This is a genomic window from Olsenella sp. KH3B4 (genome assembly GCA_900111695.1).
Lineage (GTDB): Bacteria > Actinomycetota > Coriobacteriia > Coriobacteriales > Atopobiaceae > Tractidigestivibacter.
Genome location: FOHD01000001.1, coordinates 401,473 through 444,756 on the forward strand (window position 1 = coordinate 401,473; position 43,284 = coordinate 444,756).

A 43,284-nucleotide genomic window follows, 5' to 3' on the forward strand; every position below is an offset into this window, starting at 1 on the left:
CGTAACAGGCAAGGGTGGTGAAGCGGGTCTCGTCCATCTTGTGCGCAAGGTCGTTCAACGCGCGATGGTTGGCGAGCATGGCCTTCTTGTCATGCGTCGAGATGGTTATCTCGTTCGAGAGGCCCCAGCACACGATGGATGGGTGGTTGTAGTTCTGGGTGATGAGCTCGTTCATCTGGCTGCGGGTGTTCTCGTCGCCGTTCGCGAGATGCTCCGAGATGTAGGGAATCTCCGCCCACACCACAAGCCCACGCTCGTCGCAGAGGTCATAGAAGTGCTGGTCGTGCTGGTAGTGGGCAAGTCGCACGGTGTTGGCGCCCACCTCGCTGATGAGGTCGATGTCCTCCTCGTGCATGGCCGGGGTAAGGGCGTTGCCGATCCCCTTGCGGTCCTGGTGGCGAGAGACGCCGCGCAATGGGTAGCTGCGACCGTTGAGGAAGAACCCCTTGTGCGCGTCATAGGAGAAGCTGCGCACGCCAAAGCGGCAATCGACGCGGTCAAGAGCCTCGCCGTCCGGCGAGACGAGCGTTGCCTCCGCAGTGTAAAGGTAGGGGTCGGAGATACCGTCCCAGCGATGGGCGTTGAGGAGCGCGAGAACGACGTCTGTGCCCTCGCCCGCTGCGACCTCCGCGCCGCTCGCGTCAAGCACGCGGACGCGAACCGTTGCGGCTACCGCATCCGGGCCGTCAACCCACGTCTGGACGCGAAGGCTCGCGTCCTTCTCGCCATCCTTGATCGTGGGGGTCACGGCGATGCCCGGGCCACCGTTGCGATCGAGCGAGAAGTGCGTGGCGTTCGCGATAACGAGGCGCACGCTGCGGTAGATGCCGCCGTAGAAGGTGAAGTCCGCCTTCTGGGGGTAGACTCTGTCATTCACGGAGTTGTCGGCAGCGACGGTGAGGCTGTTCCCCTCCCCCGCCCGCCCGAGCGCCGCAGTCACGTTGACGCGGAAGCGAGAGTAGCCTCCGTCGTGGTGGCAGAGCGCGCTTCCGTTCACCGACACGTCCGCGCTAGCGTTCACGCCGTCGAACTCCAGGTAGGCCACGTCACGGGAGGGGTCGAAACCCTCGGGCGTCTTGAAAGCACGCTCGTATTGGCAGGTGCCGCGCCAGTAGTCGTTACCACCGTCCTGGCCGTCCTGCGCATTCCAGGTATGGGGAACGTCCACCGTGGTGACGGTTCCATCCGGTCCGTGGAAGGTCCAGCCCTTGTCGAGGCTTTCGTATCTACGCACGGCTCCTCCAATCTCCATCACGTACTGTAATACTAGTATATCAGTTATCGTAGAATGATTGTCATCTTGAGGAAGGCATGAATCCTCGGTGAACGGTTGTTACTTGCCTATGGGCGGTAGCAGTTTCAAAGATCTCGTACGCAATGCTAGCAAACTATCAGATAGGCAGAGAAAAAACGCCGGGCGACGCAACCTTCGCACTAGTGCATCGCTCGGCTTGAGTGCAGTTGTCTGAAAAATCTTATATACCAGTTATCACATAGACCCTAAGCCTGCTCGAAGAACCCAAAGTAGTCGCGGGCGTTCCGGTAGCAGATGCCCTCGACGATCCCGCCGAGCCATTCCTCGTCTGCGGGGATGCGCCCGTCTTCGACCCACTGCCCAAGCGTGCGGCAGAGGACCCGGCGGAAGTACTCGTGACGCGGGTAGCTCAGGAAGCTGCGGGAATCGGTGAGCATGCCCGTGAAGTTGGCAAGCAGGCTCTCCTGGGCAAACACCGTAAGCTGCCGTTCTATGCCGGCAAGGGAATCCGAGAACCACCATGCACAGCCCAGCTGCAGCCTCTGGCGCACGCCGCCCTGGAAGGACTGCATGAGCGTGGCAAGCGCCATCCACTGCGACTCGTCAAGCGAGTAAAGGATCGTCCGTGGGAGCGCTCCCTCCACGTTTGCCGCGTCGAGCAGACAGGCGACCTCGGTAACGAGCCCAGGCTGGTCGCCGACGGAGTCGAAGCCGGCATCTGCCCCAAGGGAGCGGAACCCGTGCGTGTTGGCGTTGCGAATCACGTTCATGTGCAGCTGGAGGGTCCAGTCGCGCTTCTCGTACTCGCCCATGAGGAAGAGCGAGAGCGCGCTGCGATAGGCGTCCGCCTCCTCAGAGGAGATGGGCTCCCCGGAAAGCGCCCGCGCGGCGATTGCCGCCACCCGCCCGTCCGTGAACGGGACGAACCTGAAGGAATTGAGGCCATGGTCCGCCAGGCGGCCACCGACCTTGTGGAATGCCTGGACGCGCTGGGCCGCGGCAGCCTTGAGGGATGCCCAGTCGGAAACCTCGATCCCAGACGCCTGCGAGAGCCGCTGCGCGTATGCCGAGAAGCCCGGCGCCTCGACGGCCATGAGCGCGTCCGGACGGAAGGTTGGGAGCATCTTGAAGCCGGGGCCCTTCTCGGCCGCCAGCTTCTGGTGCCAGGATAGGTCGCTCACCGGGTCATCCGTGGTGCAGATGCATCGGACCCCAAACGAGCGGATGAGACCACGCGCCGAGAAGTCCGGCTGCGCGATGCGCTCGTTGGCGCGGCGCCAGATCTGGGGCGCGTTCTTCTCGCAGATGGTGAGGTCTATGCCAAAGGCGCGGCGAAGCTCGAGGTGGCTCCACTCGTAGAGCGGGTTCCCGAGGGCACGCTCCATGGTGCGCACGTAGGCGAGGAACTTCTCGTACGAATCCCCGTCCCCGGTGATGAGGCGCTCGGGAACGCCGTTCGCGCGCATGAGGCGCCACTTGTAGTGGTCTCCCGCGCCGTGGTCGAACAGCCAGACCTGGGAGAGGTCCTCGAACCGAGCGTCCTCGAAGACCTGCCGCGGGTCGAGGTGGCAGTGGTAGTCAACGATCGGCTTGCCCTCGGCATGCCCATGGTAGAGCCTGCGAGCCCATTCGGTTGAAAGCAGGAAGTCCTCGTCCATGAACATCCTCGCTACGCCTCCTTCGAAGCCGCGGCAGCGTCCTTCTCGAGCGTCTCCCAGATGCCGTTGATGTAGGTGCAGCCCAGGGCGCGGTCATAGAGGCCGTAGCCGGGACGTCCGGTCTCGCCCCAGATCATACGGCCGTGGTCGGGGCGGATGTAGCCGTCGAAGCCGTTCTTGAAGAGGGCGCGGCACATGCGCCAGACGTCCAGCGAGCCCTCACTGGAGAGGTGCGGCGCCTCGTAGAAGTCCTTGTTCACACCGGGCGCAAGGTACTTGATGTTGCGCATGTGCACGAAGTGGATGCGGCCGCGGCGGCTGAACTCGTCGAGAACGGCGTAGACGTCGTTCGAAGGCTCCTCGGCGATCGAGCCGCAGCAGAGGGTGATGCCGTTGTAGGGGCTGTCAACGCTCGTGCAGAGCCAGTCGAGGTCCTCGCGGTTCTTGATGATGCGCGGCAGGCCGAACATGCTGTAGGGCGGGTCGTCGGGGTGGATGGCCATCTTCACGTCGCACTCCTCGCAGGTGGGCATGATCGCCTTGAGGAAGTAGACCAGGTTCGCACGGAGGGCGTCCTCGTCGACGTCGCGGTAGATCTCGAACAGGCGGCGAATCTGGGCCAGGCGCTCCGGCTCCCAGCCGGGAAGGACGAAGCCGTCCGTGCCGTGCGCATAGCGGTCGAGAAGGACGTTGGGGTCGTCCGGGATGTTCTCGCCCTTGAAGCAGAGGGTGCTCGAGCCGTCGGGGAGGCGGTAGTCGAGGTCGGACTTCACCCAGTCGAAGACGGGCATGAAGTTGTAGCAGATGACCTTGATGCCGTACTTGGCAAGGTTGCGGATGGTCTGCTTGTAGTTCTCGATGTAGGCGTCACGCGTGGGGAGTCCGGCCTTGATGTCGTCGTGGACGTTCACCGACTCGATGACCTCGAGCTCGAGACCGTTCGCATGGGCCTGCGCCACGAGTGCGGCGATGTCCTCCTCGGGCCAAACCTCCCCCACCGGGATGTCCATGAGGCAGCCCACGATGCCGGAGACCCCTGGGATCTGTCGGATGTCCTGGAGGGCGATCTTCTCGGACCCCTCCCCGTACCAGCGAAACGTCATCTTCATGAGGATGGTCCTTTCCTAGAGGTACTTCTTGATGGTGGCGGCGACGGCACCGGGAGCGGCCAGCTCCTCGAGCAGCATGCCCTCGACCTTCTCGCCAAGGCCCACCTCGTAGAGGTCCACGACGAAGATCTCCTTGTTCGAGAGGATTGGCGCGACCGCATCATGGACGGAGGCCGCATCCGTGCAGCCCAGGGAGAGCGAGGAGAGCTTCGACTGGAGCTGCTCGAGCAGCGGGTCCGGGCTGGGCTCGAAGGCGTTGCCCGCATCGTCGACTCCCAGCAGGTAGCGAAGCCAGCCGGCGATGGCAAGGGGAATGTAGGTGAGAGACGCTGAGTCGAGGCTGGGGTTCTCCTGGTAGGCCGCGAGCGTGTGGCCAAAGCGCACGGGTACCTTCTGCGAGGTGTCCGTGGCGATGCGCTGGGGGGCGTCGGGAAGGGCACGGTTGGGAAGCCTGCGCGAGAGGAGCTCGTCGATGAAGGACTTGGGGTCAATGACCTTGGGGTCGACCACGACGGACAGGTCCTCGTCGTATCCGATGTGACGGACGAGGGAGGCGAGATCCGGGTTCTCCATCTCCTGCCAGATGCGCGTGTAGCCGAGCAGGCAGCCATAGACGGCAAGCGTGGTGTGGAGCGGGTTGAGGCACGCGGTGACCTTCATAGTGTCCGCCGCCTCTGCCGTCGCACGGTCGCAGAGGATGACGCCACCGGCGGTAAGGTCGGGCCTTCCGTTGGGGAAGGAGTCCTCGACCACCAGGTAGTGCGCCTCCTCGGTGTTCGAGAAGCCCGCAAACGTCGAGTGTCCCGCGGAGATGAGGGGAAGGTCGGAGAAGCCCTGCTCGGCAAGGGCGCGCTCGGTCTCGGTCGAGGGGTTGGGCGTGATTCGGTCGATCATGGTCCAGGGGAAGCTCACGCGCGACTCGTCGGAGACGTAGTCGACGAACCTCTGGCTAACGTGGCCCGCCTGCTGCCATGCCTTGGCAACGTCGAGAATGGCGGAGCGGAAGTGCTCGCCATTCCGGCTGAAGTTGTCCGTGGACACCATGGCGATTGGAGCGGCGCCGGCGTCGAAGCGCTCGAGGAGGAGCGCAGCGAAGGTGGCCATGGTGGTCGTTGGTGCGGCAGGGCCAGCGGAGAAGTCCGCGAGGGCTGCCTTCGAGAAGGAACCGTCCGCGTTTCTCAGCCCATAGCCCTTCTCGGTGATGGTGACGGTGACGAGCTGCAGGACAGGGCTCCTGAAGAACGACTTCGCGCGCTCCCAGTCCTCGGGGCGCTGTGCGTTCGCGAAGAGGGCGTCCGCCGTCGACGAGAGCACGCGCTCGGAAAGCGAGCCGTCGGACTTCATGACGACCTGGAGGATGTCGCAGTTGAAGGGGTGGTAGAGCTCGTCGACCGTGAAGGGGCGGAACGTCTCGAACACGACGACGCCCCTGTCCAGCTTGCCCGCGTCGATGAGGTCCTGGGCGATTGCCGCGTGGAACGCGCGGTAGAGGTTGCCGCCTCCGACGTGAATCCACGAGGGCTGCTCGCTTCCGGTTTTGCGGATGGCATCGACGTCGCCTGCGGGCAGCTGGATCCCGGCTGCCTCGAACTGATCGCGTTGGCTACTCCACTGCTTGAGGGACAACATGGGGAATCTCCTGACTGGCGCTAGGGCCTTCTGATGCCTGGGTCATTCGGTGGTTACTAGTATACTAGTTTGTCCTTCTTGCATGCAATGCCTTTTCCGAATTACTGCCATATAGATGTGTGGATGAGAAAACGTCCTCCGGCATGGAAGCATCCACCGCCGTCCCCCTGATTTCTCGTATACTACATTGCATACGCTAGCCTTGAGACAAGCGGGTCGTTTGTGTACCAGTGAGGGGATGCCATGGAACACGTACAGGAAGCCGGAACTGGGGAGAGCCTCCAGCTGCAGGCGTACGAGACAATCCGCGAGGGCATCCTCTATGCAAAGTACGCTCCCGGAGACCGTCTGCAGGTAAAGGACCTCTGCACCGACCTCGACATGGGCAGGACTCCTGTGCGCGAGTCGCTCGTCCGCCTGCGCCAGGAGGGCCTGGTGCAGACCGTTCCCCAAAGCGGCACATACGTGAACAGAATCAGCCTGCGCTCGGTGGAGTGCGCCCGCTACGTCAGGGAGAGCCTCGAGCGACAGGTTGCCATCGAGTGCTGCGCGCGCATCGACGCGGATGGCGAGAAGCTCCTCTCGGAGATAATGGCGGATGCCCGCGATGCCTGTTCCCGTCATGAGACCCGCCTGTTCTTTGATACAGACAACCGATTTCACCAGGCGCTTTATCAGATTGCGGGGCGGGAGCGCATCTGGGGTTGGCTTGAGACCCTCAACATGGACCTGCAGCGCTATCGATGGCTCCGCGTGCTCACGGAGGAACTCGACTGGGACGCGATCATGCACCAGCATGACGAAATCTACGACGCCATTACGTACCACGACGTCGACGAGACCGGTTTTCTCGTGAGCAACCACCTGCACCTGCTCTTCGAGGAGTCCGGAACCGTTACCAAGCGCTTCCCGGACTACTTCCTTCTCGACCTTCCAAAGGCGTAGGGCGAGAACGACTGGAACGCGCCCTCCGGCGAGGAATTGACACCGGGAGGTCGGTTCCCGACGGGATTCCGTACGAGAAGGGCCCTCCGGCGAGGAATTGATGCCGGAGGGGCGGTTACCGAAGCGATCACGTACAAAGCGGCCCCTCCGGAGCCGAATTCTCGCCGGAGGGTGCTTTTTCTCAGCTATGGGGTACCCTTCAACCAGCAGTGACTTCGCGGAAAGGTGCACCATGTTCTTCCTTCTGGCAGACGGCCTGACACTCTACCTGCTGTTCTTTCTCGTCCTGGCCATCGGTCCGGCGGTCGTCCTCATGCGCTACGCCTACAACCTCGACCCCTTGGAGAAGGAGCCTGCCGGGCTTCTTACGCACCTCATCCTGCAGGGAGTGCTGGCGGCATTTCTCGCTGGCATATTCGAGCAGGTGGGAATGTCCGTCTTTGGCCTTCTCTCTGGTCTCAGGGAGAACACGCTCGGCTTTGAGCTCCTGTCAGACTTCGTGGTCGTGGGCGTCATCGAGGAGGCATGCAAGTACATCCTCATGGGGCGAGCAACGTGGAACAACCAAGCGTTTAACTGCCGCTACGACGGCGTAGTGTACGCGGTCTTCACCTCGCTCGGCTTTGCGGCCATGGAGAACGTGATGTACGGGCTCAACTACGGCACGGGCGTGCTGATGAGCCGGGCACTCATGGCAATTCCTGCGCACATGGGCTTTGCCGTGCTGTTTGGCATGCTCTATGGAGAGGCGAAGTACCTCGCCGTGCGCGGTCACCGCATTGGGTCCGCGCTGTGCATCGTAATTGGCTTTGCCCTCTCGGCCATGCTGCATGGCCTCTACGACGCCACCGCCACGCTCGCAAACTACGGAGACGGGACGTTCCTGCTGGTAGTTGCCGTGATCTACGCGATTGTGTTCCTCGTGGTGCGCTCGGCGGCCAAGCACGACCGGCGCTTCGCGTAACGACGGCGCATCTCTCGCGCCGCTTGCCTTTTGCTGCCGGTCTGCCCGCGCCGGCAGCATGCGATTACTGGCGTAGATTATCGCCATTTCTTAAAAACAATCTCGTCGACCTGCGGAAATGCAGTCTCCTTTTAAGAAGAAGCGATAAACTTCGCATGGGGCCACGGAAGAGTGCGCTGACATGGCAGACGATGCTAAACACGGGTATAGGCACCCGAGAAGCCCTGGCATGCGAGAAGACGTGTGCCCTCTGGCGCCAAAATGACGCCGGAGGGCACACGTTAGACGGGATCTCGTACGAAAGCTCAACATTGGCGTCGCGGGACACGGTACTTCCGGCCTCGCCAAGCACTGGGCTTCCGGCACCGTCAGGCGCTGGTGCTACCGCGCCAGTCGTGCGCTCACCGCAGGGACAAGCTCCTCGACGGGCACCTGGGTCTGCTCGTGCGTCTCCATGTCGCGCAGGGTCACGGCATTGGCAGCCACCTCGTCGGGCCCGATGACCACGCACACGCGGGCGCCGAGCTTGTCAGCCTGCTTGAACTGGCTCTTGAGCGAACGACCCTGGTAGTCGGCCTCGGTGCGAACACCCGCCTGGCGCAGAGCGAGCGTGGCCGAGAAGACCGCCTCACGTTCATCTGCCGAGGTTCCTGCCACGTAGACACATCCGGGCTGGGGCGTCTCGAGCGAACCACCCTGCGCGGCGAGCGCGAGCGCAATGCGCTCGAAGCCCACCGCGAAGCCGATGCCGGGGGTGGGCTTTCCGCCCTCAAGCTCCATGAGGCCGTCATAGCGACCTCCGCCGCCGATTGCGCCCACGCCACCGTCCACGGCCTCCACCTCGAAGACCGTACGGGTGTAGTAGTCGAGGCCGCGCACCAGGGTGGGGTCCTCCACATAGGCAATGCCGGCGGCATCGAGGTAGCGCTTCACCTGGGCATAGTGCTCGGCACAGTCGTCGCAGAGGTTGTCCTTGGCGAGGGGGGCGTCGCGCATGACCTCGCGGCAGTGGTCGTTCTTGCAGTCGAAGCTGCGCAGGGGGTTGATCTCCGCGCGCTCGAGGCAGTCCTCGCACATCTCGTCCGCGTGGTCGAGAATGAACTGGCGGACCTTCTCGCGATAGGCGGGGCGGCACGCAGCGTCACCCATCGAGTTGATGGAGAGGCGCAGGCGGGAGGGGTCGAAGCCAAGGCGCTTGTAGTACTCCATGAGCATGATGATGCACTCGGCGTCCGCCGCCGGGTCCGCGGCGCCAAGCCATTCGACGCCCACCTGGTGGAACTGGCGGAGACGGCCCTTCTGGGGACGCTCGCCACGGAACATTGCCTCGGCGTACCACAGCTTGGCAGGTGCGGCGCCCTGGGGAACCATGTTGTTCTCGACCGCCGCGCGCACCACGCCGGCAGTACCCTCGGGACGCATGGCCAGGCGCTGCTTGGGCTTGAGGCCAGCCTCGGAGCCCTGCTCGAGCAGGTTCTCGAAGAGGGCGCCGGAGACCACGCGGAACATCTCCTTGCGCACAACGTCAGTCGACTCGCCAATGCCGTGCACGAACGTGTCCACCTGCTCGATTGCTGGCGTCTCAACCATGTCGAAGCCGTACGCGCCAAAGAGGTCGCGCGCCACGTCCTGCATGTGCTGCCACGCGCGCATGTATCCACCGAAGAGGTCCTCGGTTCCCTGAACCCGCTGTGCCATGTGGTGCTCCTTCCGCGCCCTGGGGGCGCATCTGGTCGCGGCCACAAACGACGCGTCCTGCGCGCCGCCTTCCGCGACCATACTCGGGTTGCAAGTATAGCGCCGGAGAACTACGCGACGTCCGTGGCAGAGAGGAACACGATGCGACCGTCGATGCGCCAGGCCGTACCCTTAGTGACTCTGCCCGTTCTGATCGTGCCAGAGCCCAGCCGCCTGGAGCACCTCGAGCGCGGTGTGCTGAGGCTGCTCTGCGGATGTAGCGGGACTGCGGTACTGGGCCATCATCTGCTTGAAGAGAATGGCGGGCGCTGGCGGGGTGTAGGTGATGGCGTTTGCGCCGGCCTCGACCGTGGCGCGCGTGGACTCCTCCGTGCCGCCGCTCGACGCGATGATGGGGACGTCTGGGAACTTCTCGCGAATCTTGCTCACGATGCTCGGCGTGTCCTTGCCACCAGCGACGTTGATGATTGCCGCACCGGCATCGATTCGCGCGGCAATGTCGGTATCGGCGCTCACGACGGTGATGACCGTAGGAATGTCAATTGCGAGAGACACGGCACGGAGGTTGACGTTGGAGATGGGCGAGTTGAGAACCACGCCCATGGCACCCTGGCATTCCACGTCGTGTGCGAGGGTCACCGTGCGAACGCCACGCGTTGTGCCACCGCCAATACCGCAGAAGACCGGAATGCTCGCCGCATCGATGATTGCCTCGGAGATGGACTGCTGCGGCGTGAAGGGGTAGACGGCGAAGACGGCGTCTGCGTCGCAGTTCTTGATGACCGCGAGGTCGGTGGTGTAGACCAGCGAGCGAATCTTGCGGCCAAAGATGCGAATGCCGCTCGCCTTCCAGGACTCCTCCGGCATCTTGAGAATCTTGTGACGCAGCCTCGCCTGAATGATTGGAGCTTCCTTCTTCACAGGCGTTGGAACCACAACCGGCTCCATGCTGTTCTCATCCATGAACGATACCCCCTCTTGAACGGATGTCGGCACCCTGTGCTATGTCACGCATTCGGTTATTACCCACCGAATGCGCGGCACGTTCACGGTCCATAGTAATTCTCGACGAAGCTGAAAAAGGGAGGCAGTTTGGCGCCAGCCTGGGCATTGGCGAGAAAAGTCTCTTGGACCTTCTCTGCGTAGGCTAGGATTTCTTTCATCACATGTTGAACCGTGAAGGGAACGTCTCATGCCAAAAGGGCAGGTTCCAATCAATCGTGCGTCGTCTTAAAGACCGCATTGCGCTCAATCGCCGCGCCTTCATCCTCTATTCGATTCTCAGGGCGCTCGTTCTCGTCACGCTCATCCGATGCATCATGACCCAGCGTTGGGAGGGCGTGGCCATCTCGATACTGGTGCTCGTGCTATTCCTCGTCCCATCGCTCGTCGAGGGGATGACCCATATAGAGATTCCCGGCCTCTTCCAGGCAATTATCTATTCGTTCATCTTCGCCGCAGAGATTCTCGGAGAGATTGACCACTACTACGTGCTGATTCCTGGCTGGGACACCATCCTGCACACGCTCAACGGCTTTCTCTGCGCGGCCATTGGCTTCTCCCTTGTCGACCTTCTCAACGGGTCGAGCAAGAACATCAGCCTCTCCCCTATCTATGTAACGCTGGTTGCCTTTTGCTTCTCGATGACCATCGGCGTCCTCTGGGAGTTTGTCGAGTTTAGCTTCGACACATTCTTTGGGATGGACATGCAGAAGGACACCTTCGTCACGAGCATATCCTCCGTTGCGCTCGACCCCGCAAACGAGGGGAACCGCATCCAAATCAACGACATTGCGACAACCACGATGACCACAGCCGCAGGTGAGACCACGACCATCAACGGATACCTTGACATCGGGCTCATCGACACAATGAAGGACCTTCTGGTGAACTTTATGGGAGCCTTGGTCTTTCTCGGTTGTTGGATACCGCCACCTCAAGAAACACGAGAGCGGCAACTGGGCCGAGGGCCTGCACGTAAGGCCAGTGCCCGTAGAGCAGTACCAAGAGAACGAGCGCCGGCTTGATGAGATGGAGGCAGCGCGAAAGGGCAAGAAGCGTCAGTGCGAGTAGGTGGCCCGAGGAGAAACCTTCTGCGACCGATGCAATTACGCCGGAGAGAGATTGAGCGGCGCCTTTCTCGACCCCTGATTCTCTGCTACGATATGAGTCGGGTGGCACCCGTGGGCGCGGGACAGGCCACCTCCATTTCTCACGTTTTCAGCGTGGAGAGGATGGCCGTTCCTAGCTTCTGGGGACGGCCATCCTCTTGGCCTGATGTTCAGACCAAGGGCTATCGCCGCGATGACAAGTGTCACAAGGTCGATCATGGTGCTGACAATCTCGTAATCGCTCATCGGCTTACCTCCAACTCTCGTCGGAGGTGGCTCCCGCCCGTCTCATCTCGTATCGCCAGATTACCGTCGGTCGCGCTGGCGAGGCCACGCCCTCAAGGTGAGTGCCGCCGCGTCGAAGATAGCGGGGACAGGGCCGCTCGCCGCGACCCCGCCCCGCATGCGCTTCTACATGATGTCCTCCATCGGGATCTTGCCGTTAACAATGGCCCCTGTGAGCCCACGCTCTCGAAGCATCCGTGCGATGGCAAAAATGGGATCTGGGTCAACCCCTAAGTCTGCGGGCGGTGCAACGTTGATGCCATAGACAACCTCGGAGAAGCGGACCCGTGGATCGACCTCGTCTTTGTGCCAGGTCCATGCAACGTTGGAAAGGTAGTCTTTCCAGTTCACGTACGAGCGTTGGGCGAGCCGGGCGTCATCGTTCCAGGAAGTGCGTACCTCGTTCTCTTCAACGGGCACGAGATAGGCCCTGTAGTCTTCATGCACAGCGTCTGCCAGGCCATCTATGTAGAACCACCTCCCACTGCAGCATTGGTAGGGATGACGGTCTCCGCACAGCACCACAAACAAGTCACCCCGTTTGAAGGTGACGCGAGGCAGGCAGAGCATATCGCCTGCCTGAGACGGCAGCTCGGGACCCACGTCCCGCACCGCGCGCTCCACCCCGTACATCCCAAAGAGGGAGTTGCCCGACTCGTCGAACGCCTTGCGAATGCCAGCCGCCTCTGCCAGACAGCTGACCTTGACCAAACTTTCCTGGTATCCAGACATCTGATTGCCCCCACACCTCAAACAACCGATAGGAAGCCGGCCGTCGCCGACCACGCCCGAGCGTTGCTCGCAAGGGTGACGTACTCCGCCTCGTGCCAGTGGGGGCCTCCGAGGCGCCTTCATCCCCTGCAGGGATATCATACCATCGAGAAGAACATTTGTTCCGGTCAGATTGGTGACAGATTCGTGTCAGGAAGAGCGCGCGTGGCACACCCCGGCACATCGGGCCACGAGAGCACGCGAGCGAGCATACCCTCAACGTCGAGAACCCCATACGCGAAACCCTTGCGCACCAGCTCGTCCGGCACGAAGCCATCGTACTTGTCGAAGCGGGGCACCTCCCCCGGATAGACCAGCTCCATGGAGTCAAGGGGAAGGGATGCCTCCTCCTTCACCACCCGGTAGAAGGTGCGTGCGTCGGCGCCCATCGTGAACTGCATGAAGTATGGACGCGAGGAGTCCAGCCCCTTGAGCCCGAGCTTATCGGCACAACGAATCTTGAGGAAACGCTCGAGGGCGAGAAAGGCATAGCTTCCCAGCCAAGGCAGAAGGCACCACGACGTGCCACCCACGCACACGAGCGGCTCCGAGGCCAGGTGGGCGAGCGCGGCCACGTGGCGCGCCTGCTCCAGACGCGCTTGCGCATTCGTGCGCAGGTAGGGATAGCCGCGCGTCTCGCGCAGAACGCCTCGCATGCGCTCGAGCACACGGGTGTTCACGTCTCCCGCGCACATGCCAAAGTACGCCGGAACCTTGCCCTTCACCTGCGTGCACTCGATGAGGTGGCGCTTGTAGTCGATCTCCTCGATCACCCAGACGGCGCCCGCGATTGCGATTCTCTCCCCCACCGGCGGCGGCTGCACGATGGTGCCAAGCTCCTGGGACTCGGAGCGCACGGTAAACTCCTCGTCCTCCGCGAAGGTGGCGTAGAAGCGGAAGTCGTTCGTCACGCGCTCGCCCGCAAGGCCCACGATGAGACCGCCCGTCTCGGTGCGCTCGACCTGGTCCGTCTCCACGAGGTGACGAAGGAGGGTGCGGTAGTCATCTGCCGTCACGCGATGGAAGGGAGAAAGAGTGAGCACGCGGCGCGCCAGGTCGGCCGGCGAAAGCTCGCCCGTCGAGGCGAGCGTCGCCATGGTCTGGTGGTAGAGAAGGCTGTACGGCAGGCCGTCCAGCTGCGGCGGCTCGACCCAACGCTCCTCAACGTAGAGCTGCACGAGTGCGATGCCCTGCAGGAGCTTCCATGGGATGGTCTCGGGAAGCAGCGCCCTGGCCTCGGGCTCGTCCTCGCGCATGACGAACCACATCTCGCTCGGCTGGCCACGCCTGCCGGTGCGGCCCATGCGCTGCAGAAACGAACTCACCGTGAACGGCGCGTCAATCTGGAACGCCCGCTCGAGACGCCCGATGTCGATGCCAAGCTCGAGCGTCGAGGTGGTCACGGTGGTGAGGTTCGCGTTCTCGTCGCGCATGAGCTCCTCGGCCGTCTGCCTAAAGCTCGCGGAGAGGTTGCCGTGATGGATGAGAAAGCGGTCCGGCTCCCCCACCGCCTCGCAGTACTGGCGAAGCGTTGTCGTCACGGCCTCGCACTCCTCGCGTGAGTTGGCGAAGACCAGGCACTTGCGCCCACGCGTGTGCTCGAAGACGTAGGCAAGGCCAGGGTCGGCAAAGACCGGGGCCCTGTCTGTGGGCACCTCCGGGTCGGGCTGTTCGGTCTGCGAAGAAGCGCTCGGGAAGACGTCCTCCACGCGTTCTTCTCGGCTGGGAATGCGCTGCTCAGCCGCGGAGGTCTCGGGCGTCTCGTACGCTGCCTCTTCGGGAGACGTCCCTCCGTGACCCAGACCGTCCTCGCCGCGCTCCGGCGCCTGCGGACCCGTCACATAGAAATGCTCCATCGAGAGGCGCCAGCGCTCCTTGGGCGCGTCCAGCCGAGGGATCACACACCCACGACCCGTGCCCGCAGAGAGGTACGCACCGGTTGCCTCGGGGTCTCCGATCGTTGCGGAGAGCCCAATGCGCCTGGGCACCACGCCCGCAAGGCGCGAGAGGCGCTCGAGACAGCAGAGCGTCTGCCCACCCCGGTCGCCTCGCAGGAGCGAATGAACCTCGTCGATCACAACAAAGCGCAGGTCACCAAAGATGCGCGGAATGGCGTTGTGCCGGTGGAGAAGCATTGACTCGAGCGACTCCGGCGTGATCTGGAGGATGCCCGAGGGATGCTTGAGCATCTTTGCCTTGTGCGACTGAGAGACGTCGCCATGCCAGTGCCACACCGGGATGTCGGCTTCCGCACAGAGGTCCTCGAGACGCAGGAACTGGTCGTTTATCAGCGCCTTGAGCGGTCCAATGTACACGCAGCCTACCGAGGCCGGCGGGTCCTCCCAGAGTTCCGTCAGTATGGGGAAGAAGGCGGCCTCGGTCTTGCCCGAGGCAGTCGATGCTGTGAGCAGGACGTTCTCGTCGGTGTTGAAGATGGCGTCTGCGGCAGCAACCTGCACGGCGCGCAGGCTCTGCCAGTCGTGCTCGTAGATGAAGTCCTGGATGAACGGCGCGTAGCGGTCGAATGCGTCCATGGCGGCCTAGATGTCGAACTCGGCGAACTCGTCTTTGCCGGACGAAGCCTGCCCAACGGCCAGGGAGTCAGGCGCTCCCGGGGCCGCGTTCTCCTCCGCTGGCGTCTTAACCGGCGAGGAGAACTGGCCGCTTCCAAGGAGCTGTTCCACCGAGACGCCGGGGTTCTGGGACAGGATGTCGAGCATCTCGACAAAGTCGCGGATGACCTCGCGAGGCGTGAGATGCGTGTCCGCGCCCACGCGACCGTACTCGGTCTCGAGGAAGCGCACAAGCTCTGCCTGGTTGATTGACCGCTGGTAGCCGAAGAGCCCCGCGTGGATGTCCGCGAGCTTCTCGACGAGCACCAGTAGCTCCTCGTGGGTGAGCGGCTCCAGGCGGATGACGGGCGCGAGCATGTCCACCAAGCCGCCCTGCGAGAAGCGCCCCTGCGTGAGGCGGCTCCGCAGCGCCTCGTACGAGTAGAGGCCGCGTCGCCTGTCCTCCACCGCCTGGGGCGTGCCGCTCATGATGATGCCCAGGTGGTGCGCCTTTCCCTGGAGGGTGTCGTTGTACATGGTGAGCACCTTCTCGTAGTTGTACTGCCTGCTCACCGCGTTGGGAATCTTGTAGAGGTTCACCATCTCGTCAAGAAGGATGACAAGCCCCTTGTAGCCCGCTCCCACCAGGAAGGTGGCGAAGACCTTGAGGTAGTCGTACCAGTCATCGTCACCAATCACGATGCTCACGCCAAGCTCGTGCCTCGCCTCGGTCTTGTTGCGATATTCCCCTCGGAACCATTTGGTGACGTTTGCCTTGGTCTCATCGTCCCCCTCGAGGTGGGCGCGCCAGTACATGGTGAGGAGGCGCGCGAAGTCGTAGCCGTGGACAAGCTCCTGCACCGAGGCCATGGTGCCCATGATCCGCCGCTCCATGGCATCTGCGAACGCCGGGTCATCCGGGGCAAGGCCATCCTCGAGCGTCACCTGAGACTGCACGTTGGAGACCCAGCGGTCGAGCACCAGGTTGAGGGCACCGCCCTCGGGCCTGGTCTTGGTGCTGAGGTTGCGAATAAGTTCGCGGTATGTGGCAAGGCCCTGGCCGCCCGTGCCCTGGAGACGGCGCTCGGGCGAGAGGTCCGCATCTGCCACGACAAAGCCCTGACCCATTGCGTGATTGCGTATGGTCTGGAGCAGGAAGCTCTTTCCGCTGCCGTAGCGCCCCACAATGAAGCGGAAGCTCGCCCCACCGTCGGCCACCAGGTTGAGGTCGTGGAGAAGGGCGGCCACCTCCCGGTCGCGACCCACGGTGATGTAGGGTAGGCCAACGCGCGGCACCACGCCGCCCTTGAGGGAGTTGATGATCACCTGCGCGATGCGCCTCGGCACGCGCGGTGCCTGCTCTGGGGTTGCTTGCATCATGGCTGTAGGTATCCTCTCAAATCTTGCTCGTAGTCTTCGACAAGGGTGGGTCCGTCGTCACCAAACTCCAGCGCCGTATCCCCAACCAGGTCAAAGAGCTTCTCATTGATGGAGTCAACAAGCATGTCGACAGACGCACCGGCTGAGTCCGGCACAACGTCATGGGCGAGAAGGGCGTCGAGAAGGGCACGCTCCTGCTGAGTGAAGGCCAAGGCCGCCCCCGAGGGCTGCGCAGCGGGTTCCGGTGCAGTTGGCGCGACGACCGTGGCCACCGGTGCAGGCGCAGCGCCTGCCGGCTCTGCGACGGCTTCGCCTGGCACATACCCCTCGCGTTCCTCGTCCACCAGCAGCGCCTCGCGCGTGACCGCTGCGGCGCTGCGAATGCCGCCCAGCTTGGAGAGATCGACCTTGAAGCGCCGACGCTCCGCCTCCTCCTCGAGCTTGTGGCGCGCCTGGCTCTCCTCGACAATCATCTTCTCCAGGTAGCGGGGAAGCTTCTGCTCCTTGAGGGGGTGCCCGAACTCCCAGTCGATGCGCATCTGACGGTCTATGGCGCGCAGCAGGCGCGCGAGGTCGCGACTGCGCTCGGTGGTGGAGTAGGCAAGTCGCTCGGTCCATCGGCCAAAGCGGAAACTCACCACCTGGCCTGGGCATACGCGAATAGTACGCTCGGGACCCTCCCAGCCATGCTCGAGCGGAACGCCCGCAAGCGGCGAGAACGGCCATGACGTGCGATAGCCCACAAGTCCGTCGATCCAGCCCGTCTTCCTGCGGCGATTGCAGTGCACCGACATGCGCCGCGCCACGGCGGCGGAAACGGCGGCAAAGGACTCCCTATGTGCGCGCACAAAGGGCGAGCGAAAGACGTCCAGGGTCGACACGCTGCTCATTGCCACCAAAACCTCGTCGTCTGAGGGGGCGGCCACCTTCTCTGCCGGCTGATCCTTGAGCAGCCCACGCGAGACGAGCTCCGCGCGCTCCATTGCTCGCAGCGTCTCGACCCCGGCGCCAAACGAACGGTCACCCTCGGGCACGGTCTGGGTAGCGTCAAGCCCCATGCAGATGGCATAGTCGCGCTCCCAGCGCCTGAGGTCCATGGTCACGCTGGGACCCAAGCCGCGCGCGTCCTGTTCGACGCAGCGCTGCTCTAGCTGGCGCAGCGCAGCAAGGACCTCAGCGCCTGGCGTAGCGCCCACGCCGTTTATCAACTCGAAGGCAAGGATCGTGACATAGGAGGCCGGAGCGTCGAGCGCCGCGCCCCGGCGCCACTCGGAACGCCACGTAAAGTAGCCGCGCAGCTCACGGTTTCCAAGATCCTTGTAGGTTGGCAGGTACCGATAGGGATGAAAGCCCTCAAACGGGAGGCTGTCATCGAAATCTGCGGCCAGGCGGGCCTGACGGCAGAAGAGCTCGCCCAGGCGAAGGCCCTCCCCCTCCAGGCGGCGCAGCTCCTGCAGGGTGGGAGGAAGCTCGGAGTTGGCAGGCTCCGCCGCAGGCTGGGAGCTCTCGAAGGAAGGGAACGCAAAAGAGAGCGAGGACCACGGAGAACCGAATGCCGCAGAGGAGCGCTCCACGGCGGATGACGCAAGAGCTGGGCCATGCTCGTGACGTCGAGCAACTCGCTTCTCGCGCGCATCGCGTGCCGCCTCCCTACCCTCCTGACGTCTCTGCGCCCGCTCCCGGGCAAAGTCTGCGCCAGTACGAAGGATTGGCTGTTCAGAGTAGGTGTTCTTGCTCATGCCGACAAGCGCGCGGGCATCCTTCGAGGAAAGGATTTGCTCCAGGACCTCCTGTGCGCGCGAGCGCGCGTGACCCGCAAAGCGACCAGTCCCGCCCTCTTCCAAGTTGCACCTCCCCGCACGTCAAAGTTGCGTAGATGTTCATTCTACTACCACGCGAAGTTCATGAGAACACATGTACGCAATCTAACGCTTGGCACAATGGCACAGATTGACGGTTGGTGGCAGTTTTTCGGGGTATCCCTATGTACAGACGTTGTTGGGTTCTGAATAACCGCAGCTATTTGATTGTTGTAGCTGTAACTGCATATAAATAATCTATTGAATACTGCCACCAACCGGAGTTTTGTGTTTTTGAGTCTCGCAAAAGGCCTCCCCGTGTTCTGGGCACAGGGCCTTAGCGGCTGAACTCGGCCGACCTATTACTCCACGGATGACCTCTCGTTGACCACGGATGACCTCTCGTTGACAAAAATGACGCTTGGTGGCAGTTTTTGTTACATATATTATATACAGGTCAAGCGATAGCAATTCTCTTACCTGCTATTCTTCAGATCTTGAGTTTTCCGATACTCGAGGTGTCTCAGAAAACTGCCACCAACCGTCAATTCGAGCCATTGGGAATCCCCAACGCTGCCCCAAGACGGGTCTTTCACACTCTTAGGAACAGGTATCGGAGTTGTCGCCCCACGTTTGGGGCACAAGAATCATCGAGGCGCGCCGGATAACAGGAAAGTGTGCCTGGACATCACGTGCCACATGAAACTCAGGAAGCGGGGGGCGCGTCCATGGCCGAGAAAAGCAAGACAGCCGGTTCCAGTGAAAGCTGGGTCCATCGAGGCCTCGCAGCCCTCAGGCGTGCCTTTGACGTGCGGGAAGGCCGAGCATCCTGGCCGCAGATCCGCAAGCGCTTCGTAGGCGGCTCGAAGCTCGACGGCACGCACATGTGCATTCTCATAGTTGCCATGCTCATCGCATCGATTGGCCTCAACACCGACTCCACCGAGGCCATCGTGGGAGCCATGCTCATCTGCCCGCTCATGGGCTCGGTGCTGGCCATCTCCTTCGCTATCGCGACGGCTGACATGCGTCTCTTGCGACACGCCACCGCTGGACTCGCGCTTCAGATGGTAATCTGCCTTGCGACCTCGACTATCTACTTCCTCCTCACGCCCATCCCCTACGAGACCAGCGCCCTTCTTGACAACTCGACGCCAACCATCTGGGACTTGCTCATCGCACTTGCCGGCGGCTTCGCGGGCGGACTGGGCAATTCCCGCAAGCAGGAGCCATCGACTCTCATCGCAGGCGTCGCCGTGGCAACCGCCCTCATGCCGCCCCTATGCTCTGCCGGCTACGGGATTGCCCTGCAGAGCCTCCCGCGCTTTGCCGGCGCCCTCTACGAGTTTGGCGTCAACGTAGTCTTCATTGCGCTCGCCGCCGAGATAGTGCTACTCCTCCTGCACGTGCCGCTTCACAGAGACATCAACGACGACGGCGTGGTGACCCCGCAGGAGAGCGAGGAGGCGGTGGCCATCTCGCACCGCCTGCGCAGGAACGTCATCATCGGGACGCTTGTCTTTGCGATCCCCTGCCTCATGGTGACCACAGGCGTTGTCCAGGAGACAATCCGGCAGCACACAAAGAGCTCAGCCGATACCGCCGCAACAATCTCCCAGACCTCTGACCAGTACGAGACGGCCCTCACAACGCAGGAGCTCAAGGCAGTCCAGCCCGAGGTCGAGCGGTATTCCGTGAGCACGGAGTACGGCTTTGACGCGGGCCCTTCTCAGCCAACCAAGCGCATCGTAGCAACGGTCACCAGTAGCCGAACGCTATCCAAAGACGAACAGGACCGCGCCAAGGCGCTCGTGCGCGTGCACGTTCCCGACGTGGACCAGGTGCGCTTTGTGACAGGCGACGCCACCCAGTGAGACAATAGGCCACAAAAGACAACCGCCACACGAGGAGCGCAGAACATGGCAACACACAGGACCATCGGCATCATCGGCTGCAGCCACGTGGGGGCACACGTCGCTAACGCGCTGCTCGCACAGGGTCTCGTGGACGAGATTCGCCTCTCAGACACAAACGAGAAGCTCTGCCGCGCGCAGGCGAACGACCTTCTCGACGCCATGAGCTTTTATCCCCGCCCCGCGCGCATCGTGGAGTGCGACGTGGACTACGAGGAGCTTGCCACGTGCGACGTCATTGTCAACGCCGCGGGCCACGTGGACGCCTCCCGCACCGACCGTGACGGCGAGCTTGTCCTCACGGTCGAGGAGCCCAAGAAGTTCGTCCGCCGTATCGAGGGCGCCGGTTTCACGGGCATCTGGGTGAGCGTCTCCAACCCCAACGACGTGATTGCCACCGAGATTCGCGACCTCGCCGGCTGCGAGCCGCGGCGCGTGATTGGCTCGGGCACCACGCTCGACTCCGCACGCTTCAAGCATGCCCTTGCGGGCGCGACCGGCCTTGACCAGGCATCGATCAACGCATGGATGCTCGGCGAGCATGGGTTCTCGGAGTTTGCGCTCTGGTCGCACGTCACCTTTGGCTGTCTCACGCCCGAGGAGCTGGAGGCACAGGCGGGCATCTCGCTCGACCGCGACGCGCTCGAGATGCAGGCCGTGCGCGGAGGCTACACCACCATGGCAGGCAAGGCCTGCACCGAGTACTCCATCGCCAACGGAACCGCAGCCATCATCGCCGCCATCCTGGGTGACACCAAGCTTGTGACGCCCGTCTCGACCCTGGTCGAGGGCGTCTATGGCGTCTCGGGCCACTATGCGTCGCTGCCCTGCGTGATTGGCGCACGCGGCGTCGAGAAGGTCATCGTCCCCACCATGACGCCGCATGAGCAGGAGCGCTGGCAGGCAAGCTGCAAGCACATCGAGGAGAACATCGCCAAGGTCTCCTGGTAGCCTTGCGCGATCCGCAGGTAGCACAGAAGCGGCGGGCGGCGCCAACGTGCGTCCCCGCCGCTTTGTTATGCTCGCCGCCGTTTCGCTACTTAAACGTGATCTTGATGCCACCGGAGCCCTTGCCTGAGCCCCTGCGCGAGAAGAGCCTGCGCAACCGCATGCCATAGCGCCTGAAGCGGTGGTTGATGCTCTCGCCGCTCGTCGAGCGCAGGCCCAGCAGCGGCGCCGCGCACAGCGTGGGCAGGAAGTACTCGATGGCGCGCCAGAGCACGAAGCCCGCGGAGGCCTGCGCGCCGAACATCCTGCCAAAGAGCAGCGCAAAGCCACCCTCGGCGCCGCCGGTGCCGCCGGGCAGCGGGATTGCCGAGGTGAGAAGCTCGAGCATCGAGCCGGACGCCAGGCAGGTCACAAGGTCGGCCTCCTTGCCAAAGGCGTTGAGCACAAACCACGGCAGCGCGTAGAGACAGCCCAGCTGCAGCAGCGTGAGCACCAGCACGCCCACAAGGTCGCCCTTGTTCTTGGCGGCAGACTTGAAGCCGTCTGAGAACTCCATGATTTGGTTGTTCACGACCTGGTACCAGTGGTCGTAGTCCTTCACCCAACCGTGCTTGTTGGCAAAGCGCAGCACCCAGTTGCCAATGCTCGAGAAGAACTTGGGGTACGCGCAGATGGCAAAGAGCGCCACGCACTCCAGAATCTTGAAGGCAAAGAGCAGGATGCCAATGATGATGAAGTCGCCAAAGGAGTCCAGGAAGTAGTCGAGCCGGAAGATGAGCATGATGGCCGCAAAGATGCCCTCGCCCGCCTCGTACATGATGAAGCGCGTGGAGTGGAGCGCACCAGCACCGCCCACGGAAAGGCCCGAGCGCGTGAGGCGGTAGATCTGCGCGGGCGCGGCACCCATGCCGTTGGGCGTGAGGTTCATGAAGAAGACGCCGGCGGCCTCCACACTCATGAGATCGCGAACGCCCACGGGAGACTTGGGATCTGCGACAACCGAAAGCACGTAAGCAGAGACGCCTATGACGTAGTAGACCAGGTAGCAGAGGGCACCGCGCAGCATCCACGAGCTGTCGACCTGCGCAAGGCTGCTGAGAAACACATCCATCTGGCCGGAAATGATGAGGTACGCCAGATAGGCAAGCGTGACGATGCCGAGAAACACCAGGCTCTTGCGCACCTGGCCCATGCTCTGTTTGTCGGCTTCGCGGTCCTTGGCCGAGACCGCCTTCGCAGCGTTAACGCGATACTTGACCTTGGCGCCAGTGCCAGTGGCAGCGGCGCGAGCTTTGGTGGAGGCCCCAGCACCGACCTTTGCCTTGGGCTTGGCGGGACTCACCTTGGCACCAACGACCTGTGGCTTTGGAGCCTTGGGGCGCTTCTGCGCCGCAGAGGCCTTCTTCTCGGCGTCCTCTGCCACAAACACCTCCGACCCGCCAGTCCCAGGCAAGCGCCATGGGCGTCGACCGACTACATCATTAGAGCTAGCCTATCGATTATAGGCCACCGGGTCTGGTTCCACGATTCCTCCGCCCAGGCAGACGAGACCCCCATAGATGACGGCGGACTGCCCCGGCGCCACCGTGCGCACCGGCTGGGGGAAGCTCACGCGGGCACGTCCGGCGCCGCGCATCTCCACGCGCGCCTCTCGAAGCTCGCCCGTGTGTCTCGTCCTCACAAGATAGGTGCCGTCCGAAGGCGGCTCGCCAGCAATCCAGTGCACGTCGGAGAGGTCGAGCTGTGTGCACCAGAGGCCGGGGCAGGACGGGTTGGCAGTCACGTAGACCACGTTCTTCTCGGTATCCGTCGAGACCACGTAGCGAGCGGGGCCGCCGCCCAGGTCGAGCCCCTTGCGCTGGCCCACCGTGAACAGGAAGGTGCCATCGTGATGACCCAGGACGCGACCCGTCTCCCACTCCACGATGTCCCCGGCGCGGCGCTCAAGCGTGTCCAGGAGGAAGGTGCGTATGCCCACGGGCCCCACGAAGCAGATGCCGTCGGAGTCCGGCTTGGACTCCACGCCCAAGCCCCTCTCGGCGCACATGCGGCGCACCTCGGCCTTGTCGCGCACCTCACCCACGGGGAAGAGCGTGCGCGAGAAAGCCTCCTCCCCTACGCGCCAGAGGAAGTAGGTCTGGTCCTTGTGCTCGTCCACAGCGCGCAGGAGCTGCGTGGCACCCGTCGCGGGGTCCTGGTGCACGCGAGCGTAGTGTCCCGTGGCGATGAGGTCCGCGCCGCGTGCGAAGGCGCGGTCGGCGAAGGTGCCAAACTTGACGGTCTGGTTGCACATCACATCGGGGTTGGGCGTGAGGCCGTGCGCATAGGCGTCCACGAGGTAGTCCACGACGGTGCGCTGGTACTCCTCCTCGCAGTCCCAGACCTCGAGCTCAATGCCTAGCGTCACGGCAACGCGCTCGGCGTCCGCAAGGTCGTCTGCCCAGGGGCACCGGTATCCCGGCAGGTCGCGCGACCAGTTGCGCATGTAGACCGCCGTGACGTCGTAGCCCTGCTCGACGAGAAGCGCCGCCGAGAGCGCAGAATCCACGCCTCCGGAGAGGCCGAGAAAGACCTTCTCGCCCATTAGCGTCGCCTCCCCACGGCAGCGCCCCCGGCGCGAGTGAGCATGTCCTCGTCGGTGAGGCCGGTACGGGCCATCTCCGCGCGAACGGCGGCCACAATCTGCGCCGCCGCATAGTCGATGTCGTCAGCGCTGGTGGGACGTCCCATCGTGATGCGCAGGCTCCCCGCCGAGACCTCCGGGGGCAGTCCCATGGCACGCAGAACGTGGCTCTCGCGCATGCGACTGGCTGCGCAGGCACTGCCCGTCCCCACCGAGACCCCGCGCCGCTCGAGGAGCACCACCAGGCGCCGCGCCTCGAGACCGGGAAAGCTCACGTGGAGAAGCCCGGGAAGGCGGTGCTTGGGGCTTCTCGGCCCCGAGACCACCATGCCGGGAAACGCGGCCGCAAGGACGCGCACAAGCCGCGAGCGCAGCGCCTCCTCGCGACGGCACTCCTCGCCACGGCAGTCCTGCGCAAGCGTCAGGGCAGCAGCGAATCCCACTGCACCGGCAACGTTCTCGGTGCCAGAGCGCACGCCGCCCTCCTGGCCACCACCAAGAATCAGCGGCCGCAGCCGCACGCCCTCGCCTGCCCAGAGGATGCCCACCTGCTTGGGACCGTAGACCTTCGCGGCAGAGAGGGTCACCAGGTCTGCCCCCAGCGAGGTCACGTTGCACGAGAGCGAGCCTGCCGCCTGGGAGGCGTCCGTGTGGAGCCACAGAGGGACGCGGCTGCCTTCCACCAGCCGACGCTCGCGAATCAAGGCAACCCCACGGGCAATCTCGCGCACGGGCTGCACGGCTCCCACCTCGCCGTTTGCAAGCTCCACCGAGACGAGCTGCGTAGCGGGGCCAATGGCCGCGCAGAGCCGATCCGGGTCAACGCGGCCGTCGGCACCCACACCCACCACAACAGCTTCGCGTGCCCGGGCACAGGCGAGGACGGACTCGTGCTCGGCGGCGTCGGTTACCACGCTGCCTTCTGTTGCAGCAAAGGCGAGGTTGTTTGCCTCGGTGGCGCCTGCGGTGAAGGTGATGCCGTCGGGCTTGGCGCCCATGAGGCGCGCGATGTCCGCCCGCGCGCGCTCCACGGCGTCGCGCGCCACACGGGCACGGGCGTATGGGGCGGAGGGGTTCTCGAAGCAGCTCGTGAGGTAAGGCTCCATTGCCGAGAGGACCCTGGGGTCGAGTGGCGTGGCGGCAGCGTAGTCGAGGTAGACGTCACGCGTGGGAGCTGATGGCCTTTCTGCTGTCTCGGCAAGCGTCACTCGTCATCGCCCCCAATGACGAGATTCTGGAATCGGTTGGCAATGAACTCGTCGGTGTAGTGCTCGTCCACCCACTGCTCGAACGCGTTGCTTGCCGGCACGCCGGCGTCGCGTGCGGTCTTGCGGTTGAAGCACGCGAGCGTCATCCAGATGTCGGCCGCAAGGTAGGCGCTCACCAGGATCACGAAGACCAGCTGGCGGTGAGAGGTGGGCATGCCAATGCGGTAGAGCAGGGGCGGCATGACCACGCGACACCAGGTGAGACCGAGGATGCCCCAGAAGAAGAGGAAGCGCCAGGCAACCCACTGGGTGATGTGGTCGGGAAGGTACTCGTAGGTCCAGGATTCCGCATGGAAGAGCGTGGCCATCGACCAGCCGGTGACCTGCTCCAGAATGCCGCCCACGGCCATAGAGATGAGGAAAATCTGCCATCCCTTGGCGTGGTGGCGGCGCATCTCGAAGCAGATGAGGGTGAGAAACGTGGCGCCAAAGCCATAGAGCGGCGAGAAGGGACCCCATACCAGACCGACGCGGCTCTGCGTAAGGCCGGCGGTGACGAACATCCAGACCTCCTCCACGAAGAGACCCGCGATGCAACCCAGGAAGAAGACAATGATGACCTGGTAGAAGCCCAGATGCATCACGTCGAGGTACGCTTCGATCGCATCGCGCTCGGTCCGGGCGACCGTTGCTCGACGCTGGGGAGTGCCTTTGTCGTCAAAGCCCCTGAGGTCACGCTCGGCGACCTTCTCGGCCGCCTCCTCGGCCTCGCAAGCCTCGGAGACCTCCGACGCGTCGAGTTTCCTGGCCTGGCGCAGCCAATCAGCAAAGTAGCGGATGACGCGGACGAAACCCTCGAGGATGAGGGCAATGAGGAGAAGCGTGAGAAGGCTGAGAATCATGGGGCGTCTCCTTGTGGCTTGTCGGAACCGATGCGGCCGCACGAAGCGCGGCCACGCTTCCTAGCATACGACACGACCGTCAACGTCGACCTAGAGATTCTTTCTCGCAATACTGTGGCCTTTACCTGCGGCATCTACAAGATGCTCAAAAAATTTCAAATTCTCGCTTGCATCCGCGCGACGGTTCCCGTATATTATCCCCTGCGTCGCGGGCTTAGCGCAGTTGGTAGCGCGCCACCTTGCCAAGGTGGAGGTCGCGGGTTCGAACCCCGTAGCCCGCTCCATGCATTTCACGGCCGGTGTGAATCGGCCTTTTTCATATGGCGAAGTGGCCAAGTGGTAAGGCACGGGCCTGCAAAGCCCTTACCCCCGGTTCGAATCCGGGCTTCGCCTCCAGAAGAGACTGGGCACCCGCTGCGGCGGGTGCCCTTTTTGGTTGCGGCACCAGCGCGGAGGCCGCCTCCGTGCTCGCGGAGTTTATCGCTTTTTCTCAAAACAGCTTCTTGGCAACTGGGCAAACTCTGGGAGAGCTTCAGAGAAAGCGATATTCTCCGCGAAATGTCGGGGGCAAGGCCGCTATGGCGTCGATTTGGTGCCGGAAGGGCGGTTCCCGCAGCAGGTGCAACCGAAGACGCCGCTAGGCTCCCGCGCCGCTGCCAGAAACCCCAATCTTCTCGCGTGCGGGCACAAGCTTCACCAGGCGCACAACGGTTCCCCTCCCTGAGGGCTTGCGCTTGATGGAGACGGCATCGGTGAGAAGGCGCATGAGACGAATGCCGCGCCCACGCTCGGCACCCGGGCCCGTCTCGGGCGGCTCCTCGTCAGCGCCCAGCTCGAAGCCCTCGCCGCAATCCGCAACGTCCACCTCGATCCTATCGTCGTAGGCTGTGACGGTTGCCAACACGCCCGTGGCACAGGTGTGGTCGACGGCGTTGCCCAATGCCTCCCCGCACGCAAGCGTCATGTCAAAGATCTCGTCTTCCGAGAAGGGCATCCCACGCATGAGCTCGCCCACGTGATCGCGAGCCTCGGAAAGGTGCACGGCGTCCACGGGAAACGTTGTGCGCCACAGCGGCAGCACTGACGGGTCGAGCTCCGAGACCGTGCGCTTGCTCCCGGCCCGCGAAACCGGCATGTAGTCCACAATGCGCATGAGCGCCAGACTCATGTAGACGCGCGGACGCACGTTGGTGAGCGAGAGAAGCCCGCCCAAAGACCTCATGCGGCGGAGCTCCAACAGCACAAGCCCCAGCCCAGCGGAGTCTGCGTATCCCACATCACCCATATTCAGAACGATACGCCGACAGCCGTCAGCAATGAGCGCGTCTATCGTCCTCTTCAGCGCACCCACGCTTGTCACGTCCAGGTCTCCCGCGACGTTCACAACGGCTATGTCCGGCATTCTCTCCATACGGGAATGCTTCCCACAACCACACGGCTGTATGCCGAGAAGTACGCAGACGACACGGCTGTCACCCAGACGCCGCTCGCCCTACCCCAGCTCGTCGAAGCGCACGACGACCATCGAGACGTCGTCGTTGAGGTTGCGTCCGGTAAAGTCGTCAAGGCGCGCGAGGCAGCGGTCGAGAATCCCCTCGAAGCTCCCCGCGGTCTCGGCGGAAACCATGTCGCGGAGCCCGTCCTCGCCAAAGAACGCGCCAGAGGGCGAGCGCGCCTCGGTGGTGCCGTCGGTGTAGAGGAAGAGGATGTCGCCCTCGCAGAGCGCCGCCACGCCGTCGCGGTACTCCATGTCGTGAAAGGCCCCCACGACGCCGGACTGCACGTCGAGAAGGTCAATCTGGCGCGTTGCCGCCCGCACGAGCACCGCAGGCGGATGCCCCGCCGAGCAGTACGTGAGCTTCGCCGCCGCAAGGTCCACGATGCCCACAAAGAGCGTCGCGAACGTCTCGATGCGCGAGAAGCCGAGAAGGAACTCGTTGAGCGAGCGCACCATGCGCGCCGGTGCAAGTCCCTCCCAGGAGTACGCACCCAGGGCAGTCTTGACAGCCGCCGAGACCGATGCCGCCTCCACGCCCTTGCCCGAGACGTCACCCATAATCACGCAGGCTCGCCGCCCCGGCAGGCGGATGAGGTCGTAGAAGTCACCGCCCACGAAGGCAGACTCGGTTGCTGAGGAGTAGATCCCCTGCGCCGTGAGCCCGTCCACGCGCTGCAGTACGTTGCGCATGCCCGTCTGGAGCGCCTGAGAGATGCGCTTGTCCTTCTCGCGCCTCTCCTCGCCCAGGAAGATGTCACGCACGTCGCCGGCAAGCGTGCCGAGAAACGAAAGCTCGCCGGAATCAAGGGGCTCGGCGCCATCGGGGCGCAGCACAAGGCAGCAGCGCCTCTCGCCCGCGAGCTTACCAGCGTCCACAAGGGCACCCACGCAGGGCTCCCCCAGATCACGCAGGACGTCAAAGACGCGCGTGCCCGCCTGCACCGGCACCACGGCCACGTTATCCTCCACGTGGCCCTTCTCGACGGCATCGAGGTCGATAGGCACGGCGCGCATGCCCGCGATGGGCAACTCGGCCACCAAGACGCTCTGGTGGACGTTCTCCTCAAGGCGCACGTAGACGGCGTCAAGCTCCTCGGCCGCCTGAACAAACGACTGCTCGGTGCGGGAGGCCAGGTCCTCGTCAGCCTCGGAGGCATCCAGAAGCTCCTCGCGCAGCTCGGACCCGCGCTGCGCGAGACGCTCCGCACGCTGCTGACGCATGGTCGAGAAGGCGCCCATGAGCTGCACCGAGAGGTAGTGAGCAACGGAGTCGAGGAGACGCGCGTCGTCTGCCCCCAGAGGGCGCGGACGCGACCAGCCCACCTCGATGATGGCTATCACGTGGCCGCCAAACCACACGGGCACGGCAAAGAAGCTCGCGAAGGGCGGCAGCAGGCTCTTGCGGATGCGCAAGATCTCGCGGGTCTCCTCGTCCACGACCTCGCTCACGCGAATCTTGCCCTGGCGCAGCTCCTGCGGCTGCGGGGGCTTCACGCGCAGTCGCAGGGCGTGGCCGGCACGCGTGGCGAGGGTCTCGACTGACTTGCCATACGCCATGAAGTGCGGCACCCGGGCGCCCTCGAGCGACTTCGAGAAGCCCCTCAGGTGGAAACCGTCGGACTCGGCCAGGTAGACGATCGTGGCGTCGGCGTCCATGGTCTGCGTGATCTCCTCGAGCACGCGCGAGAAGAGCGTCTCGACGTCGCGCGAGTCCAGCGTGTCGAGAACGATGCGCAGGGCGCCTGCCAGGCGCTTGTTTGCCCGGAGCAGGTCCTCGAAGTCCCTCTCGCCCTGATGCGCCTCAAGGCTTTCGCTCTCGGCCGGAAGCGCGACCAACACGTACGTCTCGCCTGCCGCCTGCACGCGGTCGCAGCGGACCCTCAGGCGCATGGGCTCCCCCACCAGAGAGGCCATGGTCACAACTGCCGGCGTCCCCTCGACGGGAAACGGCAGCGCGTCTGTCGAGAAGGGTGCCTCTGGATCGAAGCTGCCCGCCGGCGGAAAGAGCGCACGTACATCGGCACCAACAAGGCTTTCGGACTCCCCGTGCGGCAGGAGAGACGTTGCCTGGTCGTTGACGAGAAGGACCTTCCCTGCTCCGTCAAAAGCCACCACAGCCTCTGAGATAAGCTGGAGGAGGCGCGCAAAGGTGGCAGCAAGGCTGCCCTCGCCGATGCCCTCCACGCGCTTGGTGCTGAGTGCGTTCTTTGCCACGTGCCGCCCCTTCCTCGAAACCACAATCCCGGGCGGCAGGCCTGCTCACACGATCTGGCGCGGGGTGCAGAGCTCCTCCGCCGAGACCATCATAAGGCCGCTCTCGCGCAGCTTGATGGCAAGCGGCTCTCCCGTGACCTTCACAATGTCGACGGTTCGACCGCCCATGGGACAGGTGTAAGCGTACTCCACGTTGAGGTCGGCCGAGGCCAGATGGTCGAGGAGGACCCCAAGGCCGCCAGGGACGTCTGAGACCTCGATGCCAACGACCTGTGTGAGCGTGGCATCGTAACCAAGGCCGAGCAACAGCGAGAGGGCGTCCTGCGGGCGGTCGCACACGATGCGTATGATGCCAAAGTCCGTGGTGTCCGCCACCATAAGCGCGTGAATTTGGATGTTGTTCGCACCCATGGCCCGGCTCATCTGGGCGAGTTTTCCCGGTTCGTTGGGCAGGCAGACGGTCAGCTGATCGATCATCGCACTCTCCATGGCGCTCCCCTTCCCGATAGTGCCGCGACGCCTGCGACGGCATTACGGCCGACAAGGAACTATAAGGGACATGGTCGCGCTTTCAGTTTTCATCTTGGTTGCGAGCGGGCTACGAATGGGGAATGGTACGGAGTGCTGGGTGCGCGGCCGTTTTGGCGCCACCGGGCCACTTTTGGCAGCAAGTGGGATTTTGTTCCCGGGGAATGGAATCCCGTTGCCGGGGAACAAAATCCCACTCGGCACAAAAAAGCGGGTCCCCGTTTCCAGGGACCCGCGAACGCTCGTGGTGTCGGAGGCGGGACTTGAACCCGCACGACCTTTTAGTCAGTCACTAGCACCTCAAGCTAGCGCGTCTGCCAATTCCGCCACTCCGACGTGCGCCTTGAACGCGAGGAGTATCTTATCACACGCTCGCATGGTGGCAAGCGCGAATTGAAAGTTTTTCTCGTCAGACGAAAAATGCTTCGGGAATCACGCCGAGAAGAGCGACTCCAGAAGAGCGACTACCTTCGCGCCAACGCGGCAACAAAACGCCCCTCCGGCAACGAATGTGCCGGAGGGGCGAAACGCTACTGTCGCGACAAAGAGCGCGGTGCCGACACGGGCTTCCCTACTTTGCCCAGCCGATGTTCTCGTTCGCCACGGTGAGGTACAGCGCGGGGCCGTAGTTGGCGAGGCCCTGCTTGGTCACGACAACGTCGGGACCGGCGTACAGCGGCACGAAGCCGTAGGAGGCCAGGGCCTCCTTCTCGGCAGCGTTCAGGGCCTTCATCTGGTCGTCGTGGTTCTCGATCGAGATGATCTTGGCGAGCTCGGCGTCGAGATCGGCGCTGCCGAGGTGCGTGAAGTTCGACGGAGAGTCGGAGCCGTAGATCTGCGGCCCGTTCCAGACCGACGTGGGCGTGGAGACCCAGCCGAAGAGGCAGATGTCCCACGAGCCGCTGGTGAGCGTGGTGGAGAACTCAGACGAGGGCTTGGCGTCCTGGTCGATCTTGATGCCGGCGTCCTTGGCCATCTTGATGATGGCGGCAGCGCGGTTCTTCACCGTGTTGGAGTCGCCAAACGTGGTGAAGGAGAAGGCGACCTCGGTGCCGTCCTTGGCGTAGTAGCCGTCGTCGTCAAGAGCGTAGCCGGCGTCCTCGAGGGTCTTCTTTGCCGCAGCGGTGCGCTCGTCGGCAGTGGTGAGGCTGGTGACGTCATCCGGCATGTTGTTCTCGTAGCCATCGGCCCAGACGGGGGTGAGCAGCGAGCCAGGAACGTCCTCCTCCCAGTTCACGCCCTGGAACACAACGGAGCGCAGCGTGGGGATGTCGAGGCACTGCACGAAGGCCTTGCGCACCGCGATGTCGGCGAGCACGCCACGCGTGGAGTTGATCTCGATGTTGGCAATGGAGAGGCTGTTGGCGCGACGAATCTCGGCGTTGTCCATGCTGGAGAAGTTGGAGAGCATCTCCTGGGAACCGTTCTGGGCCGTGCCGGTCGCGTCAATCTCGCCGTTCTTGAAGGCGTTGAAGAGCGCCTGGGAGTCCATCTGCTTGTAGGTGACAGACTCGAGCTTGGGAGCGTCGCCCCACCAGTTGGGGTTGGGGACAAAAGTGACCTGCGTGGTGTCGAAGGAGTCCACGGTATAGGGACCATAGCCCCACTCAGCGGCGTGGGGGTTGTTGTTCCAGCCGTTGTTGAAGACCTCGGGGTCGGCGGCATCGGGGTGAATGACCAGGTTGAAGAGGGCCTCGGCAGGAAAGACCGGTTGGGAGGTGGTGATAACAACCTGCTTGTCCGACTCGCCCTTCTCGACGGACTCGATGCGGTCGTAACCGTCGGTGGCGGCGGGGGTGTAGTCGGGGTTGGTACCGTTCATGACGGTCCACACGGCCTGGAAGGCACGGTAGTCGATGGGGGTACCGTCGTTGAACTTGGCGTCGGGGTTGAGGTCGAGGGTCAGGACCTGCTTGCCGCCCTCATCGGTGGTCTCGGCCTTGGTCACGAAGTTCGGGTTGGGCTCGAACTTGGAGCCGGTGGCGTCAGAGTTGAAGAGGTTGGTGGGCATGTACCAGTCCCACATGTTGTGCATCTCTTGCGTGTTGCCCTCGATGGAGAGGTAGTTCCAGTTGGGGCCAATCTCGCCGGCGGGAAGGGTGAGGGTGCCGCCGTCCTGGATCTGGTCGCGGTCGAGCGGGTTGTTGTAGACCTTGCCCTTCTCGGGAAGCGGCAGCTGGTCAAGCGGCGTGGTTGCGGGCGAGCCGTTCTGGGGCTCGGTGCCGGTGACGTCAGTGCTGTTGGCGGTGCCGGTGGCGTTGGCGTTGTCACTGGACGTAGAGTCGGACCCGCATGCCGCGAGGCCCAGGCCGGCCAGTGCGACGGCGCTGCCGCTCATGCCCAGGAAGGCACGACGCGAAAGGTTGGAAACAGACATGTTCTCTCCCGTTCTCTCGGATGATACCGGTTCGTAATGAACCAGTAAGAATGGTATCAGACAAGTGTTGGTTAACGAAATCGCAATGGTAACAAACAGCATTTAGTAACTCTTGCGAAATCTACCAAACGCAAACGCCGTGATGCACCGGCACAGATACGGGCCCGTAGATCCGGGCCCGTGAGACTACGCATAGGCTGAGAGCAGCCTGCTTGTCTCCCCTCTCGCTACGAAAGCGACGTGGGGAGCAGGCTTGAAGCGGGAATGAGCTTGCCGTCGCTGTACACAAGGCGCTCGCGCGTGCGCTCGACCTTGGGATCGGGGATGGGGATGGCGGAGAGCAGCGCCTTGGTATACGGGTCCTGGGGGTTGGTGAAGACCTCCTCGGTATCGCCGTACTCCACGATCTTGCCCAGGTGCATGACGGCCACGGTGTCGGAGATGTGGCGAATAACGGCGAGATCATGCGCGACAAAGAGGTAGGAGATCTTGAGCTGGACCTGCAGGTCCTCAAGCAGGTTGATGATGCCCGCCTGAATCGAAACGTCAAGCGAGGCGATGGGCTCATCGAGAAGCAGCAGCTTGGGGCTTGTCGCCAGGGCTCGCGCGATGGCGATGCGCTGGCGCTGGCCGCCCGAGAACTGTGACGGGAAGCGGTCCACGTAGTCGGGGTTGATGCCCACGAGGTACATGAGCTCGCCGATGCGCTTGTTGATCTTGTTCTTGTCCCAGCCCTGGGCCTCGAGGGGCTCGGCCAGCACGTCGTAGATGGGCATGCGGGGGTCAAGTGAGCTCATGGGGTCCTGGAAGATGATCTGCAGGTTGCGGCGCAGCTCGCGACGATCGCGGGCGCTCTTCAGCTCGGAGGTCTTCTTGCCCAGAACGGTGATTGTGCCCTCCTCGGGAACCACGAGGTCCATGATCTGCATGAGTGTGGTGGACTTGCCCGATCCGGACTCGCCTACGAGCGCAAGCGTCTCGCCCTCGTGGATGGTGAACGAGGCGTGGTCGACCGCCGTCATGGTTCCCTTGTTCCTGCGGATGAGTCCCTTGCCCTGAATGGGGAAGGTCTTCACCAGGTCCTTGACCTCAAGCACCACAGGTCGCTTGTCGCGCGGGACGTCGGCCCACTTGGGCAGCAACGGCTCGAGCGCCGGGTAGACGTCCGCGTAGGTAAGGTGCTTGTCGCGAATCTCGTCCATGTGGTGGCACGAGACCAGGTGACCCTCCCCCGCCTCGATGGGCAGAAGCTCGGGCTCGGTCTTGCGGCACTCGTCGGTTGCCATGGGGCAGCGCGGCGAGAAGGGGCAGCCTGCGGGAATGGCCGCAAGCGAGGGCGGATTGCCCTTGATGGGAACCAGGCGATGCTCGGCCGCCACGTGGGGCTTGGGCACGGCGCCGAGAAGGCCCATGGTGTAGGGCTGAGAAGGACGCTCGAAGAGCGTGTCGATGCTCGCGCGCTCCACCGCCCGGCCGGCGTACATGACCATCACGTCGTCCGCGGTGCCGGCAACAACGCCCAGGTCGTGGGTGATGAGCACGACGGCGGCGCCAGTCTCCCTCTGCGCGACCTTAAGGATGTCCAGGATCTGTGCCTGGATGGTCACGTCGAGGGCCGTCGTGGGCTCGTCGGCGATGATGATGTCGGGGTTGTTCGCGATGGCGATGGCGATCACCACGCGCTGGCGCATGCCACCGGAGAACTCGTGCGGGTATGCGTCCAGGCGGTTCTCGGGATCGGTGATGCCCACCAGGGTGAGCAGCTCGATGCAGCGCTTGCGCACCTGGTCCTTGGGCATCTCGGGATTGTGGATGAGAAGCGCCTCGGCAAGCTGGTCGCCAATGGAGAACATGGGCGTCAGGGCCGAGAGCGGGTCCTGGAAGATCATCGAGATGCGCGCGCCGCGGATCTTGGACATCTCCTCGTCGCTCTTGCCAATGAGTTCCTCGCCATTGAGCTTCACCGAGCCCGTGACGTGGGCGTTATCGTCGAGAAGCCCGATAAGCGAGAGGGCCGTGACAGACTTGCCCGAGCCGGACTCGCCCACGATGCCCAGGGTGCGCCCACCCCAGAGGTCAAAGCTCACGTCGCGCACGGCGTGGACCACGCCGGCCTCGGTGTTGAAGGAGACGCGCAGGTTGCGAACGCTCATGACGGGGTCGCCGGTCGGCGCGCCCTTGGGTCCGTTGGACTCGAGCAGCTCGTAGCGAAGCGTGTCGTCCATGGTTGTGGTGCTGTTGGTGTCAGACATGCGTGCTTCTCCGTCTACTCGTGGTCGGATCCGGCGGCGGTGCTGCCAGCAGCCGCGGTGGCCTTCTCGGCCTCGTCCTTCTTGGACTCCTCGTCGGCCACCTCGCCCGCGGCGCGGGAGTAGGGGTCGAAGGCGTCCCTCAGCCCGTCGCCGATGAGCTGCATGCTCACGCACAGGACGATGAGGACGACCGAGGGGATGAGGACGATCCACGGGGCGGAGAGCATGGCGGAGGAGCCCTGCGAGAGGATGTAGCCCAGAGAGGTGTCGGGCGCCTTGATGCCCAGGCCAAGGAAGCTGTAGGCCGTCTCGGAGTTGATGCCGCTGATGACGCCGAGGACCGTGTCGATGACCAGGATCGAGCCAAGGTTGGGAATCAGGTGGCGGATGATGATCTTGATCGAGGGGACGCCCATGTACTTGGCGGCGCGCACGTAGTCACGCTCGCGCAGCGAGAGGGCCATGGTGCGCAGCGTACGCGCATAGCCAATCCAGCCAAACGCCGTGAGGCCCAGGATGAGCATGAGCCAGCCCTGCGTCCCGGATGCTGCGCGCACGATCATGGCCACGAGCAGGAAGCTCGGGATGACAAGCAGCATGTCGAGAAGCCACATGCCAATCTTCTCGCCCCAGCCGCGCGCGTAGGCGATGGCCGTGCCCACGATGGCGGAGATGGCAGTCGTGAGGATGGCGTAGGTGAGGCCAATCACAAGGGAGCGGCCAAGGCCGTGCACCACGCAGGCAAAGAGGTCGAAGCCTCCGCCGTCGGTGCCAAACCAGTGACGCGCGTTGGGCGCCACGTTGATGGCCGTGAAGTCCGGGTCGGTGTAGTCAAACTTGCAGATGAGGGGCCCAAAGATGGCGAGAAGCACCAGGATGCCCAGGATGGTGAGACCCACCACAGCACTTCTCTGCCTGAAGAACCTGCGTGCGATGAGGTTTGCGTAGCTGATGCGCTTGACCTCGCTGGGGCCGGCAGCGTCGGCCTGGAGCTCGAGCTGGGCGTTGGTGAGCTGCTCGTTCTTGTTGTTCTGCTCTTCCATTGCCATCTCCTAGCTCATCTTGATGCGGGGGTCGAGCGCCGCGGCGAAGAGGTCCGCGAGCAGGGCACCCACGAGCGTGCAGGCGCCCGAGAAGGCGGCGACCGCGACGGCACCGTTGATGTTGTTGTTATTGATGCAGTTGATGAAGTACTCACCCATGCCGTGGATGGCGAAGATCTTCTCGGTCATGACGGCGCCGGTGAAGATGCTCGCGATGGAGAAGGCAACGTTCACCGAGGTGGGAATGAGGCTGGCGCGCAGGGCGTGCTTGCGGATGGCCTGCTTCTTGGTGAGGCCCTTGGCGCGCGCCGTGCGCACGTAGTCCGCGTGCATCTCGTCCAGGAGGTACGTGCGCTGGTTAAGGTGGTAGCCCACGGAGCTGATGATGGTGAGGACGATCGTGGGCAGAAGGATGTGCTGCAGGAAGTCGATCAGCCCAATGAAGAAGTTGGGCCCGTCATAGCTCGAGAGTCCCGTGACGTAGAAGATGCGTTGCCCCGTCTGCTGGTTTATCTCGATGGCAAAGAACACGATGAGGATGGCGAGAACAACCGTGGGGATGACCAGGAAGACCGAGGCTAGGCCGCTCCAGAACCTGTCCTGCCATTGATACTGCCGCTGCGCCGTGTAGACGCCCAGGCTCACGCCGATCACGATGGAGAGGATCGTCGAGAGGAGCATGAGCTTGACCGAAGCGCCAATACGGCTCGAAATCTCGTTGTTCACCGAGTCGCCTGCAGGCGAGAGGCCCCAGTTCCAATCGGTCACGATGTTCGAGAGCCAGCGCTGGTAGCGCTCGGTGACCGGGGTCTTGTCGTTGAGGTTGGCCTTGTCCAGGGACGCCTCGATGGACTCCTGGGACGGCCGCGGCGTACGCGACTCGTAGTTCGAGCGCGGGCTCATGAAAGCGCACGCGAGGAAGTAGGTAAGCGAGGTCGCAACGAAGATCATCACAATGTAGTTGACGATCCTCTTGGCCAGGTACCCTAAAAATCGTGCCATCGAAACTCCTTTGTGCCGTTCGCGCAACCAAAGGAGAGGTGCCGGCAGCCTGTGCCGACACGCCCCTTGGGGGTTCCGCTCGCCCGAGCCATACGGTGCGCAGTCCCCCTGGCACAACGAAAAGGGACGAGTTTTCGCCATATGGCCACCCACGTGTTGCGTGTCACGCAACGCCATGTGGGTCTGACGCAGCACGACACAACATGGGGTAGTCTAGCACCACGTCTACGTTACACAACGGAAAACAGAATGGAAACCAAACGACCAAAACGCCCCACGCCAGTGACCTTGGGTCGAGACGCGGGGCGAATTGATTCAAGAACTGATGGGTTATCTAAAGCTCGATCGACGAATCCTTGATGGGGAACGGCTGACCGTAGTGGCAGGCGCAGAAGTGTCCGCCGCCAAGGTCGCAGAAGTCCGGGTGCTCCTTGGCGCACTTCTCCGTAGCAAGCGGGCAGCGCGTGTGGAAGCGGCAGCCGGAGGGCGGGTCGATGGGCGACGGCGGGTCGCCGGCAAGGATGATGCGCTTGCGCGAGTGCTGGATGTCGGGGTCGGGCACGGGGACCGCCGAGAGGAGCGACTGCGTATAGGGATGGCAGGGCTTCTCGTAGAGCTCCTTCCAGTCCGCGTACTCCATGAGGTTGCCCAGGTACATGACAGCAACGTGATCAGAGACGTGCTGCACCACCGAGAGGTCGTGAGCGATAAAGAGATAGGCCGTCCCAAACTCCTGCTGAAGATCAGCAAGGAGGTTCAAGACCTGTGCCTGGATGGAGACATCAAGCGCCGAGACCGGCTCGTCGCAGATGATGAGCTTGGGCTTTAAGGCAAACGCACGCGCAATGCCCACGCGCTGGCGCTGGCCTCCCGAGAACTCGTGCGGGTAGCGGTTGATGTGCTCGGGGTTCAGACCAACCATGTCGAGAAGGGACGCAACGTACTTGGTGCGCTCTGCCTTGTCAGGCATCACGTTGTGGATGACGAGCGGCTCAGAGACAATCTCGCCGATGGTCATGCGCGGATTGAGGCTCGCATAGGGATCCTGGAAGATGTACTGCATTTCTCGGCGCATGGCCTTGAGCTCCCTGCGGTTCATCTTCGTGACGTCTTTGCCATCGAAGGTGATCTTGCCGGAGGTGGGCTCGATGAGGCGCATGATGCAGCGACCGGTGGTGGACTTGCCGCAGCCCGACTCGCCAACCAGGCCAAGGGTCTGGCCGGGGTAGATCTCGAAGCTCACGTCACTTACGGCGGAGACCTTGCGCTTCTCGCGCGAGAAGACGCTCGAATCTACCGGGAACTCCTTGGTGAGGTGCTCGACCTTGAGAAGGGGCTCTGCCATTAGGCCTCGCCTCCCTTCTCGGCCTGCGCGGATGCCGCGCCCGCACTCCTACTCGTCTTGGGAGCGTTCTTGGCAACAAAGTCCTTGTCAAGCGCATAGTGGCAGCACGAGTAGTGATTGGGTCCAACCTCGATGCGTCCGGGGCGCTCGGTGCGGCACTTGTCCGTGGCATACGGGCAACGCGGCGAGAAGGCACAGCCGGCGGGAAGCCTCACGAGCGAGGGCGGGTTGCCCTTGATGGGCGTGAGCGGGTGCTTTTCGGTCATGACGGGGTCGGGGATCGAACGGGTGAGGCCCCAGGTATAGGGGTGCGTGGAGTTATAGAAGACCTCCTCGGCAGGGCCAAACTCCACGGGGTGACCCGCGTACATGACCATGATCTTGTCGGCAACGTCGGCAACGACGCCCAGGTCGTGGGTGATCATCACGATGGCGTTGCCGTTCTTCTTCTGCATCTCGCGCATGAGCTCGATGATCTGCGCCTGGATGGTCACGTCGAGGGCCGTGGTGGGCTCGTCGGCGATGAGGATGTCGGGGTCGCAGGCAAGCGCCATGGCAATCATGACGCGCTGGCGCATGCCACCGGAGAACTGATGCGGGTAGTCCTTGACGCGCTGCTCGGGGTTGGGGATGCCCACCATGTCGAGAAGCTCGATGGAGCGCTTGAGTGCCTCATCCTTGGAGTAGCCGCGGTGCAGGCGCATGCCCTCGCCCAGCTGGCGACCAATGGTGTAGACCGGGTTCAGCGAGGTCATGGGGTCCTGGAAGATCATCGCGATGTCGTTGCCGCGGATGTCCTGCATCTGCTCCTCGCTCATCTTGAGGAGGGACTGGCCACGGTAGCGAACGTCACCCCCCTCGATGCGTCCCGGGGGCATGTCGATGAGGCCCATGATGGTGAGGTGCGTGACGGACTTGCCGGAGCCAGACTCCCCCACCACGCCGAGCGTCTCGCCGCGGTCGAGGGTGTAGGACACGCCGTCCACGGCCTTGACCACGCCGTCCTGCGTGTGGAAGTACATCTTGAGGTCGTCGACCTCAAGAAGGTGCTCTCCTTCGGGGACGGGCTGGTCCTTGAGGTGCATCTGCACTCTAGTCTTCTTCTCGAACATGGCTTAGGCATCCTTCATCTTGACGTCGAGGGCATCGCGCAGACCGTCGCCCAGGAGGGTGAAGGCAAGCACTGTGGTAAGGATTGCGAGGCCGGGCATAATCATGAGCCAGGGCTGGGTGGCCAGGTAGGTTGCGCCGTCCTGAATCATGATGCCCCAAGAGGGATTAGGTGCCTGGACTCCCATACCCAGGAAGGACAGGGCAGCCTCGGTAAGGATTGCGGAGCCGATGTTCATCGTGGCGTAGACCACGATGACTGCCACGGAGTTGGGGAAGATGTGGCGGGCGATGATGCGCGCGTCGGAGGCGCCCATCGCACGCGCCGCGTCAACGTAGTCGTTCTCCTTGACAGTGAGGATTGCCGAACGGAACACGCGGGCGATGGACGGCCAGCCCAGGATGCCGATGGCGATAAACACGTTCTGGATGCCCGGCCCAATGACCGCAAGCATCGCGATGACAAAGAGCGTGTACGGGAAGGCTAAGAAGATGTCGGCCAACCTCATGATGATGGTGTCCCAAATGCCACCGTAATAGGCGGCAAGTGCGCCCATGATGAGGCCCAGCACGGTCGAAATGGCAGTTGCAAGAACGCCGACGGCAAGCGAGATCCTCGAACCGTAGATAACGCGGCACAGGACATCACGACCAAGTGTGTCCGTACCAAATGGGTGATCGGGGGACGGTGCAAGCCTCGAGTTCTGGGCCATGGTTGCCGAGTCGGTCTCAGTGGGATTGCCAAGCGTGCCTGGGACCCAGAGATCTGCCGTAAGCGCGACAACAATGACGATCCCAATCCAGATTATGCCAATCACGGCCAGCTTGTTGCGCTTAAGCCGCTTCCAGGCGTCGCCCCACATGGTTCTGGACGAGGTTTGGGCGTTGACGGCAGCTGCGGCGGCCTTCGCGGAGAAGATGCCAAGGGTGTTCTCGTCCTTTGGTGCCCCAGATGTCTGTGTGGTGTTTTCTGCCATGCCTGCCTACCTCTCGTTCTTTGGTGCGCCAAAGCGGATGCGCGGGTCAAGGAAGGCATAGCTCACGTCAACGACAAGATTGATGACCATGACCACGACCACGATGACGGTAACCGAGCCTAGCACCAGGGGCCAGTCGCGCTGGGTGATGGCGCGGTATGTCTCATAGCCAACTCCAGGCCAGTTGAAGACCGTCTCGGTCAGAATGGCACCGGCAAGCAGCCCGCCGAAGTCCATGCCAATGTAAGTGACAACGGGGATGAGCGCATTCTTGAGGGCGTGGTGGATGACGATGTCCTTACGAGATAGGCCCTTTGCCTTTGCCGTACGGATGTAGTCCTGGTTCATGACTTCAAGCAACTGAGACCGCATTATGCGGGCCGTATATGCCATTGAGATTGCTGCCAGAGTGAATGCGGGGAGTATGTAGTACATCCAGTCCTGAAATTCGGCATATGGCCCACCGGCACCTGATATGGGCAAATAGAAGGCACCGCCGGTCGCATCCTTAAGAAAAACGCCAAAGAACAACTGCAAGAGCATGCCCAGCCAGAACGCAGGCATGGAGACGAACAGGGCCGAGAGGAACGTTACAAATATGTCCCAGAATGAGTAGCGCTTGAGTGCGCTCACTATGCCGGCACCTATGCCGAGCACCGCCTCCATGATGATTGCCACAATGGCAAGTCTCACGGTGTAGGGGTACTTGTCTGCCAGGATGTTCGAGACCGACTGGCCCGACTTCTGGTAGCTCACGCCAAGGTCCCCGTGGAGAAGGCCACCAACGTAGAGGAAGTACCTCTCCCACATAGGGGTCTCGATGGTGTTGCCGTTCTCGTCATACTTGATTGTGCCATCATCGTTCGTCTCGATGAGGTGGAAGGAGGCGCGCAGGTTGTTCTCGGTGACGGGGTCGAGCTTCTTGTCGCCGGCAATCAACCTGATTGGGTCTCCCGGAACGATGTTCTCGAGGGAGAACAGAATCAGCGTGACTCCCAAGAACACCGGGATGAACTGCAGAACGCGCTTGATGATGTATTTTCCCATGGTCACTCCCCTGCCACCGCATGGGACGAGCGAATAGATGCCGATAAAAGACAGGGCGGGGCACCGGAGCCCCGATGCCCCGCACGAGCTTGTGGGGACTAGGCCTGGACGCTCGCCTCACCTAGGTGGGCAATGCCTGCCGGGTCGTAGTACAGGCTCTGAATCCTCTCGGAGCCAATGTGGTCGTGCGCGTAGAACATGATGGGGATGACCGGCATGTCCTCGCCCAGGAGCTTGCAGGCCTCGCGGTACTCGGACTTGCGCTCGTCCTCGTCGGTGACCTTGCGGGCCTCCTCGACGAGCTTGTCGAACTCGGGGTTGGAGTACTTGCCGTAGTTATTCGACGAGGTGCTGTAGAAGTTGGGGTACAGGAAGTTGTCCATATTGGGGTAGTCGGCAATCCAGCCCATTCGGGCAAGTTGGAAGCCACCGCCATCGAGCGCGGTGAGGTAGGTAGCCCACTCCTGGGAGTTCTGCTGAACGGTCACGCCAATAGCCTCGAAGTCGCCCTGGATGATGGACATGATGTCCTCGTGGCCACCGCCGGAGTTGTAGGAGAGCTTCACCGTGAGATTGCGCTTGCCATCCGCGTCTGCGGTGTAGCCAGCGCTATCAAGGATCTCTTTGGCCTTGTCGGGATTGTAGTCGCAGTACTCCCAGGTGGAGTCGGGAGAGTCGTCAATCAGCGGCGGGAAGCAGCTGGTAGCGGGCTTGCGGGAGCCCTCGAAGAGCGTGTCGCAGATGTTCTGGCGGTTGATGGCAAGACTGAGCGCCTGGCGGACCTCCTTCTTGCCAAGGTTCTCGTCTCCCATCTCGCAGATGAGCCAGTAGGTCGCGGCCTCAGAACCGGTGAGAACCTGCTTCTTCGGCGTCACGGTATAGCCGTCATCGGAGGTGCCGTACTGCTGCTCGACCTCGCCAAGGCGGCCGGAGGGCACGGAGCAGAAGTCGATGTTGCCGGCCTGGAACTCCTTGAATGCGGTATCCGGATCCTTCTGGATGGAGAAGTTCACGGCATCGAGCTTTGCGGGGGTGCCGTAGTAGCCGTCGAACTTCTTGACGTTGATGTACTGGCCGGAGACCCAGGTGCCATCCATCTGGAAGGGGCCATTGCCGATGGGGGCAACGAGGAAGCTGTCGGGATCGTCTCGTGCCGCCTTAGGAACAGGCACGAGCGCCTGGTGGGCGCAGACGAGCGGCCACTCGGACATAGGGGTGGTGAGCTCGAAGACGAGCGTGTTGTCGTCGGGGCACGTGACGCCAGAGATCTCGTCGGCCTCGCCCGCCTGCATCTCCTTGGCGCCCTTGACGGGGTCGAGGTGGTAGGCAACGTCCGAGGGGGTCTTCATCGTTGGGTCGCAGATGCGCTCAAAGGCGCGCTTGAAGTCCTCTGCCTTCACGGTGTCACCGTTGTGGAACTTGCAGTCCTTGCGGATGTGGAAGGTCCACTGGGTCGCGTCGTCGTTGGACTCCCAGGACTCGGCCGCCGCCGGCTCAAGCTCCTTGGTGTCGTAGTTGTACTTGGTGAGGGAATCGAACAGGCACTTCGCGACCTGGGTGCCCTCGGACTCCTGCGTGTTGTAGGGGTCGATGGCAACGGGGTCGTTGATGTAGTACTTCAGCACGCCGCCCGTGCTGGCTCCCGCATCAGAAGAAGAGCCACCCGAAGTCGCACTTCCAGAGTTGTTCTTGCCGCATCCCGCGAGACCGGCCAGTGCGGCGGCTGCGACGCCACCCTTGATGAAGCCTCGACGAGAGACTCCGCCAAACCTGTCTTCCATATGCTCCTCCTCTTCCACACCAATTTGACTGTCAAAGCATCAAGTCCCACCTTGAGGGACCCCGGACGTTCCTCTGGACCGCCGCTACGCCGCGTAACCCAGCGCCGCACGGTGCTCCCTTATCGTCCTCCATCCTAGCGCCTTCTTCGGCTTCCCGCCCCTGTACCACTCGATGTAGGAGCCCAGCCTCTCGCTGAACTCCGCGAACGTCACGCCCCGCCAGTCGGTCCCGTGGAAGAAGTCGCTCTTGAGAGTGCCGAAGAACCCCTCGCACCTCGCGTTGTCCGGGCTCCTGGCCTTGCGCGACATCGAGCGCGTCACGTGGCCGGCGGCGCACGCCGCCGCCCACTCGTCCGTCAT

33 protein-coding genes and 3 tRNA genes (1 of these 36 only partly in view) are annotated in these 43,284 nt (G+C 63.1%); 7 read left to right on the top strand and 29 right to left on the bottom strand.

Annotation, left to right across the window (positions count from 1 at the left end; genetic code table 11):
• From BMX94_RS01815 to BMX94_RS01830, 4 genes are all read right to left on the bottom strand, one after another.
• A protein-coding gene (locus BMX94_RS01815) for a glycoside hydrolase family 2 protein (RefSeq protein WP_218138435.1) crosses the window boundary here: on the bottom strand, window positions 1-1,234 show its 5' portion. 719 nt of this gene lie to the left of the window's left edge; the window shows 1,234 of its 1,953 coding nt (coding positions 1-1,234); the start codon lies at window positions 1,232-1,234; its stop codon lies beyond the left edge, outside the window.
• A 266-nt stretch (window positions 1,235-1,500) separates the two neighbouring features.
• The gene (gene uxaC, locus BMX94_RS01820; RefSeq protein ID WP_091002780.1) at window positions 1,501-2,919 is read right to left on the bottom strand and encodes a glucuronate isomerase; all 1,419 of its coding nucleotides are present in this window, start codon (window positions 2,917-2,919) and stop codon (window positions 1,501-1,503) included.
• A 5-nt stretch (window positions 2,920-2,924) separates the two neighbouring features.
• Entirely contained in the window at window positions 2,925-4,022 is a 1,098-nt protein-coding gene (locus BMX94_RS01825; RefSeq protein ID WP_091002782.1) for a mannonate dehydratase, read from the bottom strand.
• A 15-nt stretch (window positions 4,023-4,037) separates the two neighbouring features.
• On the bottom strand, window positions 4,038-5,651 hold the full coding sequence (locus tag BMX94_RS01830; protein ID WP_091002784.1) for a mannitol dehydrogenase family protein: 1,614 nt from the start codon (window positions 5,649-5,651) through the stop codon (window positions 4,038-4,040).
• A 243-nt stretch (window positions 5,652-5,894) separates the two neighbouring features.
• Between BMX94_RS01830 and BMX94_RS01835 the strand changes: the two genes are divergently transcribed.
• Window positions 5,895-6,596 carry a GntR family transcriptional regulator gene (locus tag BMX94_RS01835; RefSeq protein ID WP_091002786.1) on the top strand — a complete coding sequence of 234 codons (702 nt, stop codon included), beginning with the start codon at window positions 5,895-5,897 and terminating at the stop codon, window positions 6,594-6,596.
• Window positions 6,597-6,828: 232 nt separating this feature from the next.
• Entirely contained in the window at window positions 6,829-7,560 is a 732-nt protein-coding gene (locus BMX94_RS01840; protein WP_177171284.1) for a PrsW family intramembrane metalloprotease, read from the top strand.
• Between the two features lie 381 nt (window positions 7,561-7,941).
• Here the strand turns inward: BMX94_RS01840 and hisS are convergent, their stop codons facing one another.
• Both hisS and BMX94_RS01850 read right to left on the bottom strand, forming a co-directional pair.
• On the bottom strand, window positions 7,942-9,258 hold the full coding sequence (gene hisS / locus BMX94_RS01845; RefSeq protein ID WP_091002790.1) for a histidine--tRNA ligase: 1,317 nt from the start codon (window positions 9,256-9,258) through the stop codon (window positions 7,942-7,944).
• A gap of 171 nt (window positions 9,259-9,429) precedes the next feature.
• Window positions 9,430-10,221 carry a hypothetical protein gene (locus BMX94_RS01850; protein ID WP_218138436.1) on the bottom strand — a complete coding sequence of 264 codons (792 nt, stop codon included), beginning with the start codon at window positions 10,219-10,221 and terminating at the stop codon, window positions 9,430-9,432.
• A gap of 257 nt (window positions 10,222-10,478) precedes the next feature.
• Between BMX94_RS01850 and BMX94_RS01855 the strand changes: the two genes are divergently transcribed.
• Complete coding sequence (locus BMX94_RS01855; protein WP_091002792.1) at window positions 10,479-11,285, top strand: DUF2238 domain-containing protein; 807 nt, start codon at window positions 10,479-10,481, stop codon at window positions 11,283-11,285.
• An 81-nt stretch (window positions 11,286-11,366) separates the two neighbouring features.
• Here the strand turns inward: BMX94_RS01855 and BMX94_RS10490 are convergent, their stop codons facing one another.
• The 5 genes from BMX94_RS10490 to BMX94_RS01875 form a co-directional block, all read right to left on the bottom strand.
• Window positions 11,367-11,615 (bottom strand): hypothetical protein, encoded by a 249-nt coding sequence (locus tag BMX94_RS10490; protein ID WP_143052241.1) that lies wholly within the window; start codon window positions 11,613-11,615, stop codon window positions 11,367-11,369.
• Window positions 11,616-11,780: 165 nt separating this feature from the next.
• The gene (locus BMX94_RS01860) at window positions 11,781-12,386 is read right to left on the bottom strand and encodes a hypothetical protein (RefSeq protein WP_143052242.1); all 606 of its coding nucleotides are present in this window, start codon (window positions 12,384-12,386) and stop codon (window positions 11,781-11,783) included.
• Between the two features lie 167 nt (window positions 12,387-12,553).
• The gene (locus BMX94_RS01865) at window positions 12,554-14,959 is read right to left on the bottom strand and encodes a DEAD/DEAH box helicase (RefSeq protein WP_091002796.1); all 2,406 of its coding nucleotides are present in this window, start codon (window positions 14,957-14,959) and stop codon (window positions 12,554-12,556) included.
• A gap of 6 nt (window positions 14,960-14,965) precedes the next feature.
• Window positions 14,966-16,354, bottom strand: a complete 1,389-nt coding sequence (locus BMX94_RS01870) for an ATP-binding protein (protein ID WP_091002892.1) — start codon at window positions 16,352-16,354, stop codon at window positions 14,966-14,968.
• Window positions 16,354-18,201, bottom strand: coding sequence for a TerB N-terminal domain-containing protein (locus BMX94_RS01875; RefSeq protein WP_091002798.1), 1,848 nt, complete (start codon window positions 18,199-18,201; stop codon window positions 16,354-16,356). The genes BMX94_RS01870 and BMX94_RS01875 overlap by 1 nt, the downstream gene beginning before the upstream one ends.
• A gap of 683 nt (window positions 18,202-18,884) precedes the next feature.
• Between BMX94_RS01875 and BMX94_RS01880 the strand changes: the two genes are divergently transcribed.
• Both BMX94_RS01880 and BMX94_RS01885 read left to right on the top strand, forming a co-directional pair.
• Window positions 18,885-20,030, top strand: a complete 1,146-nt coding sequence (locus BMX94_RS01880) for a DUF389 domain-containing protein (protein WP_091002800.1) — start codon at window positions 18,885-18,887, stop codon at window positions 20,028-20,030.
• A 45-nt stretch (window positions 20,031-20,075) separates the two neighbouring features.
• Window positions 20,076-21,020: a lactate/malate family dehydrogenase gene (locus BMX94_RS01885; protein WP_091002803.1), complete on the top strand. Its 945-nt coding sequence runs from the start codon at window positions 20,076-20,078 to the stop codon at window positions 21,018-21,020.
• A gap of 85 nt (window positions 21,021-21,105) precedes the next feature.
• On the opposite strand, the gene BMX94_RS01890 is transcribed toward BMX94_RS01885, so the two are convergent.
• The 4 genes from BMX94_RS01890 to BMX94_RS01905 all read right to left on the bottom strand — a co-directional run bounded on the left by BMX94_RS01890 (window position 21,106) and on the right by BMX94_RS01905 (window position 25,750).
• Window positions 21,106-22,440, bottom strand: coding sequence for a lysylphosphatidylglycerol synthase transmembrane domain-containing protein (locus BMX94_RS01890; RefSeq protein ID WP_286159983.1), 1,335 nt, complete (start codon window positions 22,438-22,440; stop codon window positions 21,106-21,108).
• 69 nt (window positions 22,441-22,509) lie between these two features.
• On the bottom strand, window positions 22,510-23,601 hold the full coding sequence (gene mnmA / locus BMX94_RS01895) for a tRNA 2-thiouridine(34) synthase MnmA (RefSeq protein WP_091002805.1): 1,092 nt from the start codon (window positions 23,599-23,601) through the stop codon (window positions 22,510-22,512).
• Window positions 23,601-24,848 (bottom strand): cysteine desulfurase family protein, encoded by a 1,248-nt coding sequence (locus BMX94_RS01900; RefSeq protein ID WP_091002807.1) that lies wholly within the window; start codon window positions 24,846-24,848, stop codon window positions 23,601-23,603. The genes mnmA and BMX94_RS01900 overlap by 1 nt, the downstream gene beginning before the upstream one ends.
• Window positions 24,845-25,750: a putative ABC transporter permease gene (locus BMX94_RS01905; protein ID WP_091002809.1), complete on the bottom strand. Its 906-nt coding sequence runs from the start codon at window positions 25,748-25,750 to the stop codon at window positions 24,845-24,847. The genes BMX94_RS01900 and BMX94_RS01905 overlap by 4 nt, the downstream gene beginning before the upstream one ends.
• 208 nt (window positions 25,751-25,958) lie before the next feature.
• Between BMX94_RS01905 and BMX94_RS01910 the strand changes: the two genes are divergently transcribed.
• Both BMX94_RS01910 and BMX94_RS01915 read left to right on the top strand, forming a co-directional pair.
• A tRNA-Gly gene (locus BMX94_RS01910) sits at window positions 25,959-26,034 on the top strand.
• A 38-nt stretch (window positions 26,035-26,072) separates the two neighbouring features.
• Window positions 26,073-26,146: transfer RNA gene (locus BMX94_RS01915), tRNA-Cys, on the top strand.
• 241 nt (window positions 26,147-26,387) lie between these two features.
• Here the strand turns inward: BMX94_RS01915 and BMX94_RS01920 are convergent.
• The 14 genes from BMX94_RS01920 to BMX94_RS10885 form a co-directional block, all read right to left on the bottom strand.
• Window positions 26,388-27,161: an anti-sigma factor antagonist gene (locus BMX94_RS01920; RefSeq protein WP_072354980.1), complete on the bottom strand. Its 774-nt coding sequence runs from the start codon at window positions 27,159-27,161 to the stop codon at window positions 26,388-26,390.
• A gap of 81 nt (window positions 27,162-27,242) precedes the next feature.
• Window positions 27,243-29,462: a GAF domain-containing SpoIIE family protein phosphatase gene (locus tag BMX94_RS01925; protein WP_091002811.1), complete on the bottom strand. Its 2,220-nt coding sequence runs from the start codon at window positions 29,460-29,462 to the stop codon at window positions 27,243-27,245.
• A 45-nt stretch (window positions 29,463-29,507) separates the two neighbouring features.
• Complete coding sequence (locus tag BMX94_RS01930; protein ID WP_059054793.1) at window positions 29,508-29,951, bottom strand: ACT domain-containing protein; 444 nt, start codon at window positions 29,949-29,951, stop codon at window positions 29,508-29,510.
• A 284-nt stretch (window positions 29,952-30,235) separates the two neighbouring features.
• Window positions 30,236-30,326: transfer RNA gene (locus BMX94_RS01935), tRNA-Leu, on the bottom strand.
• 235 nt (window positions 30,327-30,561) lie between these two features.
• Window positions 30,562-32,367, bottom strand: coding sequence for an ABC transporter family substrate-binding protein (locus tag BMX94_RS01940; RefSeq protein WP_091002813.1), 1,806 nt, complete (start codon window positions 32,365-32,367; stop codon window positions 30,562-30,564).
• Between the two features lie 227 nt (window positions 32,368-32,594).
• Window positions 32,595-34,619, bottom strand: coding sequence for a dipeptide ABC transporter ATP-binding protein (locus tag BMX94_RS01945; RefSeq protein WP_091002815.1), 2,025 nt, complete (start codon window positions 34,617-34,619; stop codon window positions 32,595-32,597).
• Window positions 34,620-34,633: 14 nt separating this feature from the next.
• Window positions 34,634-35,662, bottom strand: coding sequence for an ABC transporter permease (locus BMX94_RS01950; RefSeq protein WP_177171285.1), 1,029 nt, complete (start codon window positions 35,660-35,662; stop codon window positions 34,634-34,636).
• Window positions 35,663-35,671: 9 nt separating this feature from the next.
• Window positions 35,672-36,664 (bottom strand): ABC transporter permease, encoded by a 993-nt coding sequence (locus tag BMX94_RS01955; RefSeq protein WP_072354985.1) that lies wholly within the window; start codon window positions 36,662-36,664, stop codon window positions 35,672-35,674.
• A 334-nt stretch (window positions 36,665-36,998) separates the two neighbouring features.
• The gene (locus BMX94_RS01960) at window positions 36,999-38,009 is read right to left on the bottom strand and encodes an ABC transporter ATP-binding protein (protein WP_091002820.1); all 1,011 of its coding nucleotides are present in this window, start codon (window positions 38,007-38,009) and stop codon (window positions 36,999-37,001) included.
• Window positions 38,009-39,121, bottom strand: coding sequence for an ABC transporter ATP-binding protein (locus BMX94_RS01965; protein WP_177171286.1), 1,113 nt, complete (start codon window positions 39,119-39,121; stop codon window positions 38,009-38,011). The genes BMX94_RS01960 and BMX94_RS01965 overlap by 1 nt, the downstream gene beginning before the upstream one ends.
• 3 nt (window positions 39,122-39,124) lie before the next feature.
• Window positions 39,125-40,096 (bottom strand): ABC transporter permease, encoded by a 972-nt coding sequence (locus BMX94_RS01970; RefSeq protein WP_083432334.1) that lies wholly within the window; start codon window positions 40,094-40,096, stop codon window positions 39,125-39,127.
• Window positions 40,097-40,102: 6 nt separating this feature from the next.
• Window positions 40,103-41,143, bottom strand: coding sequence for an ABC transporter permease (locus BMX94_RS01975; protein ID WP_091002822.1), 1,041 nt, complete (start codon window positions 41,141-41,143; stop codon window positions 40,103-40,105).
• Window positions 41,144-41,241: 98 nt separating this feature from the next.
• Window positions 41,242-42,924 carry a peptide ABC transporter substrate-binding protein gene (locus tag BMX94_RS01980; RefSeq protein ID WP_091002824.1) on the bottom strand — a complete coding sequence of 561 codons (1,683 nt, stop codon included), beginning with the start codon at window positions 42,922-42,924 and terminating at the stop codon, window positions 41,242-41,244.
• A gap of 84 nt (window positions 42,925-43,008) precedes the next feature.
• A partial coding sequence (locus tag BMX94_RS10885) for an IS3 family transposase (RefSeq protein WP_091002827.1) occupies window positions 43,009-43,284 on the bottom strand: 276 nt, incomplete at its 5' end.

What these genes read in the sequence shown, in the direction of transcription:
- BMX94_RS01880 (WP_091002800.1), top strand. Translation starts at nt 18,885, where the DNA reads ATGGCCGAGAAAAGCAAGACAGCCGGTTCCAGTGAAAGCTGGGTCCAT.
- BMX94_RS01840 (WP_177171284.1), top strand. Translation starts at nt 6,829, where the DNA reads ATGTTCTTCCTTCTGGCAGACGGCCTGACACTCTACCTGCTGTTCTTT.
- BMX94_RS01860 (WP_143052242.1), bottom strand. Translation starts at nt 12,386, where the DNA reads ATGTCTGGATACCAGGAAAGTTTGGTCAAGGTCAGCTGTCTGGCAGAG.
- BMX94_RS01830 (WP_091002784.1), bottom strand. Translation starts at nt 5,651, where the DNA reads ATGTTGTCCCTCAAGCAGTGGAGTAGCCAACGCGATCAGTTCGAGGCA.
- BMX94_RS01970 (WP_083432334.1), bottom strand. Translation starts at nt 40,096, where the DNA reads ATGGCAGAAAACACCACACAGACATCTGGGGCACCAAAGGACGAGAAC.
- hisS (WP_091002790.1), bottom strand. Translation starts at nt 9,258, where the DNA reads ATGGCACAGCGGGTTCAGGGAACCGAGGACCTCTTCGGTGGATACATG.
- BMX94_RS01980 (WP_091002824.1), bottom strand. Translation starts at nt 42,924, where the DNA reads ATGGAAGACAGGTTTGGCGGAGTCTCTCGTCGAGGCTTCATCAAGGGT.
- BMX94_RS10490 (WP_143052241.1), bottom strand. Translation starts at nt 11,615, where the DNA reads ATGAGCGATTACGAGATTGTCAGCACCATGATCGACCTTGTGACACTT.
- BMX94_RS01955 (WP_072354985.1), bottom strand. Translation starts at nt 36,664, where the DNA reads ATGGCACGATTTTTAGGGTACCTGGCCAAGAGGATCGTCAACTACATT.
- BMX94_RS01950 (WP_177171285.1), bottom strand. Translation starts at nt 35,662, where the DNA reads ATGGAAGAGCAGAACAACAAGAACGAGCAGCTCACCAACGCCCAGCTC.
- BMX94_RS01920 (WP_072354980.1), bottom strand. Translation starts at nt 27,161, where the DNA reads ATGGAGAGAATGCCGGACATAGCCGTTGTGAACGTCGCGGGAGACCTG.
- BMX94_RS01975 (WP_091002822.1), bottom strand. Translation starts at nt 41,143, where the DNA reads ATGGGAAAATACATCATCAAGCGCGTTCTGCAGTTCATCCCGGTGTTC.
- BMX94_RS01940 (WP_091002813.1), bottom strand. Translation starts at nt 32,367, where the DNA reads ATGTCTGTTTCCAACCTTTCGCGTCGTGCCTTCCTGGGCATGAGCGGC.
- BMX94_RS01865 (WP_091002796.1), bottom strand. Translation starts at nt 14,959, where the DNA reads ATGGACGCATTCGACCGCTACGCGCCGTTCATCCAGGACTTCATCTAC.
- BMX94_RS01945 (WP_091002815.1), bottom strand. Translation starts at nt 34,619, where the DNA reads ATGTCTGACACCAACAGCACCACAACCATGGACGACACGCTTCGCTAC.
- BMX94_RS01835 (WP_091002786.1), top strand. Translation starts at nt 5,895, where the DNA reads ATGGAACACGTACAGGAAGCCGGAACTGGGGAGAGCCTCCAGCTGCAG.
- BMX94_RS01870 (WP_091002892.1), bottom strand. Translation starts at nt 16,354, where the DNA reads ATGCAAGCAACCCCAGAGCAGGCACCGCGCGTGCCGAGGCGCATCGCG.
- BMX94_RS01885 (WP_091002803.1), top strand. Translation starts at nt 20,076, where the DNA reads ATGGCAACACACAGGACCATCGGCATCATCGGCTGCAGCCACGTGGGG.
- mnmA (WP_091002805.1), bottom strand. Translation starts at nt 23,601, where the DNA reads ATGGGCGAGAAGGTCTTTCTCGGCCTCTCCGGAGGCGTGGATTCTGCG.
- BMX94_RS01850 (WP_218138436.1), bottom strand. Translation starts at nt 10,221, where the DNA reads ATGGATGAGAACAGCATGGAGCCGGTTGTGGTTCCAACGCCTGTGAAG.
- BMX94_RS01930 (WP_059054793.1), bottom strand. Translation starts at nt 29,951, where the DNA reads ATGGAGAGTGCGATGATCGATCAGCTGACCGTCTGCCTGCCCAACGAA.
- BMX94_RS01960 (WP_091002820.1), bottom strand. Translation starts at nt 38,009, where the DNA reads ATGGCAGAGCCCCTTCTCAAGGTCGAGCACCTCACCAAGGAGTTCCCG.
- BMX94_RS01965 (WP_177171286.1), bottom strand. Translation starts at nt 39,121, where the DNA reads ATGTTCGAGAAGAAGACTAGAGTGCAGATGCACCTCAAGGACCAGCCC.
- uxaC (WP_091002780.1), bottom strand. Translation starts at nt 2,919, where the DNA reads ATGTTCATGGACGAGGACTTCCTGCTTTCAACCGAATGGGCTCGCAGG.
- BMX94_RS01825 (WP_091002782.1), bottom strand. Translation starts at nt 4,022, where the DNA reads ATGAAGATGACGTTTCGCTGGTACGGGGAGGGGTCCGAGAAGATCGCC.
- BMX94_RS01905 (WP_091002809.1), bottom strand. Translation starts at nt 25,750, where the DNA reads ATGATTCTCAGCCTTCTCACGCTTCTCCTCATTGCCCTCATCCTCGAG.